Source organism: Devosia sp. 919, assembly GCF_013185965.1.
Lineage (GTDB): Bacteria > Pseudomonadota > Alphaproteobacteria > Rhizobiales > Devosiaceae > Devosia.
This window is the reverse complement of sequence record NZ_JABAOL010000001.1, coordinates 110826-167051: the sequence shown is the minus strand read 5'-3', so window position 1 is coordinate 167051 and position 56226 is coordinate 110826. Positions and strand designations below refer to the sequence as shown.

The following is a 56226-nucleotide window of genomic DNA, read 5'->3' as shown; positions in this document are numbered from 1 at the left end:
CCATGCCGACCTGCGTGATGATGGGCACAAAGATCGGTGTCAGCAGCAGCACCATCACCGTGCTGTCGAGCGCCAGGCCGGCCACCAAGAGGAAGATCAGGATGACGAGCACGATCATGTTGGGATCGGTGATGCCGGCCAGCATCCAGCCGGCCAGTTCCTGGGGCACCTGCAGATAGATGGTGGCATAGCCTACCATGCCGCTCATCAGGATAATGAGCATGATCAGGCCAACATCGGAGGTCGCCTGACCAAAGCAGCGCCAAACCTTTTCCATAGTTAGCTCACGATGGGCGAAAAACCCAATGACGAGGGCATAAACCACGGCGGCGGAGCCGACCTCGGAAGGCGTAAAGAGGCCGCCCCGGATGGCCAGCACCAAGGCCACGGGAAACAGCAGCGCCCATTTGGCATCCCAGCAGGCGGCGGCCAGCGCCTTGACCGTCGGTTTCTTGCTGTCGGCGACTACATATTTCCGCTTCTTGGCAATGAGATAGGTGGTGAGCATCAGGACCACCATCATCAGGATGCCAGGAACGATGCCGGCCAGGAACAGCCGGCCAATCGAGACATTGCCGACAAAGCCATAAAGGATCAGCCCGATGGACGGCGGAATGGTGGCGGTGATAAGCGAGCCCACGGCAATTGCGGCGGCCGAGAAGCCCTTGCCATAGCCCTTGGCAGTCATGGTGGGGCCAAGAATGCGCGCTTCCATGGCGGCGTCGGCCACGGCGGAGCCGGAAACGCCACCCATCAAGGTGGAAAGCACTATGGCCACCTGCGCCAGACCGCCAGACATCCAGCCTACCGAGAGCAGCGCGACCTTGAGAAGGCGGCCGGTGATGCCGCTTTCATTCATCAGGTGGCCGGCCAGTACGAAGAAGGGCACGGCGAGCAGAGGGAAGCTCTGGCTCATCGATGCGATCTTCTGCACGCCGATGGACATTGGCATGCCCTGCGTGGTCATGAAGAAGATGAAGCCGGAAATGCCGGTCGCGAAGGCGACGGGCATGCCCAGGACCATCAGCACAACAAAGGCGATACCAATCAGGGCCATGATCAGAGCTCCAGTGTGGGGGCGCTGGCGTCCATTTCGGCCTGCGTGCGGTTATAGATCAGCAGTTCCTGCTGGCGGCCCTTGAACGCCCGAACCGTATTGTAAATCAGTGTGGCGGCGAGCAGCACGCAGCCCACGGGCACGGCAACGGTGACCCAGGAATAAGAAAGGGTGCTGTCGCCAAAAGTGCGTTCACGGTTGAGCATGGTCAGCTTCCAACCCTCAACCGCCAGCACCAGCAAAAAGGCGATGATCAGCAGCGTGCAAGCAAATTCCAGCCAGAACCGGCGTTTGTAGCCCAGGCGCGACACCAGCACTTCCATGCCCAGGTGCGATTTTTCGCGCATGGCCTTGTTGGAGCCGAAAAAACACAGCCAGATGAAGAGGAGCTGGGCCATGTCCACCGACCAGATCAGCGGATGGCCAAAGAACCGCATAAGGGCGGCGGTGAACACCAGGCCGGTGATGCCGGCGAGCAAGGCGAAGCAGATCGCCAGCTCGAGTTGAGCCAAACGCTTGAGCATGGATTTTACCTGAGCAATGGAAGTGACGGGCCCGCAGGGCCCGTCAGAGTGAATTACTGGTTGGCGATCGCCTGCAACTCGTCCCGCAACGTGCCATAGCCGAGCTTGTCATAAACGCCGGCCGTCGCTTCCTTGAACGGGGTGACGTCGATCTCGTTGACAGTCATTCCGGCGGCGACGAGGTCGGCCTCGATCTGGGCCAGGGCATCCTGGGTGCCATAGGAAGCGATGTCGCCAGCCTTAAGGGCCTCGTCGCGCAGCACGGTTTGCAGCTCGGCCGGCAGGCTGTCGAACCAAGGGCCGGAGGTGACAAGTCCGGTGATCAGGTTGATATGCCCGGTCTTGGTGAGGACGGACGTGACTTCCTGCAGATTGGAGCCAAAGCCGGCGGGAAGCTGGGCTTCCACGGAATCGATCACGTTCTGCTCAAGGCCTGAATAAACTTCCGAGAACGGCATCGGGGTTGGGGTCGCGCCCATGGCGGAAACCGTTTCCACCCAGACCGGCGCGCCTGGGGTACGCATGCGCGAGCCATTGAGGTCAGCGGGCACATTGACTGGCATCTTGGTCCAGAGGTGCCGCTCACCCTGCCACCAGTTGAACGAGAGCACCTGGTGACCCGAAGCGTCGTGCAGCTTGGTGATCCATTCCTCCATCTGCGGGGAAACGACGACCTTGCGGATGCCTTCATAGCCCGAAGCGAGATAAGGAGCGCCGAGCACGCCAAATTCGTTGACGAATGCGGCGAGGCGACCGCCATCAACCACCACAGCGACCGGCGCTCCGGCACGGGCCTGCTCCAGCACGTCTTCATCGGCGCCCAACTGCGAATTGGGGAAGAGCTTGACTTCGATGGCGCCATTGGAGGCGGTGGCGACATTGTCGCGGAAGGCTTCAAGCCCCTTATACAGCGGGTCTGAAGTGGCCAGCGCCGTGTTGACGCTGAGAGTATAGTCCGCCGACATCGCGGGAACCGAGTACGAGATGACCAGGCCAGCAGCAAGCGCCGCGGCGAGCGGTGTGAATTTCATGATTTCCTCCCAAGCGGCGTAGCCGCGACGTTCCGTGCTCTAGGCAACGGCTTCACAAAAATGGTAGTATGGTAGTTCAAAGGAGTCAACATGGTAACGATTGCACCCCTGACCCATGAGGGTGCCCAATTGGGGCGGCCCGCTACCGTAGGCAACAAGGTCTTTGAGGCCATGCGCCAGGCCATCATCCAGCTGCAGTTGCGGCCAGGCGATCCCTTGTCGGAAGCCGAGATGGCTCGCCAGCTCGGTGTGTCTCGCCAGCCCGTGCGCGAAGCCTTCATCAAACTTGCGGAGGTGGGGCTGGTGGAGATTCGGCCCCAGCGGGGCACTTCGGTGGTGATGATTTCACGCCGGGAAGTGGAAAACGCCCGGTTCATTCGGGAAGCCATTGAAGTAGCCGTGGTGCGCAAGGCGGCCGCCGAGGCCGACCCTCGTCACCATTCCATTCTCGATGGGTTGATCGAGCGGCAGCGCCAGGCCAATTATGCGGGCGAGCATGTGGAATTCTTGCGCCTCGATGAAGCCTTTCACCAGGCGATTGCACTGGCTGCCGATTGCGAACATGCCTGGCGTTTGCTGGAGAGCCTCAAGGCGCAGATGGACCGGGTGCGCTACCTGTCGCTCTCAGACGCCACGCCGATCAAGACCTTGATCGAGCAGCACGCGGTAATTGCCGACGCCATCCGCCGCCGTGATCCAGATAGCGCCGAAGCGGGGATGCAGCGACACCTAAGCGAAATCCTGACTTCTCTGCCCAAATTGGCGGAAGCCCATGCCAACTGGTTTTCCGCCTGAGCCGGGAAGGCGTCAAATCACTGCCGGGGATGCAGCCGGGTAAGGGCGGCAACGCCATCGAGGAAGTCCGCCACAGTGTCCATATCCTTGTCGGTCAGGTTTTCCGTCACCCGAACATAGGCCTGTTCGATTTCCCGATACCTCGCCAGTGGCTCGGCGGCTTGCTGTTTGTCCAGTTCGATCAACACACTGCGGCGATCGTCTGGATTGGGCAGGCGACGCACAAAGCCTGCCCGTTCCAAGCGATCCAGCAAGGCCGTCCCTGAGCCCGAACTCAGATGCAGCTCGTCGATGATCTGCTTGGGACTGATCGGTGCTCCTGCTCGGGCCAGTAGGCCAATGCAGGAGAAATCGGTTGGATGCAGCTTCTGGGCGCGGGCAGCGGCCTCACGCGCGCTTTCCACATTGCGCATCAGATTTTGCAGCGCCGATCCGAGCCGGCGCATCTTCAGGTCGCGCGCACTGCTGCTTGACGTTTTCTCTTCCATGAAGTATCTCTACGGTGAAGACAAATTACTTCTAGAGGCGTCGGCCCCTTGAAGCAAGGACGAAAAAACGTGGTTCGCACAACTGCTCAAATCGATACCGAAGTTGCAACTCCCGCGCAGGCGCTGCAGCCACACGCTGCGGCAGGCAAGCCAGATGAAGCTGCGCCGCGTGCGGAACCGGCCGCCAAACGAGCCAACCCGGCACGCAAGGTGGCCGGGGTGATCCTTGTTGTCCTTATCGGCACTTTGGGCTGGCATGTAGCGACCGACCTGGTGGCTCCGGCGAGTTCCTCGGGTTCGGTGACGGCGCTAACCGCGTTGATGGCCCCCAGGGTATCGGGACAGGTGCAAACTGTACTGGTGCAGGACAATCAGTTTGTCGTCCGGGGTACGCCGCTGTTTGAACTGGATCCGGCTCCCTTTGACCTGGCGGTCCGGCAAGCCGAGGCCAATCTCGCTCAAGTCACGCAAACCCTTGACGCTTCGGTCATCTCGCTGGTGGCGACTGAAGCCAAAGTTGAGCAGGCGCGCGCCAGCCTTGATACGGCCCGGACCGCTGCCGAGCGCACCACGAGCCTGCATCAGCGTGGTTTGGCATCACAGGTTCAGCTCGATGCGGCAAATGCACAACTGGCATCGGCGCGTTCGGGACTTGATGCCGCCATTGCGGAACTTGAAAGCGCCCGGCTTCGTGCCGGTGGCAAGGAAGCCAATCCGCAGGTGGAAACGGCTGCGGTGCAGCTCGAGCAAGCGCGGCTCAACCGATCCTTTGCTTCGGTGCTGGCCCCCGCTGACGGGGTGGTCACCAATCTCAAGCTCGCCCAGGGCCAGTATGTGAATGCCGGCACCCCCGCGCTCACCTTTATCGAGGCCGATAGTTCCTGGGTGGTGGTCGATATGCGCGAAAATCAGCTTGCCAATATCGATGTCGGCGATGACGCTGATATCCTGTTTGATGGCGCACCGGGCCGCAAATATCCTGGCGTGGTGCGCGGCATTGCCTGGGGCATTGATCCCGGCCGCACCGCTGCTAACGGCTTGCCGCAGAATCAGGCCATGGCCCGCTGGTTCGAGCCGGCCCGGACGATCCCGGTGCATGTTGAACTGGCGCCCGACCAAACCTGGCCGGACAATGTTCGGGTGGGCTCAAAGGCCAGTGCGCTGGTTTACGCGCAGGGCCGCTCGCATCCGGTGGCTGTTGCGGCCTCTGCCTTGCAGACGCTCAGCGCTTATTTCTCCTATCTGTACTAACGGGCAGCCATGTTCATCGCTCCCCGGCCGCTGATCGATGAAGACCCGTTATTTGCCGTGCGGGTCGCCATCATGCCTGTTATCGGGCTCCTCATTGGCATTGCCTTCCGCTCGCCCTTGGCGATGATTTTTCCCACCCTGATGTTCTCGCTCCTGGCGGGCAATCGGAAGGCTTTCGATGCCCGGCGGGTCTTTGCCGCTCCCATCCTGTTCAGCGGGGTGTTGTGGCTGATGTCGGGTGTGGTGCTGCTGTTTTCAGGCATCCCGGCGCTGCTGTTGCTGGTGATCGGCGGCATCTATTTTCTCGCCTTTTACCTCATCCAGCGAACCGGCAACGCCTTTGGCTTGCTGATCATCGTCGCCGTGGCGCTGATGTCGATCATGGGCCTCGGCTCCTACCCGGCCATGGCTTATCTGCGCAGCGAGATAAGCAAGGCGGCCTTGTGCTCGGCCGTTGTCATCCCACTGCTTTATGTGCTGCTGCCGCCCCGCACCACCGAGATCAATGTGGACAAGTATGAACCGGCATTTCCCTCAGGATGGGGGATCCGTGCGGCCAATCGCACGGTGGTCATGCTGGGCTATAGCCTGTTCTTGTACACGATCCTCGACTTCTCCAACATGATGCTGGCAGTCGCCGGCATGTTCGTGCTGGTGCAATCGACGCGTCGCTCGATCTGGGCAGAGGCGGGACAGCGCAGTTTTTCAGTGACCCTCGGGGGAGTGCTGGCGCTCACCATTCTTGCGCTCCTCAATTGGGTCGGGCATCTGGCTGTGCTGCTGTGCCTGGTCTTTCTCGCGACCCTCTGGTTAGGGCACAAGATGCTGAGGGGCCGGTTGCCCTCTATGGCTTATCAGGATGCTGCTTCGGTGATGATTTCGCTGGTCGGCAGCGCGCTGGCCACCTCCGAGCCCGGCTTTGCGTTCGTCCAGCGGGCGGGCTTGACGGTGGCCGGTACGCTGCTTGCCGCGCTCTTGGTGTCGCTTCTGGACGCCACCTTTCTCCTCGGGACTCCGCCGGAGACAAGGCGGCAGCGCCTGCATAGGCTTCTGCAGCCCTCCCTCCTCCTGCGGCGAGCAAAGCACCCGCTTGACAGCCTCGCGGCGCCGTGAAACGATTTACGTAAATCGTTTTTAGCTTCGGCTTGAGGCGGCTCACCGGGGAGGGTGGGAAGATCAAGATCAACGTGACCATGAAGGACGTTGCCAAGCGCGCGGGCGTTTCCGTGGCGACGGTGTCCAACGTGCTATCGGGCGACAAGCCGGTTCGTGCCGGCTCGCGCGAGCAGGTCATGGCGGCGGTCGCGGCGCTCAACTACCGGGTCAATCCGGCGGCCTCTTATCTCCGCAGCGGGCGCTCCAAGATCGTAGCGGCGATCGTGCCGGCCCTCGACAACCCATTCTTTCCCACCATCCTGGCGGCAGTGGAAGCCAGCTGCCAGAAGGATGGCTTCGAGCTGATCGTGGCAAGTTCCGCCCATCAGCCCGAAATCGAGGAAGCCCGCATCAACGCTTTGATGCAATGGAAGCCCGCCGGCTTCATCATCATACCCTGCTCGGCCGGACTTGCGTCCCGCAAGCAGATCGAGGCGGCCCGCATCCCCTTGGTCTTTGCCGATCGGGCGCCCGACGGCGAGCCCAGCGACTTCGTCGAGATCGACAATGTTGCCGCCGGTGCGGCAGCGGCCCGCCACCTGGTGCAGCTCGGTCATCGACAAATCACCGTCTGCACCCCCTCGCTGGGAGTGCGAAATCTGCGCGAGCGCATCGCTGGCGTCGCGCAAGTGCTGGCTGAATTCGGCGCCGAACCCTTGGTGGTGGAAACCGGCCTTGGCGGCGTGCCCGAAGCGTTGCCAGACACGGCGGAGGCGCAGATTGCCATCGCCAGCGCGATCGTTGCCTTGATGAATACAACGACACTGCAAGTGCTCGCGGCGCTCAACCGCACTGGGCGTGCGGTACCTCACGACGTGTCGCTGGTGGGCTTTGATGATTATTCCTGGATGCCGGTTGCCCGGCCGTCCATCACCGCGATCCGGCAGCCTGTTGACCTCATAGGGCGGCTGGCCTGGTCGCAATTGCTCGAACGCATCAACGGCGCCAGCGGTGGCCCGGTGCACCGGCAGCTGCCGGTGGAACTGGTGCTGCGTGAATCGACCGCCGCACCGGGCTCCACGGGCAAGAGCGTGGGACACGCAACAGGAGGCGCAGAGCTGCTGACGCTCGGCCGACGGCGCTAAGCGCCGCCAGGAAGAATCAAGGGAATCCCGGCCCAGACACAAAGTCGGGCGGGGGGAGTGAGTGAAATCAACCACAATGGGAGGACTACATGTCTAGAACTTTGATCGGAACTGCGCTGGCAACGACGCTTGCCGGCTTGCTGATGGCGGCCCCAGCTTTCGCCCAGGTCGAAAATGCCACGATTGCCTTTTTGATGCCGGACCAGGGCTCCACGCGCTACGAGGAGCATGATTGGCCGGGCTTCCAGGCCGAAATGCAAAAGCTCTGCGCCAACTGCAATCTGATCTACCAGAACGCAACGGCTGATGCGGCGCTGCAGCAGCAACAGTTCAACTCCGCCATCACCCAAGGCGCCACGGTGATCGTGCTTGACCCGGTGGACTCCTCGGCCGCCGCATCGCTGGTCCAGCAGGCCCATGCCCAGGGCGTCAAGGTGATCGCCTATGACCGCCCGATCCCCGATACCCCGGCGGATTATTATGTGTCCTTCGACAATGAAGGTATTGGCCGGGCCATCGCGCAGTCGCTGGTGGACCACCTCAAGGCTGAGGGCGTGCCCGAGGGCGCGGGGGTGCTGCAGATCAATGGTTCGCCCACCGACGCGGCAGCCGGCTTGATCCGGGACGGCATTGACTCGGCGCTCGATGCGTCCGGCTACGAGACCCTGGCTGAGTTCGATACCCCCGACTGGGTGCCGGCCGAAGCCCAGCAATGGGCGAGCGGACAGATCACTCGCTTTGGCGACCAGATCGTGGGCGTGGCTGCGGCCAATGACGGCACTGCCGGCGGCGCCATCGCTGCGTTCAAGGCGACAGGCGTTGACCCCGTTCCGCCCGTCACGGGCAATGACGCGGTGATCGCGGCACTGCAGCTGATCATTTCGGGGGATCAGTACAACACCATCTCCAAGCCGTCCGAGATCGTGGCGGCTGCTGCGGCGCAAGTCGCCTACAAGCTGCTGAACGGGGAAACCCCCGAAGCCAAGACGACGCTTTACGACACGCCCTCGGAGCTGTTCGTGCCGGTTGTGGTGACGCGCGAAAACATCAAGGCCGAGATCTTCGACAAGGACATCGCCAGCGCAGAGGAAGTGTGCACGGGTGAATATGCCGAAGGCTGCCGCGAACTGGGCATTCTCGAGTAAGCGCCACCCCGTCCGCTCGGCCAGGTCATGGCCGGGCGGATGTTTCTCCTGAGCGAAGGGGCAGGCCATGTCCGACCAGTCATCAACTGCGCAGCATACTGGCGAGCCGGTACTCAGCCTGCGTGGCATTTCCAAGAATTTCGGCGCGGTATCAGCGCTGACCGATATCGAGCTAGAGGTGCATGCTGGCGAGGTCGTGGCGCTGGTGGGCGACAACGGCGCTGGCAAGTCGACCCTTGTCAAGATCCTGGCTGGCGTGCACCAGCCGTCGGCAGGCACTATCCGTTTCAATGGGCAAGAGGTGAGCCTCGACAGCCCCGCCGCAGCGCTTAATCTTGGCATCGCCACGGTGTTCCAGGATCTGGCGCTGTGCGAAAACCTCGATGTTGTCGCCAATATCTATCTTGGGCGCGAGCAGAACCCCTGGCGCCTTGATGAGGTGGCGATGGAAGTGCGCGCCTGGACGCTGCTTAACGAGCTGTCCGCCCGCATTCCTTCGGTGCGCGAGCCGGTGGCGTCGCTCTCGGGCGGGCAGCGCCAGACCGTAGCCATCGCTCGCTCGCTGCTGCTGGAACCCAAGCTCATCATGCTTGACGAGCCCACTGCCGCTCTTGGCGTGGCGCAGACCGCCGAAGTGTTGAACCTGATCGAGCGGGTTCGCGCGCGGGGGCTGGGTGTGCTGATGATCAGCCACAACATGGAGGATGTGCGGGCAGTCGCGGACCGCATTGTCGTGCTGCGCCTGGGCCGCAACAATGGCGTGTTCACGCCCGAGGATTCCAACCACGAGCTGGTGGCGGCCATCACCGGCGCTACTGAAAACGCCGTGTCGCGGCGCATGAGCCGCAAACAACTTGCTGCGGACACATCCGACCAGGAGGCAATGCGATGAGCCAGCTCGATCAGGTAAAGCCTGAGGCTTCCCGTGAACTGGACCGCAGCGATGTACGCGTCCGGCGTGACGAGGGCGTCTCGGGCGCGATCCGAGGCTTTTTCGACCGGGTGCGTTCGGGCGACCTTGGCATGTTGCCCGTTGCCGTCGGGCTGGTGGTGATCTCGCTGGTGTTCAGCGCCCTCAACCCAGTTTATCTGGCGCCCAATAACCTCGTGAACCTGCTGTTCGATTGCGCCACGGTCGGCATCATTTCGCTCGGCATTGTTTGCGTGCTGATGCTGGGCGAGATCGACCTGTCGGTTGGCTCGATGAGCGGGCTGGCTTCCGCCCTGTTCGGCTCGCTTTGGGTGACGCAGGGCTGGCCTTTTGAGGTCGCGCTCCTTGCTGCCCTCCTCGCCGGCGTCGTCGTCGGCAGCATCTATGCGCTGCTCTACAATCGGCTTGGGATGCCAAGCTTTGTGGCCACGCTTGCGGGGCTACTCGCTCTTTTGGGTCTGCAGCTTTACATTTTGGGCAATGCCGGCTCGATCAATCTGCCCTACCAGTCGCCGCTGGTGATGTTCGGGCAGATCCTGATGATGCCCAAATGGCTGTCCCATGCGCTGGGCTTGCTGCCCGGCATTTTCACCATCGTTTTGGGTATGCGGACGATCCAGCGCCGGCGCGCGGCTAATCTGAGTGCCGGGGGAATGGGCGGGCTCTTGTTCAAGGCCGCGGTGTTGACCCTCGTGATCGAAGGGGCCGTTTACTACCTTAATCTCGGGCGCGGCGTGCCCTGGATGTTCGGCCTCTTTGTGGCGCTGGTCATCATCATGGATTACGCCTTTACCCGCACCAAATGGGGCCGCTCCATGCAGGCGGTGGGCGGCAACAAGGAAGCGGCCCGCCGCGCCGGCATCAATGTGCGACGCATCTATGCCAGTGCCTTTATCCTGTGCTCGACCTTTGCCGCGCTGGGCGGCGTGCTGGCGGCCTCGCGGCTGGCGTCCTCGAGCCAGCAGGCCGGCACGGGCGACGTCAACCTCAACGCCATTGCCGCAGCGGTGATCGGCGGCACGAGCCTCTTTGGCGGGCGGGGCAGTGCCTATTCGGCGCTGCTCGGCATCATCGTCATCCAGGCCATCGCCAATGGGCTGACCCTGCTGAACCTCAATTCGTCCCTGCGCTACATGATCACCGGCGCCGTGCTGGCCATCGCCGTGATCGTCGATTCGCTGGCCCGGCGCTCGCGCGCCTCGCATGGGCGGGCTTGAGAGCCGAAACTGCCCGCGGGCATGCAAGAATCAGGCTGATGGGCAAACCCGCCCATCAGCAACAGTTTGGGTTAAGCAAAAGGCTGTGGCGAGCTTCAACCCCTTTATCCAGGAGAACAAGAATGGCGCAATCCCTGCAAGGCAAGATCGCGGTGATCACCGGGGCGGCTTCGGGCATCGGCTTGGCGACCACCAAGGCCCTGCTCAAGGAGGGCGCGACGGTGGTGATGGTGGACCGCAACGAGGCGGCGCTGACGGCGCTTGCGGGCGAACTGGGCGACAAGGCGGTGGTTCAGGTCACCGACCTGCTCGACGCCGAGAGCTGCAACGCCATGGTGCCCGAGATCCTCGCCAAGGTGCCTCATATCGACATCCTTTACTGCAATGCCGGCACCTATGTCGGCGGTGATCTGCTTGAAACCACGCCCGAAGCCATCGACCGGATGCTCAATCTCAACGTCAATGCGGTGATGAAGAATGTGCATGGCGTTTTGCCTCATATGATGGAGCGCAAGACCGGCGATATCCTCGTTACCTGCTCGGTGGCCGGGCATTTCCCCACCTATTGGGAGCCGGTTTATTCGGGCTCCAAATGGGCCATTACGAGCTTTGTGCAGGGCATGCGCCGCCAGCTCATTCCCTATGGTATCCGCGTCGGCCAGGTCTCACCGGGGCCAGTGGTTTCAGCCCTACTGGCCGACTGGCCCGAGGAGAATTTGCGCAAGGCCAAGGAATCCGGCAGCCTCATGGATCCCGAGGAAGTGTCGGACGCCATTGTCTACATGCTCACGCGTAAGCGCACCGTGACGATCCGCGACATGATCGTGCTCCCCACCAGCTTCGACCGCGTCTGACACGGGCTTAGGGGAGAAACCGCCATGGCCAGCTATGTTATTGGGGTTGATGTCGGCACCGGCTCGGCGCGAGCCGGCGTATTCGACACCGAGGGTCGGATGCTGGCCACGGCGCGCCGCAATATCGACATGCACCGCGAGGACGGCGGCATCGCCGAGCAATCCAGCGCGCAAATCTGGCAGGCGGTCTGCGAAACGGTTGGGCAAAGTGTAGCCGAAGCCGGGATCGACCCGGCCGATGTGCGCGGGCTTGGGTTCGATGCCACCTGCTCACTGGTCGTGCTGGGCCCCCAGGGCGAAAGCCTGCCGGTGGGCGACCCCGCCCATCCCGAACGCGACATTATCGTCTGGATGGATCATCGGGCGCTGGAGCAGGCCGAGCGCATCAATGCGCAGGGCCATGCCGTGCTGCAATATGTGGGCGGCCGCATTTCGCCCGAGATGGAAACGCCGAAACTGCTGTGGTTGAGCGAGAATCGCCCGGACATCTATGCCCGGGCCGCCAGTTTCTTTGACCTCACCGATTTCCTGACCTGGAAGGCGAGCGGAGCGCTGGATCGCTCGGCCTGCACCGTCACTTGCAAATGGACCTATCTGGCCCATGAGCGCCGTTGGGATGCGAGTTATTTCCGCCAGATTGGCCTGGCGGACCTGGCCGACCAGAACTTCCAGCGTATCGGCCAAAGCGTCGTCGACCCCGGCACGCCGCTGGGACAGGGGCTGACCGAAGCCGCGGCAAAGGCGATGGGCTTGTTGCCGGGCACGGCCGTGGCAGCCGGGTTGATCGACGCCCATGCGGGTGGATTGGGCACGGTTGCGGCCGGTGGCGACGCCATGCGCTGCCTCGGCTATGTGTTCGGCACCTCATCGTGCACCATGACGACTACCAAAGAACCGGCTTTTGTACCCGGTGTGTGGGGGCCCTATTATTCGGCCATGGTGCCCGGGGCCTGGCTGAACGAAGGGGGGCAGTCGGCAGCCGGTGCCGCAATCGATCAGCTGGTGCAACTGCATCCCGGTAATGCGGAAGCGACGGCCGTAGCAAAAGCGGCCGGCATGTCCCTGCCGCAGTGGCTTGCCGATCGCGCCTTGCAGCTCGCCGACAACGCCAGCGCCACGGTGCGGCTGGCCGACGACCTGCATGTGGTGCCGGAATTTTTGGGCAACCGCGCGCCCTTTGCCGATCCGCATGCCCGTGCCGTGATCATGGGCCAAGGCATGGAATCGGGTCCGGATTCGCTGGTGGCCCTTTACGTCGCCGGCATTTGCGGCCTGGGTTATGGCCTGCGCCAGATCATCGAAACGCAGGCGGTTCATGGCGCTCCAGTGGAGACGATCAGCATCAGTGGTGGCGCGGGCGCCCATCCGCTGACCCGGCAATTGCTAGCCGATGCCACGGGCCTTCCGGTCGATATCACGGAATCCCCTGAGCCCGTGCTGCTGGGCGCGGCCATGCTGGGGGCGGTGGCGTGCTACCTTTATCCGGACCTGCAAACGGCAATGCCGGCCATGTCTCGCGTGGCGGCGCGCTGCCTGCCCAACCCTGACCTGCGGGCGCTGCAGGATTTCCGCTACCAGGCGTTCCTCACCCTGCAGGCTACGGCGCGGGATCTCCGCAACCTTGCCGCCGCCCATCGGTGCTGAGGCGCCATGTTGGTTTCTGGCTATTTGAGACGGCACCGTAGTCAAGATTTCTGACGAGAAGAGGAAAAGGCAATGCAAGGCTTTGGTGTTCACACCAGCATGTGGACGATGAACTGGGATCGGGCGGGAGCGGAGCGCACGGTTGCCGCCGCTGCGGCCTACAAGATGGATTTCATCGAAATCGCCCTGGTCAACCCAACTGTGGTGGATCCGGCTCATACAAGATCGCTGCTCGAGCAGCACAATATGCGGGCGGTCTGCTCGCTCGGCCTGCCTGAGGGCAGCTGGCCTTCGGTTGATCCAGAAGCGGGGATCGCCCATCTCAAGCATGTCATGGATGTTGCCGCAGCCATGGGGGCGGAGGCCCTGTCGGGCGTCACCTATGGCGGCATCGGCCAGCGCAGCGGGCTGCCCCCCACGACGCCGGAATATGACAACATGGCCCGGGCGCTGGAAGCGGCGGCGCGTCATGCCAAGCAGGTGGGCCTGGCCTTTGGCATCGAGCCGGTCAACCGCTACGAGAACCACCTGATCAACACGGCGGCGCAGGCCCGCTGGATGATCGAGAAGGTGGGTGCCGACAATATCTTCATCCACCTCGACACCTACCACATGAATATCGAGGAAAAGGGCGCGGGCAACGGCATCATCGATGCCGGGGACCTGCTGCGGTATATCCATATGTCGGAATCCGATCGCGGTACCCCCGGCGAAGGCACCTGCGATTGGGACGAAATCTATGCAACCCTCGCTGCTATCGGCTTCAAGGGCGGCATTGCCATGGAAAGCTTCATCAACATGCCGCCCGAGCTTGCCTATGGCCTTGCGGTTTGGCGGCCCGTCGCCAACAGCTTTGAGGAAGTGATGGACAAGGGCCTGCCGTTCCTGCGCAACAAGGCCAAGCAGTACCGGTTAATTTAGCCGGTCAACAAACCCGGCTGTCGACTCAGGCGGCGGCCGGAAAGAACTCTGAGAGCACTTCGAGCGAACGATCCTGGCGGTGGGCGTCGATATCCCCGCCGCCTTCCGCCAGAGCTGCATCGCGCTGGCGCAGCAGGTCCGCGATCTGCTCCCCATAGGCAACGATGATCGCCGTCAGCCACCGGTTCACCAGATAAGAGGGCCGGGGCATCTGCATGTCGAAGCGCTCGAGCAGCGGGATCGTCGTGGACGCATCGGCCCAGTCGTCGCCTACCACCCATTGATTGACGGTGAAGAGGCGCAGCAAGCGCCCTTCACCATCGACGCCGATCGCCACCAGATGGTGGATGGGACCGGCGGGACCCTCCGGGCGCAGGAAGCAGTGGAAATGGCCGTGCTCGCGCGCGCCTTCCTCTGCCGGGTGGCAATGGTAGAACCATTGGGAATTGCTCGCAGGGTCGAACACATCGCCGGGGGGATAATGCTCCCATGCCTCAATCGTGGTCACGCCGGCAAATGTTTCGCTCAGCACATTGAGGCCGCCCTTGGCGAGGATTGTCTCGCAAAAGGCGACTTCAGCCAGGGCCTGCCGGCGGGCGTCCTCACTCATCTCAGGACGGGTCCAGAACCAGATCAGGCGCTTCCGCACCCGCAGGCTTAGCCTTGGGGGGAGGTGGCGGGGCAGCCAGCGCAGCCTGCGGCTGAGCCGGAGGTGTCGCCCGCGGTGGTGGCGGGGGCGGTGCCTTGCCGGCAGCAGGCGGGGTGGCCGGGGGTGGCGGAGGCGCCGCCAGCTGTGGCGCACCGGCCGCGCAGGGTGCAGCGGCTGGGGGTGGGGGAGCCGCGCGCATGGGTGCGGCCGGCGCGCCGGCGGCGCAGGGAGAGGCCCCCGCAGCACAGGGCGCGGCTGCACAAGGGGCAGAACCCCCCGCTGCGGCAACGGTCTGGGTGCCCGGACGCGGCGGCACCGGATTGGTCAGGTGGTCATAGGCGATCGCGGCAGTGGAAACGGCCAGAGCGGCGCCAAACAGAAGGGTGTTACGCGCGCTCATTTCTTGGCCAGTCCATCAAGTCCGAATACCGGCCGCAGGGCAATGCCGAAGAACGAGCCCACGAAAGCTGCGGCAAACCAGAGCCAGCCATGCAGGCTGCCGGTGGCGATGCCCGAAAACAGCGCGCCGATATTGCAGCCAAAGGACAGGCGGGCGCCGTAGCCCATGAGGAGGCCCCCAACAATGGCAGCAAGCAGCGAGCCGAGAGGCAAGGCAGCCTTGGGCGCAAATTTGCCGGCGATGGCGGCGGCAGCGGCGGCGCCGAGCACGAGGCCAAAATCCATCACCGAAACGGTGTCGGCCAGAACGCTGGACTGCAGGGCCTGGGCCTGAGCGGGCCAGGTCCAGAACTCCCAACTGGCGACATCGATGCCGACGGCCTGGGCTATCTTGGCGCCCCAAAGCCCGAAGCCATAGGTAATGGACCAGGGGTGGCCGGCCAGCAGGAGCGTCGCGACATTGAGCAGCGCCAGCACTAGGCCAGCACCCACGAGAGGCCAGGGTCCACGCAGGATCCAGCCCCAATCGGCCCTTGCCGGTGCCGGTTCATGCTCGATATTGCCATGCACGCGCTTTTCAACCAGCGCGGTGATCAACGCCACGATGGCCAGGCCCGCAATGGTGACGGCGATGGCAAAGCCGACACCCAGTTCGGCACCGATGCTGATCGGCGGCAGCGAGGGTTGCTGCAGCCAGAACGGCAGATGGGCCGTGCCGGCGACGGCGCCGATGATGAAGAAGACCAGCGTCACCAGCATACGGGCGGAGCCGCCGCCCACGGTGAACAGCGTGCCCGATCCGCAGCCGCCGCCCAGTTGCATGCCCAACCCGAAAATGGCGGCGCCGAGCAGCACGGAAAGGCCGACCGGGGCCATGGCGCCAACCATGGCCTGGCCGCCGATATTGCCGGCAGCCACGAGGGGGATCATGGCGATCGCGGCCACGCCGATGGCGAGCATCTGGGCGCGCATGCCGCGGCCGCGCTTTTCCACCACCATGCGGCGCCAGCCGCCGGTGAAGCCAAAGGAGCCGTGGTAAAGCGCAACGCCGAGCATCGCACCGATCAGGAAGAGGCCGCCCTGGCGCAGGTCGACCTGCCAAGTAATGAGGGCAAAGCCCAAGACAAGCATGGCGCTCGCCACGAGGAGCGGCGCCCGGTCAGGGACAATGGTGGGGAGCAGTTTGGGCGGGGCGGCCGCAGATATCTGGCTCATGGGTCTCGAAAAACTGGTGTGTTCAAAAAGCTTTGGATGCTGCGCCGGTCAAGCGCAACACCCAAGATGGTGGTGGCGGGGCGGCGCCAGGTTTTTACTGGATCGGGCGGGCCGGATCGGCAGCCCATTCGGCCATGGAGCCGTCATACATGGCGGTGTTCTTGTTGCCCGCCACTTCGCTCAGGGCGAACCAGGCGATGGATGCCCAGTGGCCGGTGTTGCAGAAGACGATGTTTTCTTCGCCTTCGGCCAGGCCCACGCCCTGCGCCAGGGTGGCAATGGTTTCGGGCTGGGCAAAGCTCGCATATTCGCCGCTGTAAAGGGTCGAGTGCGGGATGTTGACCGCGCCCGGGATGGTGCCAGTGACACGAACGACCGGGCTCTTGGACTGGCCGACGAACTGCTCGGTGGGGCGGCCATCGATGAGCTTGGTGCCTTTTTCAAGAGCGGCCTGCACGTCAGGGGTGGTGGCGCGCAGTTGGGGCTGAATTTCGTAGGGGAACTCAACGGGCACGGGCTTGGCGGCCTCGGCGACGCGCTCGCCGCCCTGGGCATCGTATTGGCGCCAGCCACCATCGAGAATGGAAACATCGTTGTGGCCCAGATACTTGAAGGTCCAGTAGACCCGGGTGGCGCCACCGAATTCGGAGGAGTCGGTGCCCCACGGAACGATCACGACGTGATCGTCCCCGTCGATGCCCAGATTGCCGATCAGCTCGGCGATCTCAGCTTCGGGCGGGATCTGGCCGGGGACGCCGTCGACCTCGGTGCGCCAGCCGGCGCTGGCATAGGGGGCGACTACGGCATTGGCGATATAGGGCAATTCGCCGAGGTCGGTGCCTTCGATCTCGTCACGTATGTCGATGATCTTGACGTTCTCGTCAGCGGCATTAGCCTTGAGCCAGTCGGCGGTGACCAGCGGGGTCACCTCGGCGGCCTGGACGGCGACGGGAACCGCGACCAGCATGGCGGCCGCAACCAAAGACGAAAAACGCATCCCACACTCCTGCAAAGTTGCTGAGAGCATAAGGCTTTGGGCGTGCGGAAGCGAAGTCTGGCGCTCCAAAGCCCGGGCAGAATAGATAAAAGCCTGGTTGTTTTGGCCGCCGAGCAGAGAAGAAAATTCTACTCGGCGGCAAGTATCGCCGCGGGGCGGAGTTTATTGTGCCCCGGCGCGGAAGATCTCGACGGCACCGAAACTGTCGAGCTCGGCGCGGATATGGTTGGCGGCGAGCTCGATCGGGCCGAGGCGGGCGCCGGTGATGATGACGGTGCCGGGGGTGAAGGGCAGGCCGATGCGGCTGGCGTATTCGCTGGTCCAGCGGGCCGCTTCAAGGAGGTCGGAGACTGACAGATTGGTGGTCAGCGTCTGGCTCTCGTCGCCGGCAAGTAGCTGGATTGCCACGGCAATTTCGCTGTAGGCCGGTGGCAGGGGCTGGGGGGTGCCGAGGACGAGGCCGCCGGTGACGAGGAGGTCGGCGTGCTTGGCGGCGGCGGGCCATTCAGCGTCGGCCTGAGTGCGCGAGCGGATGAATTCGAGGGCGGGGGCGATGCGGAAGGAGCCATCACCAGCGACAACCAGGGCGAATTCGACCTCGAAGCGCAGACCGGAAAGATCAACGGTTTCAGCGCTTTGGTGAACCCAGGCCTTGGGAATGGGAGCCGCCGTCATGGTGGCGCCGGGTGATCAGGGGGAGACTTTCCAGGGACCGATGCCACCGAGGGCGGCGATCAGTTCGGACTGGATGGCTTCGCTTTCAGCGGGGGTTTGCGGGGGCGTGGCGGTGGTGCGGGGGACCGGATTGCCGGTGGTGATGGCGTCGAGCAGCTGGGTGGTGAAGGGGTGCAAACGGGGTCTCCGGGGCGGTTGGCCGGGTTTTGGCCATGATGATGAACGCGTTCTGAACAAAATGTCAGGTGCCCGCCGGCTGGTGCGATTGCAGCCGGCGAGCGGAATGGGTCAGGCGGCCGGGACGGCAGCCAGGGCCTGCTCGATATCGGCGATGATGTCGTCGATATGCTCGATGCCAACCGAGATGCGCACGAGGTCTTCGGAAACCCCCGGCCTTGGCCAGTTCCTCGGCATTGAGCTGGCGGTGGGTGGTGGTGGCGGGATGGGCGGCGAGCGACTTGGCGTCGCCGATATTGACCAGCCGCAGGATCATCTTGAGATTGTCGATGAAGACGCCGCCGGCGTCGCGACCGCCCTTGATGCCAAAGCTCAAAATGCCCGAAGCCTTGCCCTTGGTGATCTTCTGGGCCACCGCATGGAAGCGGCTATCGGGGAGGGCGGCGTAGTTCACCCAGGCAACCTTGGGGTGGTTCTGGAGGAATTGAGCGACCTTGAGGGCGTTGTCGCAATGGCGCTGCATGCGCAGTGCCAGGGTTTCGAGGCCCTGCAGGATCAGGAAGGCGTTGAAGGGCGAAAGGGCGGCGCCGGTATTGCGCAGCGGCACGACGCGGGCGCGGCCGATAAAGGCGGCGGCCCCGAGCGCTTCGGTATAAACCACGCCATGGTAGGAGGGGTCGGCCTGGTTGAGGATGGGGAAGCGGTCCTTGTTGGCGACCCAGTCGAACTTGCCGCTATCGACGATGATGCCGCCGATCGAGGTGCCGTGCCCGCCAATATATTTGGTGAGGGAATGCACCACGATATCGGCGCCGAAATCGAAGGGGCGGCAGAGCACCGGGGTCGCGACCGTGTTGTCGACGATCACGGGCACGCCATGGCGATGGGCGATCTCGCTGATGCGCTGGATGTCGACGACATTGCCAAGCGGGTTGCCAATGGATTCAAGGAACACGGCCTTGGTCCTGGCGTCGATCAGGCGTTCAAAGCCCTCGAAATCGTCAAAGCCGACCATACGCACTTCGATGCCCTGGCGGGGGAAAGTGTGCTGGAAGAGGTTATAGGTGCCGCCATAAAGCTGGGAGATGGAGACGATGTTGTCGCCGGCTTCCGCGATGGTCTGGATGGCATAGGTAATGGCCGACATGCCCGAGGCGACGGCGAGGGCGCCGATGCCGCCTTCCATTTCGGCGACCCGCGCTTCGAGCACCGCGGTCGTGGGGTTCATGATGCGGGTATAGATATTGCCGGCGACCTTGAGATCGAAGAGATCGGCGCCATGCTGGGTGTCGTCAAAGGTATAGGACGTGGTCTGGTAGATCGGCACGGCTGCGGCCTTGGTGGTGGCTTCGGCGGTGTAGCCGTGGTGCAGGGCGATCGATTCGAGCTTCATGGTTTCCTCCAGTGTTTTTGTGGGCCGGTCGGCTGGTGCAGCAAGGGAGCATGCCGAAGTGAGGGCGGCAACCGCCCGGGGCGGAACAGTGTTCCCCCGGGCGGCGGCGCAAGGTAAAAGCGCCGCGGCCTAGTGGCTGTTGGCCAGACGCTTTTCGCCGGCCTCGATGCGGATGGGCAGGACGTTCTCGGCGGGCGGCAGCGGGCAGACGGCAAAGTCGGTGAAGGCGCAGGGCGGATTGATGGCCTTGTTGAAGTCGAGGACGATCGAGGTGTCGGTGACCTCCTCGCCAAACACGAAGCGGCAGGCGCCATAGGTTTCGCTTTGCGCGGTTAGGTCGCGAATAACGAACTGCGGGCTTTGCGGCGTGCCATGGGTGGCAAGCAGCTCGTAAGTCGTGCCCTCGCGGGTGAACACGGCTTTGTGGGAGGCCTCGACCTCGGTCGGGATCGCCTTGGAGGTGGTGATGGAAAGCTGCTTGGGGGCGTCGAGCGCGATCCATTGGGCTGAGATGCGCCAGCTCGGATCATAGGGGAAGTAGTCGATCGGGGGCAGGTCGTCGCCAGCTGATGAAGCGGTGTCGCGCACGCGCAGCGCGTTTTCGCCGTTGAGGGTGGTGACTTCGAGCAGAAGGTTTTCGGCGATGAAGCGGGGCGGGTTGGTTTTGGAGAGCGCGAGCTTAGTCGGCTCGCCGCCAAGGGGCGTATAGGTGACGCTGCCGTCCGGGCCTTGCGTCAGGGTGCCGATATGGGCGGGGCCGGTGGGCAAGACGATGTCGTTATCGGCGGCGCTGCCGACCGAGACGGTGCCCTCGGACAGCCAATCGCGGGCAATGATGTTGAGCCAGCCATCGGGGGCCTTGAGGGCGGCGAGGCGGCGGTCTTGCCAGGCGGTGTAATCGGCGGGGGCGGTGGTCATAGCGTCGGGGTCTCCAGATGCAGGCGCGGCACGCTGGCAAGCAGGCGCTGCGTATAGGGGTGTTGGGGATGGGCGAGCACGTCGCGGGTGAGGCCGGCTTCAACAATGCGGCCGCGCTCGAGAATAATGACGCGGCGACAGAGGGCCGCAACGACACCCAGATCGTGCGACACGAGCAAGAGGCTCATGGATTGGCTGAGGCCCGCCAGGAGTTCGACAATGCGAATGCGGGTGGTGAGATCCAAAGCGCTCACCGCTTCATCGGCCAGCAGCAGGCGGGGCCGGGCGACAATGGCGCGGGCAATGGCGATGCGCTGGCGCTGGCCGCCCGAGAACTGGTGGGGGTAGCGGGTGGCGGCATCGGCATCGAGCCCGACCGCGGCGAGGGCGGCCCTGATCATCTGCGGATGGTCGCCTTCGACCCGGAGCGAGCGCAGGGGTTCGGCAATGACGGCCTGGATGGTCTGGCGCGGATCGAGTGAGGAATAGGGATCCTGAAACACGACCTGCGCCTGGCGGCGGAAATTTCGCATGAAAGCGCGGTTGCGCGGGTCGAGCGGGGCGCCATCAAAATGGATGGTACCAGTGCCCGGGCGTTCGAGGCCGAGGAGCAGGCGCAAAATCGTGGTTTTGCCGGAGCCGGATTCCCCGACCAGCCCGACGGTGTCGCCCTCCGCGATTTCGAACGAGATATTGTCGAGGATTGGGCGGCTCCGGGTGTAGCCGAAGCCGACATTTTCAACCGTAACAAGGCTCATGGCTGGCCCTCCAGTGCACGGTCAAAGCTGCGCGCGGCGGCCAAGAGGCTGCGCGTATAGTCGTGCTGGGGGGTGTTGAACACGGTGCCGACGGGACCGGCTTCCACGGCAACGCCGCGGCGCAACACGACCACGCGCTCGACGGTATTGGCGACGACGGGCAGGTCGTGGCTGATGAAGAGGAGCGCCATGTTGCGCTCGCGCACGAGACGATCGAGCAGCTGCAGGATTTCGGCTTGCGTCGTGACATCGAGCGCGGTGGTGGGTTCGTCGGCGATCAACAGATCAGGCCGGCAGGCCAGGGCCATGGCGATGGCGACGCGCTGGCGCTGGCCGCCGGAGAGCTCATGGGGATAGGCACGGGCGATGCGGGCGGGATCGGGGAGGGACACTTCGCCCATCAGGATCTGCACTGCTTCGGCGAGAGCGCTGCCGGACAGGGGCTTGCCGTCGCGGCGGGCGCGGCGCGCCAGGGGCTCGGCGATCTGCTTGCCGATACGCATCAAGGGATCGAGCGCGGTCAGCGGTTCCTGGAACACGGTGGCCACAGCGGTGCCGCGCAGCGGGTTGAGCTTTTGCTCTGATGTGCCGACCATCTGCTGGCCGGCGAGATGCACCGAGCCGGTGGCGGCAAGGCCCCGCGGCAGCAGGCCGGTGGTGGCCAGCGCGGTCAGCGACTTGCCCGAGCCGGATTCGCCGATCAGGCCGAGGCGCTCGCCCCGCTCGAGGGTAAAGCTCAGATTGGAGACCAGCGTGCTGGCACCGGCGTGGATGGAAAGGTTGTCGACGGTCAGCAAGGGGCTCATCGGCTGCGCCTCGTCGGATCGGCGCGGTCGCGCAGGCCATCGGCGAGGAGATTCATGCCGATCACCAGCGACACAAGAGCGAGGCCGGGCGCGATGGCGCCGATGGGGGCGGTGTAAACCGTGGCTTGGGCTTCCTGCAGCAGCCGGCCCCAAGAGGCATTGGGCGGCGGCGCGCCGAGGCCCAGATAGGAGAGCGAGGCTTCGGCGATGACGGCAAGGCCGAACTGGAGGGCGAAATTGACCGAAAGGGTGGGCAGGATATTGGGCAGGATGTGGATGAGCACGATCTTTGGCCAGGAGCTGCCCGAGGTGCGGGCGGCGGTGATGTAATCCATCACCAGCACGCGCTTGGCGAGAATGCGGGTGAGGCGGGCAACAATGGCCGAAAGGGCAATGCCGAGCGCGAGGATGGCGGAGCCAAGGCTCGCCGTATCGCTCGCCGCCACCACCAGCATGGCAATGAGGAGGGTGGGAAAGGCAATGAGAATATCGAGGGCGGCGGCGAGCACGTCATCGAGCCATTTGCTGGCAAAGGCGGCGAGGAGCCCGAGGGTAACGCCGATCACCGCGCCAATGGCGACAGCGCCGATGCCGACCTGAAGGGCAATGCGGCTGCCGATCATCAGCTGGGTCCAAAGATCGCGGCCGAGCCGGTCGGTGCCGACCCAGTGGAGAAGGCTTGGGCCCTCGAGGCGGCCGCCGGAAAAGGCGGTGGGATCATAGGGCGTCCAGACGAGGGTCAGGAGCCCGACAACGAGATGGAGGCTCACCAGGGCAATGCCGACCCAAAGGAGCAGCGCGCGCGGACGGCGCTGCGGGGCCGCGGTGGCGGTGGTGGAAATGGTGGTCATGCGCGGGCCTCGCTGCGGGTGCGCAGGCGCGGATCGATCAGGCGCTGGGCGAGATCGGCGGCAAAGCCGATGAGCAGGACGAGGAGGGTCGAAACGAAGAGCACGCCCTGCACATTGGGATAATCGCGCTGCTGGATGGCCAGGAGCAGCATGGAGCCAAGGCCGGGAAGGCTGAACACGCGCTCGATCACCACGGCGCCAAGAAAGGTCGAGGCCAGCTCGATGCCGAGAATGGAAATCACCGGCACGGCGCCATTGCGGATGCCGTGGCGGATGAGAGCCTCGGGGAAGCTGGCGCCCAAAGCGCGGGCGGTGCGCAGGAAATCGCTGCCCAGCACTTCGAGGGTGGCGGCGCGCACATAGCGCAGCAGCGAGGCGCCCATGACGAGGCCAATGGTGAGGGCAGGCAGGATCATGCCAGTGGCGGCTTCGCCAAAGCTGCTCCAGCCGCGCAGGGGAAAGCCGCCCGAGGGCAGCCAGCGCAGGTTCACGGCAAAAAGGGTAACGAGCAGAATGCCGACCCAGAACACGGGAATGGCGATGCCGAGTTGCGAGACGACCGAGATGGTGGCGCCATACCAGCGATCGGCCTTGACCGCCGAGATGATGCCGAGGGGAATGGCGAGGAGGAGCGCGATGGCAAAGCCAAGCGCGGTGAGGGGCAGGGTGACGGCGAGGCGATTGCCGATTTCGGCGAGCACGGAGGCGCGGCTGACAAAGGAGGTGCCCAGATCAAGCCGGGCGATATTGCCGAGGAAGGTGGTGAACTGGGTGAAGAGGGGCTGGTCGGAGCCGACCTGGGCGCGGGCGGCCTCGATCTGCTGGGGGGTGGCGCCGACGCCCAGCAGTGCATTGGCGGGATCGCCGGGCAGCAGGCGCAGCAGGACAAACAGCACCACGGCCGCGATCAGCAGGGACAGCAGCAGGATGATGGTGCGGCGGATGGTATAGGCGAGAATGGGCTGATGTCCTTTGGCGGCGATGCGACGCGCGCAGTGTAGCTGGGGGCGATGGACAAAACCACCGGCGCCCCGAAAGGGCCGGTGGGGTTATCCAATGATGGATGTGTGCTCTAGGTTCGCTCTCTGGAGAAGAGCGGGTCTAGCGGTGGCAGGCTCAACGACCCCCTCCCCAGCTCCGCTAGGGCCTTGCGGCCCAAGCTGCGCTACCCTCCCCGCAAGGGGGAGGGTGGGATGGAGCGGAGAGGCTGGCGGCGAGCCTTGAGGGAAGCGCCGGGGTTCTGGCTGGTGGGTGTGCTGGCACCCCCACCCTAGCCCTCCCCTCAAGGGGGAGGGGACGGGCCGGTGTTTGCCGGTGGATCGGGGTCAGGCCGTCAGTTGGTTTTCTGGATGTCGTAGGCGAAGAATTGGGCGTTGAGGCCGTTGGTGGGGTAGCCGGTGACGTTGGCGGCCGAGACGACGATCTGGGGGTAGAGGTAGAGCCAGTTGCTGGCGGCGTCTTCGGCGATGATGCGGTTGGCTTCGGTCAGCTTTTGCGTTTGCTCGGCTTCGGAGGCGGCCGCTTCGGCGCTGGCGATCAGTTCGACCACTTCGGGGTTGTTGTAGCCCCAGTAGAAGTCGGGATTGCCGTAAAAGACGATGTCGCGGTGATTGACGTGCTCCTGCAGCGTCGCCTGGAAATCGTGGCTCTGGTAGACCTTGGTGTACCATTCATTGGCGGTGATGATGTTGATGTTCACCGTGACGCCGATCTTGGCGTATTCCGCCTGCAGGAACTGCGCCACCAGCGGGTGGGGATCGTAGTCAGGCGTATCGAGGGTGAACTCGAAACCGTCGGGATAGCCGGCCTCGGCGAGGAGCGCCTTGGCGGATTCCACGTCATAGGGATCAACGCCCGTTAGATCCACATACCAGGGATCGGTGGGGGGCACGAAGGAGCCGATCAGCGTGCCGTAGTCGCCCCAGACCGAGTTCAGGAGCTGGGCCTTGTTGGTGGCGCGGGCGAGGGCCTTGCGCACTTTGGGGTTATCGAAGGGGGCAACGCGGTCGTTATAGGCGAGGATTTCCTTGGTGGTGGACGCCCCTTCGGTGACGGTGAAGGCCGGGTTGTCGGCGAACTGGGCCAGGGAATCGGGGCTTTGCACCGAGGTGATGATGTCGACCGCGTTGGTCAGCAGCGCATTGTTGAGCGCGGTGGCTTCGGTGAAATACTGGAACAGCACGCCGCCATTGCTGGGCGCTTCGCCCCAATAGCTTTCGAACGGCGTGAGGGCGAGGGCCGAGCCGCGGCGCCATTCGGCGAGCTGGTAGGGGCCGGTGCCGTCTTCGGCCGCGGTGATGTCGGGGGCGGCGTCGTTGACGATCCAGACATAGGAGAGATTGTAGGGCAACGAGATGGAGCGCTGCGAAAGGGTGATCACCACCGTCTGGTCATCGGGAGTCTCGATGCCGGTGATGGTCGAAAGGCTGCGCTTGCGCGAGCTTTGCGAGGTTTCGGCGGTGACGCGCTCGATGGAGTGCTTCACATCGGCTGCGGTCAGCGGATCGCCGGAATGGAAGGTCACTCCATCGCGCAGGGTGAAGGTATAGGTGAGGCCGTCTTCCGAGACGGTGTAATCGGCCACGAGCCGGGGCTCGACGGTGCCCGCATCGGTGAGCTGGAACAGCGCTTCATAAACATTGCCGTTGAAGGCCTCGTTGATGCCCTGGCCAGCGCCCGCGGTGTTGTCGAGGTTTTGCGGCTCGTAGAGCGAGCCGATACGGATGGTGGCGGCGGGATCAAAATCCTGGGCAAAAGCGGCGGCGGGCAGAAAGCTGACGCCAGCAAGGAGGGCGGCGGCAAGAAGCGCAATTTTGGGCATGAGGGCTCCACGAAAAGGGTGCCGCAGCATAAGGCAGGGCGGCAGCCAACTCCATTAGCGGAAGGAAGACGGACTGCTCGCGCTGGGTTCCAGAGGAGTAACAAATTCTGCAAAACGACCGTTTGTGGAAAGCTGTTCTCCGGCGGCTGGGGCAACCGGACGCGGGGGCGTGGGCATTGCCAAGCTGGCGGCAGCCGGGATAAGCAGCCGGCCGGGGCTGGGCGCCAAGTTCTGCTGGGTTGTGCCAGGGCAACAACAGCAGAACGCGGGCGGATACTGCACAAGCGGCAAAGCAGACGGAGCTTTCGTCTCAATCGTGAGACGAAGCGGCGATATTGCGCGGCTGCGATGTAGTTATAGCCGGGCCGATAGTTGCGGAGACATGGATGCATTCACTGGCGGGGCGCGGCTTTGTGGCGATCTGGAACGGGATCCCGGCCGAAGGGCGGCAGGATTTCGTCGATTGGCACCGCGAGGAGCATATGCCCGAGCGCCTCGCCATCCCCGGCTTTTTGAGTGGCACGCGCTGGCGGGCCGACGAGGTGCCGCTCGAGTTTTTCACGCTTTATACCCTTTCAGAGCCCGAAGTGAGCCGGTCGGCGGCGTATCTGGCGCGACTCAATGATCCCAGCCCCTGGACGCAGCGGGTGATGCGCCAGTTCCAGAACAATCGGCGCTGCGTCGGCGGATTTGCCCAGAGCGCTGGCGAGGCTCCGGGCGAGCGGGTGCTTGTGGCGTGCCTTGTGGCCGAGGCTGCGGAGGGCTGGGGGGCAGTGGCGGCGGGGATTGCGGCGCTGCCTGGGGTGGCGGGGTGCCATCTGGGCCTTGCTGATCAGGCCATCTCGGCGCTGCCGACAGCGGAGCGACAGGGGCGCGATGTGGGTGAGCCGCAAGGCGTGCTGCTGGTGGCGCTGGCGCGCGATGTCGATGTGATAGCGGTGCGCGAAGCGGTGCGGGCGCTGCTGCCGGTGGGGACGGAACTGGCCGGATTTACCCAGGAATTGGCCTTGCCGTGAGCGGCAGCCAATCGGGCCAGAGATTGGGCAGGCCGCACAAGTTTGGGGCAGGCTAACAGAACTGTCTAGTTTTTGAGAAAGTTCGCTTGACTCCGCTGGGGCGCAGAGCTTTTGTCGAAAATAATTTTGAATGAAGGGGAACCAAATGAACCGTCGTGTATTGCTTGCCAGCGTCGCCGTCCTGTCCGCCCTGATCGGGGCGCTGCCCGTCTCCGCCCAGCAATTCACCGCCCGGATCGGCCACCTGGAATCGGACCAGCAGCCGCGCCACAAGGGCCTGGTGATGGTTGCCGACCTGGTCAAGGAGCGCACCGACGGCAATGTCGCGTTCCAGCTGTTCCCCGCCGGCCAGCTCGGCCAGGCCCGCGAGATGAATGAAGGCACCCAGCTGGGGCTAATGGAAGGCACCGTGTCGCCTGCCGCGTTCCTCGCCGGCTTCAACCCCGCCGTTTCCATCCTCGACGTGCCGTTCCTTTATCCCGCCGACCGCGCCCAGGCGAACGAATTGCGTACCGGCGCTTTCGGGCAGGCCGTGCTCGACAGCTTTGCCCCGCTCGGGCTCAAGGCCATTGCCATCTGGCCGAATGGGCGCAAGTCGATGACCTCCAATGAGGAAATTGCCGCGCTCGAGGACTTCGCCGGCCAGAGCTTCCGCGTCATGGACAGCAAGGTGCTAATAGAGCAGTTCAACGCGGTGGGTGCTTCGGCCGTGGCGCTGCCCTTTGGCGAGCTTTACACCGCTCTGCAGACCGGCGTGGTCGACGGGCAGGAAAATGCCCTCGATACGATCGCGACCATGAAGTACCACGAAGTGCAGGACTACCTGCTGGTGTCCGAGCACGGCGCCAATGAGGACGTGGTGATGTTCAACCAGGCCTGGTGGGATGGTCTGCCGGCCGAATACCAGACCGTGATCACCGGGGCCTTCGAGGAAGTGCGCCCGCAGGTGGAAGAGCTCAAGGAAGCCGCCCAGGCGACCGCGCTCGAAACCATCCGAGCCAGCGACATCACCATCCATGAACTCGACGACGCCCAGCGCGCCGCTTTCCGCGAAGCCATGTATGGCCCCGCGCGCGACGCCTATCTCGCCAATGCGGGTGCCGCCGGGCAGGGGATCGTGGATGCCTATGAAGCGCAGTACAGCGCGGTCTCGGGGCAGTAACCCCAAGGATCAACCGGCGCCGGCAGGCGCCAGCCACAAGGCGCCAGGTTCCAACACCCCTGGCGCCTCTTTTGTGCAGAGGGAACCCGCAGTGACATGAGCCCAAACAGTAAGTTATCCAAGGCGCTGGCCGCCTGGTCGTCCCTGGAGCGGATCGCGTTGGCAGCCCTGATGCTGATCATGGTCGCGCTTTACGTCACCGGCGTGGTCGTGCGCGAACTGGTTCCCGTCTATGCGCGCAATTTCGCCTGGATCGACGAAGCCGCCCGCTATCTAATGGTTTGGCTGGTGTTCCTGTCGCTAGGGCTAGCGCTGGCCGAAGGGCGCCAGATCGCCATGACCAGTTTCCTCGAACGCATGTCCCCGGGCGCCCAGCTCTGGATCCGCCGGGCCATTGATCTGTCGGGGCTGGTGCTGTCGCTTTATATCGCCTGGTTTGGCCTGCAGATGGCACTGACCGTGGCAAAGACCGGCCAGATGAGCCCGACGCTCGGCGTGCCGGCTGCCCTTTTGTATTACGCGCTGCCCGCCGGCTTCCTGCTGCTGGCGCTGCGCTATGCCATGAGCCTGTTCGGGCTGATCGATCGCTGGTCCAACAAGGCTGAGGCCCACTGAGATGTTGATTGCCGTTCTTGTTGCCGGGGCCCTGGCCCTCCTCTTCCTTGGCTTTGAAATGCTTATCGTGCTCGGCATTCCGGGCATCCTGACCAAGGAGTTCTTTTTCTCGGGCATGCCCGATTTGATCTATGGGCAGCGCATCGTCGGGGGCATCAACCATTCGACGCTGCTGGCCATTCCCTTCTTTATCTTTGCCGCCGAGATCATGTCCAAGGGGGTGATCGCGCGGCACCTGATCCAGCTGGTGGGGGCCTTTCTCGGCCATCGCCGGGGCGGCATGGGGCTGACGACGGTGGCAGCCGCGGCGGCCTTCGGTTCGGTATCGGGTTCGGCGCCGGCCACCGTGGCGGCGCTGGCCGGCATTGTTTATCCCGAAATGCAGCGGCAGGGTTATTCCGACAAGTTCTCGCTCGGGCTCATCGTGTCTTCGGCGGAAGTATCGCTGCTGATCCCGCCCTCCATCACGCTCATCATCTATGCCTGGCTGACCGGCACGTCAGTGGCGGCGCTGTTTGCCGCCGGCCTCGTCGTGGGCTTGTTCCTCGCCGGCGTGTTTTGCTGCTATGTGCTGTTTTACGCCTATCGCCACGACATCAAGGGCGATGCGCCGCTGCCCTGGAGCGAGCGGCTCAAAGTGGTCGGGCGCGGGATCTGGGCGCTGGGCCTGCCGGTCGTGCTGCTCGGCGGTATCTATTCGGGCCTCTTCACCCCCACCGAAGCTGCCGCCGTCAGCGTGGCCTATGCGCTGATCGTCGAGGTGCTGATCTATCGCCACATGAAACTGGGCGATGTGTTCAAGGTCGCGACCGGCGCGGCGGTGACCACGGGCACGATCTTCGTGCTGCTGGCGATGGGCTCGATCGTGGCCTATTTCATTACGCTGGCGCAGCTGCCAACTCTGGTTATCGACTTTCTCGGGGCGATCGATGCGAACTGGGTGATGTTCCTCCTGATCGTCAACCTGCTGTTCCTTGTCGCCGGCATGTTCATCGATCCCAATTCGACCATGCTGATCCTCGTACCGGCGCTCTATCCGGTGGCGGTCAGCTTTGGCATCGATCCCATCCATTTCGGCATCATCGTGTGCCTCAACACCTGTATCGGCATGATCACGCCCCCATTCGGGCTCGACATTTTCGTGGCGTCCTCGACGCTCGGGGAGTCGGTGGGCAAGATCATTTCGGGCATTTTTCCCTTTGTGGTGGTGAACCTGCTGGCCTTGCTGGTGATCACCTATCTGCCCGAGATCTCGATGTTCCTGCCCCGCATGCTGGCGCCCTGACCGGGGTCACAGAGGGACAAAAAAAGGGCCGCCCACTGGGCGGCCCTTTTGTTTTGCCGGTTGAAAACGGGCTTATTCCTTAGGGGTAGGGGAGAATTCGGAAATGCCGCCATGGGCAGCCGACCAGCTCGAGGGGTCGTTGAGGAAGCTTTCGACCTCGGTCAGGGTCTTGGCATCGAAGTGCCCGGATTCCTTGGCTGCCTCGAGGATATCCCACCAGGTCGCGAGATAATGCAGCTCGATGCCGAGCTCCTTCATCAAATCGTGGCTGTTGGGGAAGATGTCGTAGAAAAAGACGATGAAGCAGTGGTCGACCTTGGCGCCCGCCTTGCGCAGCGCATCGGCGAACATGACCTTGGAGCGCCCGTCGGTGGCGAGATCTTCCACGAGGAGGGTGCGGGCGCCGGCAATCACTTCGCCCTCGATCTGGGCGTTGCGGCCAAAGCCCTTGGCCTTCTTGCGCACATACTGCATGGGCAGCATCAGCTTGTCGGCGATCCAGGCGGCAAAGGGGATGCCCGCGGTTTCGCCACCGGTGACCACGTCGATCGACTCATAGCCGATTTCGGTGACGATGGTCTGGGCGGCCATGTCCATCAGCGCCGAACGCAGGCGCGGATAGGAGATGAGCTTGCGGCAATCCACGTAAACCGGGCTGGCCCAGCCGGAGGTGAAGACGAATGGATGTTCGGCATTGAAGTGAACAGCGTTGATCTCGAGCATCATCCGGGCGGTTTGCCGGGCGATGGCTTTTTTGTCTTCGCTGCGGTGCAGTGCACTCATGGGAAACAGTCCTTCATCATTGCGTCATGCGGTCGCGCGAAATCGCGGCCGCCGGATGGAAGTCCAGCGCCGCAGGGTGCTTAAATCTCGATTGCAACCGGTTCGCTATAAACCGCGGCTCAAAGCCCAGTCAACTCGTTCGCCCGCGAAGAGGGGGACAATCTGGTGCTCTTCCACCGAAACGCTGGCGGGCGCGGTCCAGGCGCGTTCCTCATAGGTGACGCGGGTTTGTGACGGCGCAAAGCCGTAAAAGGCGGGGCCATTGAGGGAAGCAAAGGCCTCGAACTTGTCGAGCGCGTTTTCCTCGGCAAAGACCTTGAGATAGGCCTCGACCGCAACGGGAGCGGAAAAGACGCCGGCGCAGCCGCAGGCATTTTCCTTGAGATGGCGCAGATGGGGGGCCGTGTCGGTGCCCAGGAAATAGTTGGGCGCGCCGCTGGTGGCCGCCTCCCGCAGCGCCAGCTGGTGGGAGCGGCGCTTGAGGATGGGCAGGCAATAATAATGGGGGCGGATGCCGCCTTCGAACAGCACATTGCGATCATAAAGCAGGTGCTGGGGGGTGATGGTAGCGGCGACGCGGCTGCCGTGGCTCCTCGCGAACTGGGCGCCTTCGCTCGTCGTAATATGCTCCATCACCACTTTGAGCGTCGGGTGGCGCTCGAGCAGCGGGGCGAGGACGGCATCGATGAAGCGCGCTTCGCGATCAAAGATATCGACATCGTGGTGGACGAGCTCGCCATGGGTGAGGAGCGGCATGCCGGCTTCGGCCATCGCTGCGAACACTGGATCGAGCCCGGCGATGGAGGTGACGCCATGGGCCGAATTGGTGGTGGCGTGGGCGGGATAAAGCTTGGCCGCGGCAAAGATGCCGTCGCGATGGCCGGCGATCAGATCGGCGGGATCGGTGGCGTCGGTGAGGTAGCAGGTCATCATGGGGGTGAAGTCGACCCCCTCGGGGATCGCCGCCTCGATGCGCCCGCGATACGCGGCGGCCATCGCGGCGGTGGTGACGGGGGGCACCAGATTGGGCATGACGATGGCGCGCGCGAATTGGCGGGCAGTGTGGGGCACGACCGCATCGAGCACCGCGCCGTCGCGGAAATGCACGTGAAGGTCGACGGGCTTGCGGATGGTCAGGGATCGCATGGGGTCGGGGGCCTGGCTCAGTTGGTGGCGGTCACGGCCTTATAAAGCACATCGGTGCCTTTGATGAGATCCCCGATATCCATGGCTTCGGCGGGATTGTGCGAGCCATTGGCGTTGCGCACGAACACCATGCCCGAGGGAATGCCGGCATTGGCGAACACCGCCGCATCATGGCCGGCGCCCGAAGGCAGGGTTTGCGGATCGAGCTCGCAAGCGGCGGCGGCGGCGCAAAGGCGTTCGATCACGGCGGGGTCCATGCGGGCGGGCTCGGTATAAACGCGCTCGTCGAGCTCGAAAACGACGCCGCGCTGCTGGCCAACGGCGCGGCATTCGGCGCGGAACAGCTCGTAGAAGCTTTCGAGCGTGTCGTGGCTCTGGCTGCGCACTTCAAAGGAGAACATGACTTCGCCCGGGATGCGGCTGAGGGCATGCTGGTCGGGATCGGTGCCGACAATGCCGGTGGTCACCACGAGGTCGAGGCCGCGTTCGAGGAGGACGCGCCAATGCTCGTCGAGGCGCCCCACGAGATCGGCAAAGGCAAAGACGGCATCCTTGCGCAGCCAGCGGGGGATGGTGCCGGAATGGCCCGCTTCGCCGCGGCAAACGACGCGGCGGTGGCGCAGATTGCCGCGAATGCCGGACACGACGGCGGCGGGCAAGCGGCGGTCGATCAGCACCGGCCCCTGCTCGATATGCAGTTCAAGATAGCTGGCGGCGGTGGCGGGATCAAAGAGGGATTGGCCGGCGCGGATGGGGGCGAGATCGATGCCCACCGAGGTCATGGCTTCGGCCAGGGTCCGACCGGTGCCGCGCGAGCGGGCGGCAAGATCGGCGGGGGAGAGGATGCCAAAAAGGGCGCGCGAGCCGATATTGGCGCGGCCATAAAAGGCGCTTTCCTCGCCGCGCAGCATCAGGAGGCGCACGGGGGTGGTGAGCTCGCGCCCGCAGCGGGCAATGCGGATAAGGCAGGCGAGACCCGCGACGATGCCGGCGGCGCCATCGTAGTTGCCGCCCTGGGGCACGGAATCGGCGTGCGAGCCAATGAGATGGGCGGGGCGGGTGCCATCATCGCCGGGCAGGCAAACGAGGAGATTGCCGACGGGATCGATGCTGATGGCAAAGCCATGGGCGTGGGCGACGGCCGAGAAGATGGCGAGCGCGGCGTCTTCGCCGGGCGCATAGCATTCGCGGGTGATGCCGACGCCGTCGCCCGTGCAGCGGGCCAGTTCGGCAAAGATGGCGGTGGCGAGCTCATGCTCCGTGGCGAAGGCGGTCCAATCGATGTCGGCGGCGGGGGCAAGCGCGTTCATTGGGCGGCCTCCATGAGGTGGGGGAGCTGCAGGTCGGTATCGAGGGCGCCGATGAGCTGGTCGAGGCTCGTGAAGCCGTGGCGCTCGCAATACAGATCGATGCCGGCGATCACTTCGGGCATGGTGCCGGGGCGGGTGAAGGTGGCGGTGCCAATTTGCACGGCGCGGGCGCCGGCGAGCAGGAACTCAATGGCGTCGCGGGCGCTGCTGATGCCGCCGCAGCCAATCACCGGAATGCGGACGGCGCGGGCGCATTGATAGGTCATGCGCAGGGCAATGGGCTTGAAGGCGGGGCCGGAAAGGCCGCCCATGATGTTGCCGAGGGTCGGGCGCATCGTATCGATGTCGATCGACATGGCGAGGATGGTGTTGGCGACGACCACGGCATCGGCGCCCGCGGCTTCAGCGGCGCGGGCAACGCCGGCAATATCGCCGGTATTGGGGGTGAGCTTGGCCCAAAGCGGTAGGTCGGTGACGGCGCGCATGGCGGCGATCGCCTGCTCGGTGGTGGCGGGGCGCATGGCGAAGGCCTTGCCGTCTTCCTCGATATTGGGACAGGAAATATTGGCTTCGATGCCGGCAATGCCGGGCTGGTTGAGCTGCGCGGCCGCTTCGGCAAATTCGGCAATGGTGGGCGCCGAGATCGAGACGATCAGCGGGCTCGCAAAGCTGCGGTAAAAGGGCAGGGTTTCGGCGAGGAAATGCGCGATCCCCTTGGAGGGAATGCCGATGGAATTGAGCATGCCATTGCCCACTTCCGCCACGCGAGGGGTAGCATTGCCGCCGCGCAGCTCGGCGGTGATGGTCTTGGTGACGAGGGCACCCAGGCCATTGAGATCAATGACTTCGGCGAGGCCCTCGGCAAAGGTGCCGGACGCCGGCATGACGGGATTGGCGAGGACGAGGCCGCGGCCAAGATCGGTGCGCAGGTCTACCATGAGGTGGCCTCGGCAAGGGGAAAGACGGGGCCATCCCAGCAGACGCGCTTGGAAACGGTTTGCCCATCGACAGTGAAATTGCGCACGCAGCAAAAGCACATGCCCAGGCCGCAGGCCATTTGCTGTTCCATGGCGACTTCTCCGGGCAGACCCAGTTCAGCGGCGAGGCGCTGGAGCAGCAGCATGAGACGGTTGGAGCCGCAGGTGTAAAGGGCGTCGGCGCGGCCCTCGGCATGGAGGCGCCGCAGCAGGGCCTCGACATGGGGCAGCTCGCTGGTGCCATCGCTGTCGAGCACGATCTCGACTGCAGCGCCGGCGGAGCGGAAGCGCTCCACCGAGAGCACAGCTGCGGGATCGCGGGCGCTGACGAGGGCAGTAACGGCGATGCCGCGGCTGCGGGCGAGTTCGGCCAGCGGCGCGAGGGTTGCAAGCCCGACGCCACGCCCAACCACGACAATGGAGCGGATGCCCTCGGGCAAGCTGAAGCCGACCCCCAGGGGACCAAGAATGCGCAGCGTGCTGTCGGGCGCGAGGCTGGCGAGGCCACGGGTGCCGGCGCCGGCGACCTTGTAGAGGAACTCCATCCGGCCCGTCGCGGGGTCGGCGGCATAGGTGCTCATCGGGCGGCGAAAGAACGGCTTGTCTTCGCCAATTGCCGGGCAGTCGATGTTGAAGAACTGGCCCGCTTCAGCCGCGGCGGCGACACCGGGGGCATCGAGCACGACGAGCTTATATTCGGCATTGACCCAGTCATTGCTGAGGACACGAGCCGAGGTATCCGCAATGCGCGGCATAAAAGGAGCGGCGGGGGCGAGGGCGGAGATTTCATCCTGTCTCATTTTTGAGACAATGCGCAGCCCCGGGCAGGTTGTCAATGGGCCTGCGTGGTCGGTACGCCCGCGCGCTCAGGGGAAGGTCGCGGCCGTGCGCTCGATGATGCGGCGCAGGATGGCGGCACCATCGGGGCCTTTCTTCGCCACGGCCCATTGCGCTTCGAGCGTGTCACGGAAGTGGTGCACCGCTTCGGGCGCGGTGGTGACAATGGCGATGCCCGAGGAAATATTGGGTTGATCGCCAAGGCGGTAGGGCGAGAGAGTGACCGCGGAATCGGCGTCGCGCTCATAGATCTGGAAGGTCTGGCTGGGCGGCTGGCCATCGATGATGCCGATCTGCGTGCCGATGGGCTGGCGCTCGAGCGTCGTGCATAGCCGCTCGATTTCGAGGCGGGCGGCGGCGCGGCGCTCGGCCTGCACTTCGCGCGGCAGATCGAGGCGCCCGACCAGACCCAAGAGCAAAAACCGCTCAATATCCTGACTGCCGACAATGGAGACGATGGGCACATTGCGCCGGGTGGCACTGCGGCGGCGCTCATTGAGGAGATCGAGAATATTGTCGATGGCGTGTAGAGCGGCAGGGCGGTCCCGCTCGTTTTCAGAAATGGCCTCCACCAGCATCAGGCGGAGATAATCCATGTAGTCGGGCGACAGCAAGAGAGATGAGACCGGCGAGAAATTGCCGAGGAGATAGTGCGACTTTTCTTCGAGCTGGCGCATGCGCTCGAAAAAGGAGAGGGCATTACTGTAGTATTCGACGCCGACGCCCAAGAGCGAAGGCAGGGATACATCAAGGAAGCGGGCGATGGATTCCAGGATCTGGACCTTGACGATCTCGCCCTTCTCGAGCCGGTAAACGGCGGCGCGAGAGATGCCAAGATGGGCGGCAATATCATCGGCGTTCAGATTCTTGCCGATCCGATGAGCGCGCAGTCGTTTGCCGATTTCCTCGAATTGGGCGGACATGCTTTCCCTTTGCGCTAAGTCTCACTTTTGATATACACGCCCGTTTCCGCCGTCCAGCAAGCGTCTGTTATGACAGGAGACCTAGAGTGCACGACCTTTATACCTGGCTTGAAGAACAAAGCGGGGGCATCCGGACCTATACCGAGTTCCACCAGAAAGTGCGCGAGCTGGCCCGTCGGGATAGCGACAATGCCGCCATTCTCGCCCTGCTCGGCCGGGTGGCTGCACGCTTTGTCGCAAGGTTCGAAGGCGAGCCGTTTTCGGTGGATGATGCGAGCGCGGCGCTGGGTGAATTTAAGGCGTTGCTGAACCAGGCGATGACGGCGATGGATAGCTCCACCGCCGAAAAGTTCGCCTTTGCCAACAAGGTCGCGACCTTCGACCTGCTGGAGGCCCAGGCGGCGTAAGGCCGGCTAGGGGATAATGACGCGGCCGGCGCTTGGGGCGCCGGCGCAGGGTTTTGCCGTTCATGATCGCGGGGGTAACGACCGGTGCCTTGCAGCGCCGGCGCTGTGGCGCCGGATTACTGCATCGGCTCAAACCAGGTCGTGCCGGGATATTGGTGGGCGCGGGCGACTTCCTCGTTGAGCTCGAGCCCGATGCCCGGCCGATCGCTGAGCGCAATCCTGCCGTTCTTGATGATCTCGCCGCCATCGGTGATGGTGGACCAGTAATCGCGGTGGAACCAATGGAACTCGAGAACGAGGAAATTGGGCACCGTGGCGCAGACCTGAGCCGAGGCCATGGTGCCGATGGGCGAGGACACGTTGTGGGGCGCAAACGGGATTGAGTAGAGATCGGCCAGCTCGGCGATCTTGCGGCATTCCGACAGGCCCCCGCATTTGGGGATATCGGGCATGATGATATCCACCGCCTGCTGCTCGAGCAGCTTCCTGAACCCGTGGCGCAGATAAAGGTTTTCGCCGGCGCAAATCGGGGTCGTGGTGCTGCGGGTAATCTCGGCCATCACATCGATGTTCTCGGGCGGAATGGGCTCTTCGAGCCACATCAGCTGCAGATGCTCGAGATCGCGGGCGAGGCGGATGGCGCTGTGCTTGTCGAGGCGGGTATGCAGGTCACAGGCGACTTCCACCTCCTTGCCGGCGGCCTTGACCACCATTTCGGCCAGTTGCACCATGCGGTCATGCTCCCATTTGTTGGGAGTCATGTTGAAGCCGTCCTTTTCGTACCAATCGGTTTCGGTGCCGGTATGGCCATAGGCGCGGATATCGAGATCGACCTTGAGGGCGGTAAAGCCGGCCGCGAGCACCTGATCGACCTCGGCCTGCACCTGGTCCATGTTCATGCCGGGCGAGACTTCGCAATCGCAGTAAACCCGGATGTGGTCGCGGAACTTGCCGCCCATGAGCTCATAGATCGGCACGCCCAGGGCCTTGCCCTTGAGGTCCCAAAGGGCGATCTCGACGCCGGTGAGCGCCGTGATCAGGGCGCCGGCAAAGCCGCCTTCAAAAACGAGGCTGCGGCGGATTTCCTCAAAGATGGCGTCGATTGCGAAGGGGTCGCGACCGACGAGCTTGCCCGCCAGTTCGCGCTGGATGATGGCAATGGCCTGGTGGCCGCCATGGACGCATTCGCCGAGGCCGGTGATGCCGGCATCGGTTTCGATGCGCACCCATAGATGCATGCAATGGCCTGATGTGGCCGCTGTGGTGACCGAAGTGATCTTCACGTGGTTCTCCTCCGCGCGAGTGGCTGCCCCTTGCGGTGCAGCCCGATTGTTGTGTGAAAGCTGCTCCCTCGCCCCTCTCCTCAGGGGGCGAAAAAGTCCAAATCATCTTCCAGCAGATAGGGCCGGGCGCCTTCGGGATCGATGTCGAGCCCCAGGCCTGGCGCTTCGAGCAGATCGACCATGGAATTGGTGACGATCTGGTCGGGCAGGCCGATGACGATGTCTTCCCACCACGGATCGGAGGCGCTGGGATATTCAAAGGCGATGTAGTTGGCGGGGAGCGTGGCGCAGACATTGATGAGAGCACCAAGGCCCAAAAGGCCATTAGCGGTGCCATGTGGGGCCATCATGATGGAATGCATATAGGCGTGCTCGGCCACCCATTTGAGTTCGGCAATGCCCCCGATATCGGCGGGATCGGGGCCGATGACGCGCACGGCCTGGGTTTCGATCAGCTCCTTGAAATTGTGCCGGAGATAGATTTGCTCGCCGGTATGGATGGGGGTGGAGGTCGAGGTGGTGAGCTCGCGATAGGCCTGGGGATTGACCCAGGGCACGTAGTCGCCGGTCAGCATGTCCTCGAGCCACATCAGATTGTATTTCTCGACCGCCTGGGCAAAGCGGATGGCATCGGGCAGGAACCAGCCGGGGCCGCAATCGAGCGCGAGGGAGACCTTGTCGCCCAGCACTTCCTTCATGGCGATGACGCAATCGAGCATGTGGTTGAAGGCGTGCTCGCTGATCTGACCCTGGTCCATGGCGCCGTGAAAGAGGCGCGGCTGGGTAACGCCGTAATGGAAATCGGGAACATTGGTCTTCATGTTGGAATGAAAACTGATGCCCTGCTTGACCATGAAGAAGTTCTGCGGCTGCTCCATCATCCATTTGACGTCGGCGGCGTAATCCTCGGGGCGGTCGCCGGTGCGTTTCTGGCGGATGGAGCCGTTATAAACACGCACCTGGTCGCGCACCTTGCCGCCGAGGAGTTTGTAGACGGGCACATTGGCGGCCTTGCCCGCAATGTCCCAGAGGGCATGCTCGATGGCCGAAACGGCGGCGCCATAGGGTTTGAACGAGCCGCGCTGACGGATTTTGAGCATGCAGCGCTCGACATCGGTGGGGTCTTCCCCGATCAGCGCATCGCGGAAATGGAGCACCCAGGGTTTGAGATACGCCTTGGTGTATTCCACTTCGCCCAGGCCATAGAGGCCTTCATCGGTGACGACGCGCACAATGGGGTGCCGGCCAATAACGGCGCAGCGCAGATCGGTGATTTTCATGGTTCCTCCTGAACCTTGTTGGCGGTGTCGCTGACCTTTCAGTCGACACCCTCCCCCGGGCGGGGAGGGATCAAGGGTGGGGGGCGTTCGCCCCGATATAATGGCTCCCGCACCCCCTCCCAGCCTCCCCCGTCGGGGGGGAGGTGCCGTTCAGTGGGTGGGCGATGGTCTTGCCCAGAATAGACGCTCGCCATTTTCGCTGCGCGAAAAGGCGGGAAAGGCTGGGGCCATCTTCGCTGCGCGAAGAGGCCGGGCGATTTTCCCCTGCGGGGAAAACGCCTAGCTCCAGGTCCGGTCCCAGGAATAGTCGTCGTCCCACTGGTCGGTGGGCAGCCAGATGCCCTTGACGCCGTCCTGCAGGTGCTCGGCGATCACCTCGTCGACGATGTCGTCGATCCCCAGGCCCGGCTTGTCGGGCACGGTGATGAAGCCGTTCTGCACCAGGGGCTTGGGCAGGCCGGTGACGATGTCGTCCCACCAGTCGACCTCGACCGAATGGTATTCGAGCGCCATGAAGTTTTCGGTGGCGATGGCGACATGGGCGGCGGCCATGCAGGCGATGGGGCTTTCGGCCATGTGGATGGCCATGGCGATGCCCTGCTCCTGGGCGGCGTCGCCGATCTTCTTGGTTTCGAGAATTCCGCCCGAAGTGAGCAGATCGGGGTGGATCACCGAAATGCCCGAACCCAGCAGCGGCTCGAAACCCTCGCGCAGATAGATGTCCTCGCCGGTGCAGATCGGCACGGTCGTGGCCTGCTGCAGCTCGCGATACTGCTCGGTATATTGCCAGGGGATCACGTCCTCGAGCCAGGCCGGGGCGTATTTCTCGATGCGGCGAGCGAGCCGGATGCCGCTTTGCAGCGAGATATGGCCGACATGGTCGATGGCGAGCGGGATCTCGTAGCCGATCACCTCGCGCACTTCGTGGATATATTGCTCGAGCTGGTCGAGCCCGCGCTCGGTGAAGTTGAGCCCGGTAAAGGGATGGCGCACATTGTGGGTGTCGTAGACCGCATTGCGGGCGCGCCGATCCTCGAGCGTCTTGCCGTGGCCGCGGGGCGGATGGATGCGATAGCCCTCAAGGGAGCCCGCGGGCGCCACGACGGAGCCGGGGGTGTCGACGACCTGCATCAGCCCCAGGTCCATCTTGAGGAAGGTGAAACCCAGCGCCATGCGTTCCTTCAACCGCTTGCCGGTTTCGGTGCCGCTGGCGACGCTGGCATCGGTGTCGCAATACATGCGCACCTTTTCGCGGAACTTGCCGCCCAGCATCTGGTAGATGGGCACGCCATAGGCCTTGCCGGCAATGTCCCAGAGGGCGATCTCGATGGCCGAAACGCCGCCGCCCTGCCGGCCGTGGCCGCCGAACTGTTTGATGCGGCGGAACAGGCGATCGACGTCAAGCGGGTTTTCGCCGAGCAGCCGGCTCTTGAGCATCAGCGCATAGGTGGCGCTGGCGCCGTCGCGCACTTCGCCAAAGCCGACAATGCCCTGATTGGTGTAGATCTTGAGGAGCGCGCTGATGAACGGCGCCCCCACGATTTCGGCGACGCGGATATCGGTGATGCGCAGATCGCTCGGACTTGAGCTGGTGCGCACATTGCCTTGGATCAACTCATTGGTGTTGATCTCGTTCATGGGTCAATTCCTCCCTTTTCCATTGGGGCGCCTCCACGCGCCCGTTCCCGCCTTCAGGCGAGGTCCACCAGGTTTTCCTCCAGATAAGCCCGGTTCATTTCGATGCCGAGCCCGGGGGCCCGGTTGAGCTTGAGCGAGCCGTTCGAGTTGTCGAGCGGCTTGTCGATCAGGTGGTCGTATTTGCTCAAATTCCATTCCGAGGTTTCGAGCCGGTAGAAATTGGGCACGGTCATCATCACCTGCGCGCCCGCCACCACGTTGATGGGCCCGGCCGCATCATGGGGCGAAACGGGGATGTAATAGGCTTCGCAGAGCGCCGAGATCTTCTTGAGCTCGGTGATGCCGCCGGTCCAGGTGACGTCGGGCATGATGTAGTCGGCGAGCTGGTTTTCGAGGATGGGCACGAAATCCCATTTGGTGTGGCCGCGCTCGCCCCAGGAAATGGGGCAATTAACCTTCTCGCGCACCTGCTGGAGGGCGTTGAAGCTTTCGGGCGGCACGGGCTCTTCGAACCAGTCGATATCGCCGGCTTCCTCGAGTGTGCGGCAAAGGCGAATGGCGGTGGGCACGTCAAAGCGGCCATGCGCATCGATGAGGATTTCGATGTCGGGCCCGGCGGTCTGGCGGATGAGTTCGGTCAGTTCGGCCGCTTCCCGCTCATCCTTGCGCGTCATCGTGCCATCGAGATAGCCCTCGAACTGTTCGCGCGCGATGCCGTTGGCCAGCACCGGTCCCTGCTGGGGGAAGGGGTCGAATTTGAGCGCGGTGTGTCCGGAAGCAACGATGTCGCGGATTTCCTGGGCGACGGCTTCCGGGCTGGTGAATTTGCGCTGGTCGGGGTGGGTGTAAAGGAGAATGTCCTCGCGCACCGGACCGCCGAGGAGTTCGTAGATCGGCTGGCCCAAGACCTTGCCGCGGATGTCCCACAGGGCGATGTCGATGGCGCTGGTGCATTCCACCGCGGCGCCGCGGCTGCCCATATAGGTGAAATTGCGGAAGATCTTGTGCCAGATGCGTTCGATGTGGGCGGGGTTGTCGCCTTCGATGATCTTGCTGATCTGGGTCAGCATGACGCAAAGCGCCCGGTTGGCAACATAGGTGGTGGTGGTTATCTCCCCCCAACCCGACACGCCCTCGTCGGTGGTCACCTCCACAAAGAGGAACTCGCCCCAATAGGATGCGGCTGACTTGATCAGCCAAGGTTTGACGCCAGTTATCTTCATTGCCTTCCTCCCCAAGGCGCCGATTGCTGTGCAGATGCGGCGCTAACTCGCCCGTGCCGTTTCGGCGGCACGCATATGTTCCAGAATATGGCGGCCCGAGCCCTCGACATGCTGGGCCACGAGTGCGGCCGACCCATCGGCATCGCCTGCCTTGATCAGTGCGATCAGCTCGCGATGCTCGCGCAGCACCTGGGCCCGCCGGGTCAGGGTGAAATTGAAGCGGCGGCTGACGGCGCGCAGCACTTCGCGGTGCTTCCACCAGAGCTCGGCGGCATGGCGGTTGTAGTGGCGCTCATACATGATGGTGTGAAAGCGGGTATCGAGTTCGCTGTGGCGCAGCGGATCGGCAAAATTGTTAGCCTCGATCTCGTCCTGCACCGCTTCGAGTTGCGCGATATCCTGGCTCGTCGCCATGCCCACGAACCAGCGGGTGAGTGCGGGCTCGATCAAGACGCCGATCTCGTAGATGTCGCGCACGAAATCCTGGTCGATCGGGCGCACCCGGGCGCCGCGATTGGGGGAAATGATGACAAAGCCCTCGCCACGCAGCATCTGCAGGGCTTCGCGGATGGGGTTGGCGGAGGTGTTATGGCGCTGCGCCAGTTCGGCCACCACCAGGCGTTCGTTGGCCACAAGGCGTCCCGAAATGATGTCGTCCCGGATCTGCTGGTAAACCGAATCACCGGCTGGAGTCGCGCCGCTGGGCTCCATGCCTGCGGGCGGCTGCGCCTTGTAGTCGTTCATTGATAGTCCCGTCACTTCCATGGGTTGGCGTCGTTGCGGCAGGGCCAAGCCTAGCCAAGACGGGCCGGGATCGTACAACAAATCTTGCGGATAATGTGCAATTTTAGCCCGTTGACACATAATTTATTGTCTGCAAACCTGCCTGAGGTGGCGCGAGACAGAAGAGGCACAAGCCCGCTGTCCGATCGCCAAGGGAGCCCGCTGCGCCGAGCCCAGCGGATGACAGGAGGACGAGATGAGGAAGCCCAGTTTGGGCCGTGCCCTTGTGCATGGCGCAGCAATAACTGCGCTCGCTGTGTCGACGATGATGAGCACTTCCGTGCTCGCGCAAAGTGTCGATATCAGCCAGTGGTCGCCGGAATATGTGCGCTCGATCGCGGGCACCGAGGAGTTCGACACGGCCGAGCAGTGCGGGGCCGTCACCCCGCTCGATTACCAAGGTAAGCTGACCTTCTGGTACCAGGGCGTGTTCGAGGGTGATCCCGATCTGCTGCGCCAGTACTACAAGGACTTCTTTGTCGCCTTCCGGGAAACCTATCCCAATATCGAGCTCCAGGAACAGGCGCTGACCTATAACGACCTGCTCGACAAGTTCCGCACCGCGCTTCTGGGTAATGCCGGCCCGATGATGGTGCGCCTGCAGATCCTGGGCGGGGTGGAATTTGCCTCCAAGGGGTATCTGCAGGAGCTCAGCCCCGAGGATGTGGGCTGGAAGAGCGAAGATTTCTGGCCGGGCGCCATGAAGTCGGTGATGTGGGAAGGCAAGACTTACGGCATTCCCACCAATAACGAGACGATGGGCTTTATCTGGAACGCCGACATTTTCGAGCGCGCGGGCCTTGATCCGGAAAAGCCACCGGCAACCTGGGACGAGGTGGTCGCCTATTCCAAGCAGATCCACGATACGCTGGGCATTGCCGGCTATGGGCTCGTGGCGCGCAAGAATGCCGGCAATACCCCTTATCGCTTCATGCCCCAGCTTTGGGCTTATGGCGGGGGCGTGTTCGACGAAGCCGATCCGAACCCGACCTACGAAGAAGTTCGCCTCGACAGCCCGGAAAGCAAGGCGGCGCTGCAGGCTTCCTATGACATGTATGTGCGCGACAAATCGGTGCCGGTTTCGGCGCTGACCAACCAGCAGGCGGACAACCAGCCGTTGTTCCTGGCCGGCCAGGTGGCGATGATGGTGTCGCACCCCTCCGACTACGACGTGATGCTGGACCTGCAGGCCAAGGCCACGGGCGCCGACAAGGAAAAGGCGCAGACCGTCATCGACAATATGCGCTATGGCCTAATTCCCACCGGCCCCGACGGGCGGCGCGCCGTGGTGTTCGGCGGCTCCAATATCCACATTCTCAAGCCCGAATATGTGGATGGCGGCGTCGTGGACGAGGCAGCCGCCAAGGCGATGACCTGCTTTTGGACCAGCCCCGAATGGTCGCTCAAAATGGCTTATGCCGGCTCCAATCCGGGCAATCTCAATGGCTTCAAGACCAGCTGGATGAAGGAGCGGCTTGAAAACATCGAGTTCCTCGATGTGACCACCGCCATGCTGCCCTATGGCGTGCCGTTCCCGGCGCTGCCAGTGACGCCCGAAATCATGAACATCATCATTCCCGACATGCTGCAAAACGCACTGACCGGGGCGATGACGGTCGATGAAGCGGCGGATGACGCGGCGCAAAAGGTGCGCGACCTGACGGGCGGCGGCGGACTCTAGGCCCAGCCGGCACAGAAGACGCGACCGGCGGCAGCCCTGCGCCGCTGCCGGTTAGTTTTTCTCTCACCACGAGAGCCACAATGACCACGCAGATCGGGTTTGCTAGCGCCCCTGCCCAGGCGCGCATTGTTCGCCCCAGTGTGTTGCAGCAGATATGGTCCAGCCGGGCCGACTATCTTTATGTGCTGCCCGCGATCATCGTCATGCTGATCGTCATCGCCTATCCCATCTACTACACGATCGACCTGTCGTTCTTTGAAACGCCCCCCGGCCTGCAGCTGCGCGACAAGAACTTTGTCGGGCTCGAGAACTACGCCACGATCCTCTCAAGCAATGTGTTCTGGCGCGTCACGCTCAACACGGTGATCTGGACCTTTGCCTCGACGCTCATTGCCTTTGTGCTGGGCTATGCCGCGGCGCTGGCGCTGCACCGTGATTTTGCCGGCCGCGCCGTGCTGCGCGCGATCCTCATCATTCCGTGGGTGATCAGCGCGGTGGCCGCATCCTATATCTGGAAGTGGATGTACCATTCCGATTTCGGCATCCTGGGCGCCGTGATGGTGCAGATGGGGCTGGTGGACCGGCAGCCCAATTTCATCGACAATGTCCACACCGTCTTGCCCTCGCTGATCGTGGTCAATATCTGGCGCGAGTTCCCCTTTGCCATGATCATGATCATGGCTGGGCTGCAGACCGTGCCCGAGCAGTTGCTGCGCGCCGCCAAGGTCGATGGCGCCTCGACCTGGCAGCGGTTCTGGCACGTGACCTTTCCCTATCTGAGCGGGGTATCGACGGTCACCATCCTGCTGCTGGCAGTGGCGAACTTCAATTCCTTCATTATCCCCTGGATCATGACCGGCGGCGGGCCATCCAACGCCTCCCATATCTGGATCACCCACATCTATGAGCTGGCCTTCGGGCGGCAGCGCTGGGGCGTGGCTTCGGCTTATTCGGTGCTGCTGTTCATCATCCTGATGGCGCTGGGCTACTTCTATGTCCGCGCGCTCAGCGGCAACGAGAAAAAGGAGCACGGCGCGTGACCAGCATCACCCCAACCGCTGCCTCATCCGGCCGCACCGCAATTACCGCCCGGCGTGGGCGCAAGAGGATCGATGGCTGGCGCTGGGCGGGGCGCATCTTTCTCGGCTTCATGCTGGTTTACACCGCACTGCCCATGATCTGGATGCTGCTGACCTCGATCAAATCAGGCTTTGCCGCCATGCAGTTCCCGCCGCAATGGTGGCCGAGCGAGCCGACGCTGGCGAGCTACCAAAAGCTGCTCGATCCGCAAAACAGCGTGGGCCAGGATTTCCTGCGCTTTTTCTGGAATAGCCTCTTTGTTTCGGTCTGCACCACGATCATGGCGGTGGTGGTGGCGGTGCCCGCGGCTTATGCCTTCTCGCGCTTCAGCTTTCCCGGGCGAAAATTCCTGTTTTTCGCGGTGCTGCTGCGCAACATGTTCCCGGCGGTGATTTTCCTCGTGCCCCTCTTCATCCTGATGCGGGTGCTGGGGCTGGTGAACACCCATGGCTCGCTGATCCTGACTTACCTGACCTTCGGGCTGCCGCTGGCGATCTGGCTGCTCAAGGGATTTTACGACAACATCCCCGTCCAACTCGAGCAGGCGGCGCGGATCGATGGGGCCACGCGCTTCCAGGCGTTCCTCCTCATCGTCATGCCTCTTTCGGCGCCGGGGATTATCGCCACCGCGATCTATTCCTTTATCGGGGCGTGGAACGAATACATCTATGCCGCGACCTTCCTTACCCGGAACGACCAGCTGACCCTGCCCGTCGGCATCCAGCGGTTCTTTTCGGAAAACACCACCGATTTCCCGGGCCTGATGGCGGCAAGCTTCATGATGAGCGTGCCGGTGGTGGTGCTGTTCCTCGTGCTCCAGAAATATTTCGTGCGTGCGCTCACCGAAGGCGCGGTCAAACACTAGAAAGTTGCCCCATGGCTCAGGTGGTTCTCAAGGATCTCGTCAAGACCTATGGCTCGATTTATGCGGCCAAGGACGTGTCCCTGACAGTTAATGATGGCGAGTTCGTTGCCCTGGTCGGCCCGTCCGGTTGCGGCAAGACGACGACGCTCAATCTCGTGGCGGGGCTGATTCCGATCACCTCGGGGGACATCGTCATCGGGGACCGGGTGGTCAACGATCTCGACCCCAAGGACCGGGACATCGCCATGGTGTTCCAGAACTATGCGCTGTATCCGCAAAAAAGCGTGTTCCAGAACCTCGCCTTCCCCCTGCAGATGAGAAAGCTCCCCAAGGCCGAGATCGAGGCCAAGGTCAATGCGGCGGCCAAGGTGCTCGACATCACCCATCTGCTCGAGCGCAAGCCGCGCGAACTCTCGGGCGGGCAGCAGCAGCGCGTGGCGCTGGGGCGGGCGCTGGTGCGCGACCCGGCGGTGTTCCTGATGGACGAGCCGCTCTCCAATCTCGATGCCAAGCTGCGCGTGCAGATGCGCTCGGAAATCAAGCGCTTCCACCAGGATCTGGGGGCGACCATCATTTATGTGACCCATGACCAGCTCGAAGCCGTGACCATGGCCGACAAGATGGCGGTGATGAACGGGGGGCTGCTGCAGCAATATGATACGCCGGCGCAGGTCTTTGCCCACCCGGTCAACATGTTCGTCGCGAGCTTTATCGGCAGCCCGGCCATGAGTCTGGTGCCGCTCGAAGCGAGCAGTGCCAATGGGCAAACGGTGCTGACCAGCGCCGAGGGCTGGCACATGCCGCTTTCGGAGGCCAATGCGCGCAAGGTCGCGGGCGCCAGTTCGCGCAAAGTGGTGCTGGGGGCGCGGCACTCGACCATCCGGCTGCACAAATCGGCGGTGGACGGGGCGGTGCCGGCGCGGGTTTATACGGTGGAGCCCACCGGCGACATCACCTTTGTGCAGGCGTTCGTCGCGAGCTCGATCGTCAATATCAGCCTGCCACCCACGGTGCAGGTCGCGCCCGACGAGCAGGTCTGGCTCGAATTCGACCAGGAGCGCATGCATCTGTTCGATGGGCAAACCGAAATGGCGCTGCGCTCGGCATAATCCGGATTACCCCTGCTCATGCCGTTCCAGCTCAAGATCACTGCCATTACGCCCTTTGCCGTGCGCGTGGGCATCCGCAACCAGTTCCTGCTCAAGATCGAAACCGATGGGGGGATCTTTGGCTGGGGCGAAAGTGGCCTCACCGGGCGCGAAAAGGCGGTGGCCGGGGCCGTCGAGCATTACCGCGAGTTCCTCATCGGGCAGGACGCGATGCAGATCGGCCGGATCTGGCAGGAAATGTATCGCAGCCAGTATTTCGAGGGCGGGCGCGTGTTGCAGGCCGCGATCTCGGCCATCGACATTGCGCTCCATGACATCAAGGGCAAGGCGCTGGGCGTGCCGGTCTACCAGTTGCTGGGGGGCAAGCAGCGCGACGTGATCCCCACTTTCGCCTCCACCGGCGACAGTGCCGGGGAGGGCGCGATCGAGCGGGCCGTTGAGCTGATGGAAATGGGGTTCGACGCGATCCGGTTCTTCCCCATCGGGCAAGACAGCCGCGACATCTTTGAGCCGCGCGAGTCCATTGCCAGCACGGCGCGCCTGCTCAACCGGGCGCGCGAGGCCTTGGGCGACGCCGTGGTGCTGGGGATCGATTATCACCACCGCTTGTCGGTCGCGGAGGCAGCGAGCTTTTGCAACAAGCTCGACAAGGGCGTGCTCGATTTTCTCGAGGAGCCCATTCGCGACGAGACGCCCGAAGCCTACCAATCGCTGCGCGGGATGACCGATATTCCCTTTGCCATTGGCGAGGAGTTTTCCAGCAAGTGGCAGTTCCTGCCCTATATCGAGCGGGGCATTCACCAGTTTAATCGGCTCGATGTGTGCAATGTCGGTGGGCTGACCGAGGCGATGAAGGTCGCTGGCTGGAGCGAGGCCCATTATGTCGACCTGATGCCGCATAACCCGCTGGGGCCGGTCTGCACAGCCGCGACCGTGCACTTCGCGGCGGCCGTGCCCAATTTCGCCTGGCTCGAGACGCGGGAGCCCGAACGCGGGCTGGGCTTTAACAACGCCGACTTCTTTCCGGTGCAGCCGCAGCTGGAGGGCGCGGTTTACCGGGTCAGCGATGCGCCGGGGCTGGGAGTGGAGGTCAATGAAGACCTCCTGGCGCGGCAGAGTTTTGAGTTCTGGGAAGCGCCGCATCTGCGGCGCCGAGATGGTTCGGTGACCAATTGGTAGGCGGCCGGCCAAAGTGGAGGAAAGACGAATGACGAGTGGCGCCGAGATACAACGGCCGGCAAAGGAATTGACCGAGGGCTTGCGCGGGCTGGGCGCGGCGACCATTGCCGGCACGCTGGGGCATATGGGGTTCCGCAACCCGCATATGACCGGCATCTTGCCCCAGACAAAGGGCAAGGTGATCTGCGGGCCGGCGCTGACGCTGCAATGCCTGCCGCAGCGGCCCGACCTCTTTAGCGAAGGCGAATATGCCGATCCCGAAACGCAGCTGCACCGGCATGTGCTCTATCATGTGCAGGATGGCGATGTGGTGGTGGTGGATGCGCGCGGCGACATGCGCTCGGGCATTTTCGGGGACATGATGTCCACCTATTTCAAGGGCCGCGGGGGCGCGGGCATCATCATCGACGGGGTGATGCGCGATCGGCCCAATGTGGAAAAGCTCGACCTCGCGCTCTGGCTCAAGGGCTGGTCGCCCAACTACCATGTGCAGACCGATATCTACCCCTATGCGGTCAATGTCACCATTGCCTGTGGCGGGGTGACCGTGGTGCCGGGCGATATCATCGTGGCCGATGACGATGGCGCGGTGGTGGTGCCGGTGTCGATGGCCCAGCAGGTGATCGAGGACGGCCAGAAGCATGCCGAATGGGAGGAATTTTCGCGCATGAAGCTGATGGCCGGGGAATCGCTGCAGCGTTATTACCCGCTCCATCCCGATGCCCAGGAAGAATACGAGGCCTGGCGGCGTGAGAACCCGCTGCGCTAGGGCCCTGCCGGCCGGCCCTGCGTTGAAGGAGCGCATGGCCGGCCAAGGCTGCAAAACCGGTTACGACGCTGCAGCGGGAGCGGCGATGCTGTTGAGTTCCTCCATGTCAGCATCAAAGAGCTGCAGCTGCGCGGCGGCGAGATTTTCCCGGAGATGGGCCACCGAGGACGTGCCGGGGATCAGCAGGATATTGGGTGAGCGGCGGAGCAGCCAGGCGAGGGCCACCTGCATCGGGGTGGCGCCGAGGCGCTCCGCCACGTTCGAGAGGGTCGCCGACTGTAGCGGGGAAATGCCGCCTAGCGGAAAGAACGGCACATAAGCGATCCCAGCGGCGGCGAGCTCGTCGATCAGCGCATCATCCTCGCGATGGGCGAGATTGTACTGGTTCTGCACGCAAACAATGGACGCGAGCTGGCGCCCTTCGGCAACCTGGGCCGCGGTGACATTGCTCAGCCCGACATGCCGCACGAGGCCACGGCTTTGCAGCTCGAGCAGAGCGGTGAGCGGGGCTTCGATCGAGCCTTCAGTCGGGCCCATGCCGAACATGATGCGCAAATTGACCACGTCGAGCACATCGAGCCCGAGATTGCGCCGGTTGTCGTCCACCGCCTGGGCGAGGTCGGTGGCCGAGAATGCCGGCAACCAGGAGGCGTCGTCGCCGCGCACCGCGCCGATCTTGGTGGTGATGACGAGGTCGGCAGGGTAGGGCACGAGCGCCTCCCGGATCAGCTGGTTGGTGACATGGGGGCCATAGAAGTCGCTGGTGTCGATGTGGTTGACCCCGGCCGCAATGGCTTCGCGCAGAACGGCCCGGGCGGCGTCGGGATCACGCGGGGGGCCGAATACATGCGGGCCGGCGAGTTGCATGGCGCCATAGCCGAGGCGCTTTACGGGACGGTCGGCAAGGGGATAGGTGCCGGCGGTTTCGATTGTGGACATGATCATTCTCCAGTTGTCGCACCAAGATAGGGCTTGCCGATTGGCGTGATAACGCCCCACAATTCGCACGGGCTGTGCGGAAGGGCGAACAGTGGATTTCGACCTCAATGACCTCAGTGCCTTTGCGGTAGTGGCGCGCGCCGGAGGCTTTCGTGATGCGGCGCGGGAGCTGGGCCGCAGCCCTTCGGGGCTGAGCGACGCGGTGCGGCGCCTCGAAACGCAAATGGGCGTGCGGCTGCTCAATCGCACCACCCGCAGCGTCGGACCCACCGAAGCGGGGCGCGACCTGCTGGCGCGGCTTGCGCCCGCGCTGCAGGAGATTGCGCTGGCGGTAGACGTGGTCAACGTGCATCGCGAGCGCCCGATGGGCACGCTGCGGCTCAATGTGCCGGTCAGCGCCACCCGCACGGTGCTGCCCGCCATCATCCCCCCGTTTCTGGCAGCCTATCCCGAGATCCGGGTCGAGATCGTGGCCGATGAAAGCTTTGTGGACCTTCTGGCAACCGGGTGCGATGCCGGCATCCGCTATGAGGAAAAGCTGGCTCAGGACATGATCGCGGTGCCGATCGGGCCGCGGGTGCAGCGGTTTAGCCTGGGAGCCGCGCCGGCTTATCTCGCGCAACGGGGCACGCCCGGCCATCCGCGCGAGTTGCTCGAACATGCCTGTTTCCAGGGCCGATTTCCGAGTGGGGCGCTGTTTGCCTGGGATTTCGAGCGCGATGGGGAGCGGGTCAGCATCGAGCCCAAGGGTCCGCTGATCGTGCAGGCCGGGGCAGCGATGGAGCTGGCGATCGATACTGCGATTGCGGGCATGGGCATCGTCGCGCTGTTCGAGGATTGGTTGCGGCCCCATTTCGAGCGGGGCGAATTGGTGCCGGTGCTGGAGCCATGGTGGTCGAGCTTTAGCGGGCCGTTTTTATATTATCCCGGCCGTCGGCTGGTGCCAGCGCCGCTGCGCGCTTTTGTGGATTTCATCAAGTCGGGCAAGTTCTAGGGGCGACCGGTCAAACGGGAACGCCGCCGGGCACGGCTTCGTTGGTTCCTTCCCAAGCATGAGGAGAGGGATCGTGGCCGATTATGAGCTCCTATACTGGTCGGTGCCGTTTCGCGGCCAGTTCGTGCGAGCAGTGCTGGCCTTTGCCGGCAAGAGCTGGACAGAAACCGATGATGGCGCGATTGCGGGGCTGATGGGGGGGCCGGTCAGCGCCATGCCGGTGCCGTTCATGGGCCCGCCGGTGTTGATCGACAATGGCAATGGGTTTGCCGTGTCGCAGATGCCCGCAATTGTTCTTTATCTCGGGGAAACGCTCGGGCTAATGCCGCCGACGGCCGAACTGCGCGCCCTGACCATGAAAGTGGTCAACGACGCCAATGACGTGATCGACGAGCTGACCCTGCAAGGGGGCATGGAGATGTGGAACGAAGCGCGCTGGAAGGAGCATGTGCCGCGCTTTGCCAAGTGGATGACGCTGTGGGAGGAACTGGGCAGCCGCCATGGCCTGACCGAGGATGCCGGCTTTCTGCTGGGAGAGGCGGGGCCGGGGATTGCCGATGTGATCACGGCAACGCTCTGGACCACGGTAGCGGACCGGTTCAGCCGGATCGAGGCGCTGTTGGCAGAGACGGCGCCGCGGACGTTGGCGCTGTCGCGGCGGGTGGCGGCGGAGCCCAGTCTGGCCGCGCTGGCGGAAAAGGCGCGGGCCGATTACGGCGATGCTTATGCCGGCGGGCAGATCGGCCAATCCATGGCCAAGATACTCAATGGCTGAGTGGCGGGGAGCGGGGCGGCCGAAGCCGCCCCGATGGGATCAGCGCGAAGCCTGGTAGAGCTTGGCGGCGATTTCGTAGAATTCCTCGGGGGCATAGTCGGGGGTGAAAGCCGATGGGACGCCCTGGAGCTGCTGCATCTTGCCGCCATTGGGCATGCCTTCAACGACCTCAAGCGGGCCGGGAGGATCGCCGGGCAGGGCGACTTCGTCATTGGACCAGATGCCCGAGATGTCCTTGTAGTCGTTCTGGCTCCAGGTGTAGAGGCGGCGATGTGAGCCTTCGTCCAGGTATTTCTGGCATTCCGGGATCTTGGCCAACGGGATATTAGGCGTTGGCAGCATCTTTTCGATCTCGACGCCGGTGAGCTTCTTGAGCGCCAGCGCATAGGAATGAGCGTGCACCGAACCGCGCACCAGTAGATAGCCGCACACTTCCCGGCCCGTGGCGTCGTCAGCGCTCAGGGTCTCGTATACGCGCAGCTTGTGGAGGCGCGCGCCGCATTCGAGATGGAAATTGTGCAAGAGATCAAAGATCAGATTGCCAGTGGTGGTGATGAAATCATTGTTCCAGCTAACGCCATTGGAGTTGACCGGCGTGGCGCCACCGCCATTGGAAAGGAACGCCGCCGCAAGGCGGATATCCTGCATGGCCTCGAAGGGCGACTTGGAAATATCGCCACCAGGGCCGGCATCGCCGCCCGGCTTTTCGGGGCCGTTGTTGAGCATGGCCACGCCATTGCTCACGAGCTCCACATGGGCGAGTTCTTCGGCGGTGATCGAGGCGACAAGGCTATAAAAGGGGCGCAGCTTGTCCTTGCTGCGGAAGTTGAAGCTTTGGAACATGTAGTTCCCGAGGGTGGACATTTCGCCATATTTGCCACCCAGCAGTTCCTGCAGTGCGGCCGCAGCATTGGGATCCTGCTTTTTGGGGGGCGGCAGCTCGGTTATGAGGCGATCGACGCGCATGAACATGCTTGGCACTCCTTGTGTTAGCCAAGCAGAAGCAACGGTGGCCCCGCGGGGACGTTCCGATAAACGGGAAATAGTCTTGCCGGTTGCTTGGGCACAGCATGAGTAATCGTCGTTTATTTTAGCGGCCGCCGTCAGGCGGGGCAGCGAGCACCGCCGGCGTTAAAGACCATGCGCGCTGGTCAAGGTTCCCGTGGCAAAGGCGAGGGCCGCGGCGGCGGAAAACGCATTGCTGCGCGCCTGGGCCTGGGCATATTGCGCCTTGAGCAGCCCCGCCTGGGACACGCTGGTTTCGGGCAGGGTGCCGATGCCAGTGCTGTAATATTCCACCGCGGCGTCGTTGTTGGTGCGGGCGGCGTTGACGAGCTGAGTTGCGGCGGCATAGCCCGAAAGGCTGGTGCGCAGCACGTCATAGGCGACAACGATCTCCTGGGCGGCGGTGCTTTGCAGGCGGTTGAAATCTGCTGCGGAAGCGGCGGCATTGGCTTGCGCCGATTGGAGTTGGGAGTCGCGAAGGCCGCCATCAAAGATGGGCAGGCTGAGGCCCAGCAGCACGGCCGCATTGGGTTGGGCGACGGTGAGCGAGGCATCGGCATCAAAGCGGCTGTCATCGACCGAATAGCTGCCGAGAACGGCGCTGAGATTGCCCGTCAGCGCCACTTTGGGCATGAAATTGGCCTGGGCGGCGAGGATGCCCTGTTCGCTGGCTTTCATCTGGGCAAAGGCTGCCTGGACATCGGGGCGGCGCTGTAGCGACGCGATGATCAGCCGGTCAAGATTGGCGGGCAGCTTGCTCGGCAGCGGCTTGTTGCTGATGTCCTGCACCTTGATGTTGGTGAGGGGCGACACGCCCATGGCCCCCAGCAACATGGATTGCGTGCTCCGCTCCTGGCCGACGGCCTGGGTGAGGTCGAACTCGGCCTGGGCCACCTGCTGCTTGGCCTGAGCGACCTCCATTGTGGTGGCGAGGCCCTGTTTCAGCTTGGCCTCGGCGGCGGCTAGGACAACTTTGACATTGTCGAGGGCTTCGCGATTGATCCGCGTCTGCGCCCTGGCGGCGTTGTATTGGTAATAAGCGTTGCTGACATCGTAGATCAGCTTCTGGTGGGCGAGGGTGAAGCCGAGATTGGCGGCAAAGGACAGCTGTTGCGCGCTGGCCAGCGCTGCGTCGCGCGAGCCGAAGTCGAACAGGAGCCATTCGATGGCGAGCGCGGGCACCACTTGCACGCCCGAAGTGGTGATGGTGCCGTTGGGGATGTCGATGGGGACGTCGAGGATCTCGGTTTGCAGGCCCGGGGCGGTAGTGGAGGTGGCGGCAAAGCCGGCTAAAACATCGGCCGACAGCACGGGCAGATAGGTGGCTTCCGCGACCCCGGTGGCGGCAGCCGCTTCGCGCGCCCGCTGCCAGGCGGCGCGGGTGGTGGGGCTGGCGAGCTGGGCAATGTTAATGAGCTGGGGCAGGCTATAGGTGGTGGAGGAATTGAGCGTGGGCGTCGTCACCACGATGGGCATGTTGGGGTCGGGCGCGGCGGCGAAGTTCCGGGTGCCCTTGTCCAGCGCCGGCATGCCCGCAACGCCATTATAAGGCGTGGTGGCGCTGGCAGGCGCGAGATTGAGGGAGGAGGGGGAGCAGCTGGCCAGCCCCACCCCCATCAGCAGAACAGCCAGGACGTGGGGGAGCCGGTGCACAAGCATTAGATCGCCTCGAGCGTTCGAGCAAAACCGAGCAGCAAGTTCTGATAGGAGTGGATGGCGCCCTCCAGGTCGACGCGCCAGCGGGCCCGGCGAGGCGCCTTGCGCTCCAGCCGCTCGAGGCGATGCAGCGACTGGAAGGCTTGATGCAACGACTGGTCGAGCATGGTCCGGGCCTCCGGGGCAGGCTCGAGGATAGCATCGGCGGCAGTCTTTAAAAACCCGCCCACGGACGCTTCCTGCGCCAGCGTTGCTGCTTTGACACTGCGGGGGGCGCCATGCAGGAAGCGCCCGGTCTGGCGCAGCAGCTGCAAGCGCGCGATCTCGGGCACGGCGTGCTGGCTGGCTCCGAGGATGGCGGCCACATGGGGCAGGACGGGCGAGCTGAGGCGCAGCCATTCGGGCTCGAACACCGAGATCAGGGTGAGGCGGTGGGCTTCGGCAATCTCGGTGGCGGGTTCGGCCGCGCCGGGATAAGGGTGCCGGAGAGCCGTGGCGAGGCTTTGGAGGGCGTGCGAGAGATGGCCGGCGATGACGCCGGCAACGCTGGTGGGCCAGAAGGACAGAAAAACAATGGCCACCACGACATTGCCGATCAGGATGCCGAGCACCCGGTTGGTGGCGACCCCGATATCGAGCGAGGGGCCAAAGCCGTGCAGGGTGCAGAGAAAAAAGGCCAGCGCCATCTGCCAGCCGGCATATTGAATGAGGCTCGAACCATTGGCGACCCAGGCGGCAATGAAGCTGCAGACGCCCACCAGCAGCATGAGCTGGCCGATATCGGTCATGTGCGGCATGAGAAAGAGGATGCTGCCGACGCCCATGGCGGCGCCAATGAGGCAGCCGATGATGCGCAGGGTGGCTTTGTGGAGGGTTTCGCCGGTGGTGCCGAGCGCCACGTAGAAGCAGGTGATCATGGCGGTATGCACTTCAAACCAGTCACGGGCGGTGTAGATGGCGTAGGTGATAAAGACTGCGAGCGTCGTCTTGAGGGCGAAGTGCAGATAGGCGGGGTTGGTGAAGGTGTCGGCCGTTAGCTCGAGGCTGGGTCCCGGGCCGGGGGGCAGGGGCGTGCGACCGCTCCAGAGGTCCGCCAGCCGGTCGGCAGCTTCGGCCAGCGGCTGGGTTGCGGGGGAGGAGGCCCTGGGTTGCCAGCCGCCCCGGTGGGGGGCTCGTTCTTCGATCAGGACCGCGAGGCGCTCGAGATCGGCGGCGAGCGCGGGATCGCGGGGCGCATCGAGCGTGGCGAGGAGCAGGGTTTCGCTGGCGGGAAGGGTCGCACCAAGGCGCGCGGCTTCACCCCTGCTGGCATAGCCGAGCAGGGCGGCCAGCTGGATGGGGGAAGCCAGTTCATCGCCTTCCTCGGGCTCTTCGGACAGGAGAGCCAGGGCCGCAGCGCCCGCCCCGGCCTCGCCGCGCAGCGCCCTGGCGCCGGTGCGCAGGCGCTTGCCAATGGCGTGGCGCGTCATGGTGTTGGGATTGGGACCGATCAGGGCGTTGACCAGAACCAGGGTCGCCATGGGGAAGAACACCACAACCCACATCCAGCTCAGCCCGCGGACCAGCAGGCCCGGAATGGGTACGAAATCGTTAAGGGTGAGCACAAAAGCGAAGACGAAACCGACCGTGGCAGCAATGGAGCCGGCGGAGGTGGCGACGGAGAAATACATGCCGCCAAAGGTGAAGGCCGCAACGAGCGCGAGGCGCACCATGGGTTCGTCGGCCGCGATGTCGAGCACCAGGACGCCG

General features: G+C 63.7%; 53 protein-coding genes and 1 pseudogene (2 of these 54 running past the window's edge). 23 read left to right on the top strand and 31 right to left on the bottom strand.

Translation table 11 applies throughout. The features are described 5' to 3' along the window. The 3 genes in view from HRQ64_RS00810 to HRQ64_RS00800 are tightly spaced (at most 53 nt apart) and all read right to left on the bottom strand, a layout consistent with a single transcriptional unit that may run on beyond the window. On the bottom strand, positions 1-1057 hold the 5' portion of the coding sequence (locus HRQ64_RS00810; RefSeq protein WP_172121645.1) for a TRAP transporter large permease. It extends 227 nt beyond the left edge of the window; the window shows 1057 of its 1284 coding nt (coding positions 1-1057); its start codon is at positions 1055-1057; its stop codon lies off the left edge, out of view. 2 nt (positions 1058-1059) lie between these two features. After that, on the bottom strand, positions 1060-1581 hold the full coding sequence (locus HRQ64_RS00805; RefSeq protein WP_172121644.1) for a TRAP transporter small permease: 522 nt from the start codon (positions 1579-1581) through the stop codon (positions 1060-1062). Between the two features lie 53 nt (positions 1582-1634). Beyond that, a complete protein-coding gene (locus tag HRQ64_RS00800; RefSeq protein WP_172121643.1) occupies positions 1635-2612 on the bottom strand; it encodes a C4-dicarboxylate TRAP transporter substrate-binding protein in 978 nt (325 codons plus the stop codon). Positions 2613-2702: 90 nt separating this feature from the next. On the opposite strand from HRQ64_RS00800, the gene HRQ64_RS00795 reads away from it, so the two are divergent. Beyond that, entirely contained in the window at positions 2703-3407 is a 705-nt protein-coding gene (locus HRQ64_RS00795; RefSeq protein WP_172121642.1) for a GntR family transcriptional regulator, read from the top strand. A gap of 17 nt (positions 3408-3424) precedes the next feature. Here HRQ64_RS00795 and HRQ64_RS00790 read toward each other — a convergent pair whose 3' ends face one another. Further along, positions 3425-3895 carry a MarR family transcriptional regulator gene (locus tag HRQ64_RS00790; RefSeq protein ID WP_172121641.1) on the bottom strand — a complete coding sequence of 157 codons (471 nt, stop codon included), beginning with the start codon at positions 3893-3895 and terminating at the stop codon, positions 3425-3427. Between the two features lie 69 nt (positions 3896-3964). On the opposite strand from HRQ64_RS00790, the gene HRQ64_RS00785 reads away from it, so the two are divergent. The 9 genes from HRQ64_RS00785 to HRQ64_RS00745 all read left to right on the top strand — a co-directional run bounded on the left by HRQ64_RS00785 (position 3965) and on the right by HRQ64_RS00745 (position 14098). Then, positions 3965-5146, top strand: a complete 1182-nt coding sequence (locus tag HRQ64_RS00785) for an HlyD family secretion protein (protein ID WP_210258477.1) — start codon at positions 3965-3967, stop codon at positions 5144-5146. A gap of 9 nt (positions 5147-5155) precedes the next feature. Next, a complete protein-coding gene (locus tag HRQ64_RS00780) occupies positions 5156-6259 on the top strand; it encodes a hypothetical protein (protein WP_172121640.1) in 1104 nt (367 codons plus the stop codon). Positions 6260-6339: 80 nt separating this feature from the next. Continuing rightward, positions 6340-7386, top strand: coding sequence for a LacI family DNA-binding transcriptional regulator (locus HRQ64_RS00775; protein WP_172121639.1), 1047 nt, complete (start codon positions 6340-6342; stop codon positions 7384-7386). Positions 7387-7529: 143 nt separating this feature from the next. Further along, positions 7530-8531 carry a sugar ABC transporter substrate-binding protein gene (locus tag HRQ64_RS00770; RefSeq protein ID WP_248307181.1) on the top strand — a complete coding sequence of 334 codons (1002 nt, stop codon included), beginning with the start codon at positions 7530-7532 and terminating at the stop codon, positions 8529-8531. Positions 8532-8598: 67 nt separating this feature from the next. Then, on the top strand, positions 8599-9423 hold the full coding sequence (locus HRQ64_RS00765; protein WP_127754898.1) for an ATP-binding cassette domain-containing protein: 825 nt from the start codon (positions 8599-8601) through the stop codon (positions 9421-9423). Further along, positions 9420-10679 carry a sugar ABC transporter permease gene (locus tag HRQ64_RS00760; protein WP_172121637.1) on the top strand — a complete coding sequence of 420 codons (1260 nt, stop codon included), beginning with the start codon at positions 9420-9422 and terminating at the stop codon, positions 10677-10679. The genes HRQ64_RS00765 and HRQ64_RS00760 overlap by 4 nt, the downstream gene beginning before the upstream one ends. Before the next feature lie 122 nt (positions 10680-10801). Continuing rightward, a complete protein-coding gene (locus HRQ64_RS00755; RefSeq protein ID WP_172121636.1) occupies positions 10802-11533 on the top strand; it encodes an SDR family oxidoreductase in 732 nt (243 codons plus the stop codon). Between the two features lie 24 nt (positions 11534-11557). Beyond that, positions 11558-13177, top strand: coding sequence for an FGGY-family carbohydrate kinase (locus HRQ64_RS00750; RefSeq protein WP_172121635.1), 1620 nt, complete (start codon positions 11558-11560; stop codon positions 13175-13177). Positions 13178-13249: 72 nt separating this feature from the next. Next, positions 13250-14098 carry a sugar phosphate isomerase/epimerase gene (locus HRQ64_RS00745; protein ID WP_172121634.1) on the top strand — a complete coding sequence of 283 codons (849 nt, stop codon included), beginning with the start codon at positions 13250-13252 and terminating at the stop codon, positions 14096-14098. 25 nt (positions 14099-14123) lie between these two features. Here HRQ64_RS00745 and HRQ64_RS00740 read toward each other — a convergent pair whose 3' ends face one another. The 12 genes and pseudogenes from HRQ64_RS00740 to HRQ64_RS00685 form a co-directional block, all read right to left on the bottom strand. After that, positions 14124-14708: a hypothetical protein gene (locus tag HRQ64_RS00740; RefSeq protein WP_172121633.1), complete on the bottom strand. Its 585-nt coding sequence runs from the start codon at positions 14706-14708 to the stop codon at positions 14124-14126. Between the two features lie 435 nt (positions 14709-15143). Next, positions 15144-16361 (bottom strand): YeeE/YedE family protein, encoded by a 1218-nt coding sequence (locus HRQ64_RS00735; protein WP_172121632.1) that lies wholly within the window; start codon positions 16359-16361, stop codon positions 15144-15146. 94 nt (positions 16362-16455) lie between these two features. After that, complete coding sequence (locus HRQ64_RS00730) at positions 16456-17358, bottom strand: sulfurtransferase (protein WP_172121631.1); 903 nt, start codon at positions 17356-17358, stop codon at positions 16456-16458. A 162-nt stretch (positions 17359-17520) separates the two neighbouring features. Then, positions 17521-18033, bottom strand: a complete 513-nt coding sequence (locus tag HRQ64_RS00725) for a hypothetical protein (protein ID WP_172121630.1) — start codon at positions 18031-18033, stop codon at positions 17521-17523. Positions 18034-18048: 15 nt separating this feature from the next. After that, the gene (locus HRQ64_RS00720) at positions 18049-18210 is read right to left on the bottom strand and encodes a hypothetical protein (protein WP_172121629.1); all 162 of its coding nucleotides are present in this window, start codon (positions 18208-18210) and stop codon (positions 18049-18051) included. 111 nt (positions 18211-18321) lie between these two features. After that, positions 18322-19603: pseudogene (locus tag HRQ64_RS00715) on the bottom strand (aminotransferase class I/II-fold pyridoxal phosphate-dependent enzyme). A 129-nt stretch (positions 19604-19732) separates the two neighbouring features. Continuing rightward, positions 19733-20521 (bottom strand): DUF1684 domain-containing protein, encoded by a 789-nt coding sequence (locus HRQ64_RS00710; RefSeq protein WP_172121628.1) that lies wholly within the window; start codon positions 20519-20521, stop codon positions 19733-19735. Next, entirely contained in the window at positions 20518-21279 is a 762-nt protein-coding gene (locus HRQ64_RS00705) for an ABC transporter ATP-binding protein (protein ID WP_172121627.1), read from the bottom strand. Before HRQ64_RS00705 ends, HRQ64_RS00710 begins: the two co-directional genes overlap by 4 nt. Beyond that, positions 21276-22085, bottom strand: a complete 810-nt coding sequence (locus HRQ64_RS00700; protein WP_172121626.1) for an ABC transporter ATP-binding protein — start codon at positions 22083-22085, stop codon at positions 21276-21278. The genes HRQ64_RS00705 and HRQ64_RS00700 overlap by 4 nt, the downstream gene beginning before the upstream one ends. Further along, positions 22082-22936, bottom strand: a complete 855-nt coding sequence (locus tag HRQ64_RS00695; RefSeq protein ID WP_172121625.1) for an ABC transporter permease — start codon at positions 22934-22936, stop codon at positions 22082-22084. The genes HRQ64_RS00700 and HRQ64_RS00695 overlap by 4 nt, the downstream gene beginning before the upstream one ends. After that, positions 22933-23880, bottom strand: a complete 948-nt coding sequence (locus HRQ64_RS00690; protein ID WP_349236726.1) for an ABC transporter permease — start codon at positions 23878-23880, stop codon at positions 22933-22935. Before HRQ64_RS00690 ends, HRQ64_RS00695 begins: the two co-directional genes overlap by 4 nt. Positions 23881-24269: 389 nt before the next feature. Next, positions 24270-25757, bottom strand: coding sequence for an ABC transporter substrate-binding protein (locus tag HRQ64_RS00685; RefSeq protein ID WP_248308179.1), 1488 nt, complete (start codon positions 25755-25757; stop codon positions 24270-24272). 386 nt (positions 25758-26143) lie between these two features. Here HRQ64_RS00685 and HRQ64_RS00680 point away from each other — a divergent pair, with 386 nt between their 5' ends. The 4 genes from HRQ64_RS00680 (at position 26144) to HRQ64_RS00665 (ending at position 29835) form a co-directional block, all read left to right on the top strand. Further along, positions 26144-26773: a hypothetical protein gene (locus HRQ64_RS00680; RefSeq protein ID WP_172121623.1), complete on the top strand. Its 630-nt coding sequence runs from the start codon at positions 26144-26146 to the stop codon at positions 26771-26773. 145 nt (positions 26774-26918) lie between these two features. Beyond that, positions 26919-27935 (top strand): TRAP transporter substrate-binding protein, encoded by a 1017-nt coding sequence (locus tag HRQ64_RS00675; protein ID WP_172121622.1) that lies wholly within the window; start codon positions 26919-26921, stop codon positions 27933-27935. A gap of 96 nt (positions 27936-28031) precedes the next feature. Beyond that, positions 28032-28550, top strand: a complete 519-nt coding sequence (locus tag HRQ64_RS00670; RefSeq protein ID WP_172121621.1) for a TRAP transporter small permease — start codon at positions 28032-28034, stop codon at positions 28548-28550. A gap of 1 nt (position 28551) precedes the next feature. Then, positions 28552-29835: a TRAP transporter large permease gene (locus HRQ64_RS00665; protein WP_172121620.1), complete on the top strand. Its 1284-nt coding sequence runs from the start codon at positions 28552-28554 to the stop codon at positions 29833-29835. Between the two features lie 72 nt (positions 29836-29907). Here the strand turns inward: HRQ64_RS00665 and HRQ64_RS00660 are convergent, their stop codons facing one another. From HRQ64_RS00660 to HRQ64_RS00635, 6 genes are all read right to left on the bottom strand, one after another. Beyond that, positions 29908-30618: an orotate phosphoribosyltransferase gene (locus HRQ64_RS00660; protein WP_127754878.1), complete on the bottom strand. Its 711-nt coding sequence runs from the start codon at positions 30616-30618 to the stop codon at positions 29908-29910. A 105-nt stretch (positions 30619-30723) separates the two neighbouring features. Beyond that, positions 30724-31764, bottom strand: a complete 1041-nt coding sequence (gene pyrC, locus HRQ64_RS00655) for a dihydroorotase (RefSeq protein WP_172121619.1) — start codon at positions 31762-31764, stop codon at positions 30724-30726. A 17-nt stretch (positions 31765-31781) separates the two neighbouring features. Beyond that, complete coding sequence (locus tag HRQ64_RS00650) at positions 31782-33074, bottom strand: hydantoinase/carbamoylase family amidase (protein ID WP_172121618.1); 1293 nt, start codon at positions 33072-33074, stop codon at positions 31782-31784. Continuing rightward, complete coding sequence (locus HRQ64_RS00645; protein ID WP_172121617.1) at positions 33071-34012, bottom strand: dihydroorotate dehydrogenase; 942 nt, start codon at positions 34010-34012, stop codon at positions 33071-33073. Before HRQ64_RS00645 ends, HRQ64_RS00650 begins: the two co-directional genes overlap by 4 nt. After that, entirely contained in the window at positions 34006-34851 is an 846-nt protein-coding gene (locus HRQ64_RS00640) for a dihydroorotate dehydrogenase electron transfer subunit (RefSeq protein ID WP_248308178.1), read from the bottom strand. Before HRQ64_RS00640 ends, HRQ64_RS00645 begins: the two co-directional genes overlap by 7 nt. Positions 34852-34917: 66 nt before the next feature. After that, positions 34918-35811 carry a helix-turn-helix transcriptional regulator gene (locus HRQ64_RS00635; protein WP_172121616.1) on the bottom strand — a complete coding sequence of 298 codons (894 nt, stop codon included), beginning with the start codon at positions 35809-35811 and terminating at the stop codon, positions 34918-34920. Between the two features lie 86 nt (positions 35812-35897). On the opposite strand from HRQ64_RS00635, the gene HRQ64_RS00630 reads away from it, so the two are divergent. Then, entirely contained in the window at positions 35898-36218 is a 321-nt protein-coding gene (locus tag HRQ64_RS00630; protein WP_172121615.1) for a hypothetical protein, read from the top strand. Between the two features lie 116 nt (positions 36219-36334). Here HRQ64_RS00630 and HRQ64_RS00625 read toward each other — a convergent pair whose 3' ends face one another. From HRQ64_RS00625 to HRQ64_RS00605, 5 genes are all read right to left on the bottom strand, one after another. Next, positions 36335-37501, bottom strand: a complete 1167-nt coding sequence (locus HRQ64_RS00625) for a mandelate racemase/muconate lactonizing enzyme family protein (RefSeq protein ID WP_127754872.1) — start codon at positions 37499-37501, stop codon at positions 36335-36337. A gap of 80 nt (positions 37502-37581) precedes the next feature. Further along, positions 37582-38781, bottom strand: a complete 1200-nt coding sequence (locus HRQ64_RS00620) for a mandelate racemase/muconate lactonizing enzyme family protein (RefSeq protein WP_172121614.1) — start codon at positions 38779-38781, stop codon at positions 37582-37584. A 279-nt stretch (positions 38782-39060) separates the two neighbouring features. Continuing rightward, positions 39061-40419, bottom strand: a complete 1359-nt coding sequence (locus HRQ64_RS00615) for a mandelate racemase/muconate lactonizing enzyme family protein (protein WP_172121613.1) — start codon at positions 40417-40419, stop codon at positions 39061-39063. A 53-nt stretch (positions 40420-40472) separates the two neighbouring features. Beyond that, positions 40473-41642 (bottom strand): mandelate racemase/muconate lactonizing enzyme family protein, encoded by a 1170-nt coding sequence (locus tag HRQ64_RS00610; protein ID WP_172121612.1) that lies wholly within the window; start codon positions 41640-41642, stop codon positions 40473-40475. Positions 41643-41684: 42 nt separating this feature from the next. After that, positions 41685-42386: a GntR family transcriptional regulator gene (locus HRQ64_RS00605; protein WP_172121611.1), complete on the bottom strand. Its 702-nt coding sequence runs from the start codon at positions 42384-42386 to the stop codon at positions 41685-41687. A 235-nt stretch (positions 42387-42621) separates the two neighbouring features. Between HRQ64_RS00605 and HRQ64_RS00600 the strand changes: the two genes are divergently transcribed. The 6 genes from HRQ64_RS00600 (at position 42622) to HRQ64_RS00575 (ending at position 49108) form a co-directional block, all read left to right on the top strand. After that, a complete protein-coding gene (locus HRQ64_RS00600; RefSeq protein ID WP_127754867.1) occupies positions 42622-44106 on the top strand; it encodes a sugar ABC transporter substrate-binding protein in 1485 nt (494 codons plus the stop codon). Between the two features lie 80 nt (positions 44107-44186). Beyond that, complete coding sequence (locus HRQ64_RS00595; protein ID WP_172121610.1) at positions 44187-45146, top strand: sugar ABC transporter permease; 960 nt, start codon at positions 44187-44189, stop codon at positions 45144-45146. Between the two features lie 110 nt (positions 45147-45256). Next, a complete protein-coding gene (locus HRQ64_RS00590) occupies positions 45257-46051 on the top strand; it encodes a carbohydrate ABC transporter permease (RefSeq protein WP_210258578.1) in 795 nt (264 codons plus the stop codon). An 11-nt stretch (positions 46052-46062) separates the two neighbouring features. Then, positions 46063-47160, top strand: a complete 1098-nt coding sequence (locus tag HRQ64_RS00585) for an ABC transporter ATP-binding protein (protein WP_172121609.1) — start codon at positions 46063-46065, stop codon at positions 47158-47160. Positions 47161-47178: 18 nt separating this feature from the next. Next, positions 47179-48339 (top strand): mandelate racemase/muconate lactonizing enzyme family protein, encoded by a 1161-nt coding sequence (locus HRQ64_RS00580; RefSeq protein ID WP_127754864.1) that lies wholly within the window; start codon positions 47179-47181, stop codon positions 48337-48339. Positions 48340-48367: 28 nt separating this feature from the next. Further along, positions 48368-49108 (top strand): ribonuclease activity regulator RraA, encoded by a 741-nt coding sequence (locus tag HRQ64_RS00575; RefSeq protein WP_172121608.1) that lies wholly within the window; start codon positions 48368-48370, stop codon positions 49106-49108. 60 nt (positions 49109-49168) lie between these two features. On the opposite strand, the gene HRQ64_RS00570 is transcribed toward HRQ64_RS00575, so the two are convergent. After that, a complete protein-coding gene (locus HRQ64_RS00570; RefSeq protein WP_172121607.1) occupies positions 49169-50047 on the bottom strand; it encodes an aldo/keto reductase family oxidoreductase in 879 nt (292 codons plus the stop codon). 91 nt (positions 50048-50138) lie between these two features. On the opposite strand from HRQ64_RS00570, the gene HRQ64_RS00565 reads away from it, so the two are divergent. Continuing rightward, positions 50139-51041 carry a LysR family transcriptional regulator gene (locus HRQ64_RS00565; RefSeq protein WP_172121606.1) on the top strand — a complete coding sequence of 301 codons (903 nt, stop codon included), beginning with the start codon at positions 50139-50141 and terminating at the stop codon, positions 51039-51041. Positions 51042-51114: 73 nt separating this feature from the next. Then, positions 51115-51816, top strand: a complete 702-nt coding sequence (locus tag HRQ64_RS00560; protein WP_172121605.1) for a glutathione S-transferase — start codon at positions 51115-51117, stop codon at positions 51814-51816. A gap of 39 nt (positions 51817-51855) precedes the next feature. On the opposite strand, the gene HRQ64_RS00555 is transcribed toward HRQ64_RS00560, so the two are convergent. The 3 genes from HRQ64_RS00555 to HRQ64_RS00545 all read right to left on the bottom strand — a co-directional run. After that, positions 51856-52788 carry a manganese catalase family protein gene (locus HRQ64_RS00555; RefSeq protein WP_127754859.1) on the bottom strand — a complete coding sequence of 311 codons (933 nt, stop codon included), beginning with the start codon at positions 52786-52788 and terminating at the stop codon, positions 51856-51858. Between the two features lie 159 nt (positions 52789-52947). Then, the gene (locus tag HRQ64_RS00550) at positions 52948-54480 is read right to left on the bottom strand and encodes a TolC family protein (RefSeq protein ID WP_172121604.1); all 1533 of its coding nucleotides are present in this window, start codon (positions 54478-54480) and stop codon (positions 52948-52950) included. Beyond that, positions 54480-56226, bottom strand: partial view of an FUSC family protein gene (locus HRQ64_RS00545; RefSeq protein ID WP_172121603.1) — the 3' portion only. 254 nt of this gene lie beyond the right edge of the window; only the last 1747 of its 2001 coding nucleotides appear in the window; its start codon lies off the right edge, out of view — the gene reads right to left on this strand; it ends in the stop codon at positions 54480-54482. Before HRQ64_RS00545 ends, HRQ64_RS00550 begins: the two co-directional genes overlap by 1 nt.

What these genes read in the sequence shown, in the direction of transcription:
- HRQ64_RS00805 (WP_172121644.1), bottom strand. Translation starts at nt 1,581, where the DNA reads ATGCTCAAGCGTTTGGCTCAACTCGAGCTGGCGATCTGCTTCGCCTTG.
- HRQ64_RS00800 (WP_172121643.1), bottom strand. Translation starts at nt 2,612, where the DNA reads ATGAAATTCACACCGCTCGCCGCGGCGCTTGCTGCTGGCCTGGTCATC.
- HRQ64_RS00795 (WP_172121642.1), top strand. Translation starts at nt 2,703, where the DNA reads ATGGTAACGATTGCACCCCTGACCCATGAGGGTGCCCAATTGGGGCGG.
- HRQ64_RS00790 (WP_172121641.1), bottom strand. Translation starts at nt 3,895, where the DNA reads ATGGAAGAGAAAACGTCAAGCAGCAGTGCGCGCGACCTGAAGATGCGC.
- HRQ64_RS00780 (WP_172121640.1), top strand. Translation starts at nt 5,156, where the DNA reads ATGTTCATCGCTCCCCGGCCGCTGATCGATGAAGACCCGTTATTTGCC.
- HRQ64_RS00775 (WP_172121639.1), top strand. Translation starts at nt 6,340, where the DNA reads ATGAAGGACGTTGCCAAGCGCGCGGGCGTTTCCGTGGCGACGGTGTCC.
- HRQ64_RS00770 (WP_248307181.1), top strand. Translation starts at nt 7,530, where the DNA reads ATGGCGGCCCCAGCTTTCGCCCAGGTCGAAAATGCCACGATTGCCTTT.
- HRQ64_RS00765 (WP_127754898.1), top strand. Translation starts at nt 8,599, where the DNA reads ATGTCCGACCAGTCATCAACTGCGCAGCATACTGGCGAGCCGGTACTC.
- HRQ64_RS00760 (WP_172121637.1), top strand. Translation starts at nt 9,420, where the DNA reads ATGAGCCAGCTCGATCAGGTAAAGCCTGAGGCTTCCCGTGAACTGGAC.
- HRQ64_RS00755 (WP_172121636.1), top strand. Translation starts at nt 10,802, where the DNA reads ATGGCGCAATCCCTGCAAGGCAAGATCGCGGTGATCACCGGGGCGGCT.
- HRQ64_RS00750 (WP_172121635.1), top strand. Translation starts at nt 11,558, where the DNA reads ATGGCCAGCTATGTTATTGGGGTTGATGTCGGCACCGGCTCGGCGCGA.
- HRQ64_RS00745 (WP_172121634.1), top strand. Translation starts at nt 13,250, where the DNA reads ATGCAAGGCTTTGGTGTTCACACCAGCATGTGGACGATGAACTGGGAT.
- HRQ64_RS00740 (WP_172121633.1), bottom strand. Translation starts at nt 14,708, where the DNA reads ATGAGTGAGGACGCCCGCCGGCAGGCCCTGGCTGAAGTCGCCTTTTGC.
- HRQ64_RS00735 (WP_172121632.1), bottom strand. Translation starts at nt 16,361, where the DNA reads ATGAGCCAGATATCTGCGGCCGCCCCGCCCAAACTGCTCCCCACCATT.
- HRQ64_RS00730 (WP_172121631.1), bottom strand. Translation starts at nt 17,358, where the DNA reads ATGCGTTTTTCGTCTTTGGTTGCGGCCGCCATGCTGGTCGCGGTTCCC.
- HRQ64_RS00725 (WP_172121630.1), bottom strand. Translation starts at nt 18,033, where the DNA reads ATGACGGCGGCTCCCATTCCCAAGGCCTGGGTTCACCAAAGCGCTGAA.
- HRQ64_RS00710 (WP_172121628.1), bottom strand. Translation starts at nt 20,521, where the DNA reads ATGACCACCGCCCCCGCCGATTACACCGCCTGGCAAGACCGCCGCCTC.
- HRQ64_RS00705 (WP_172121627.1), bottom strand. Translation starts at nt 21,279, where the DNA reads ATGAGCCTTGTTACGGTTGAAAATGTCGGCTTCGGCTACACCCGGAGC.
- HRQ64_RS00700 (WP_172121626.1), bottom strand. Translation starts at nt 22,085, where the DNA reads ATGAGCCCCTTGCTGACCGTCGACAACCTTTCCATCCACGCCGGTGCC.
- HRQ64_RS00695 (WP_172121625.1), bottom strand. Translation starts at nt 22,936, where the DNA reads ATGACCACCATTTCCACCACCGCCACCGCGGCCCCGCAGCGCCGTCCG.
- HRQ64_RS00685 (WP_248308179.1), bottom strand. Translation starts at nt 25,757, where the DNA reads ATGCCCAAAATTGCGCTTCTTGCCGCCGCCCTCCTTGCTGGCGTCAGC.
- HRQ64_RS00680 (WP_172121623.1), top strand. Translation starts at nt 26,144, where the DNA reads ATGCATTCACTGGCGGGGCGCGGCTTTGTGGCGATCTGGAACGGGATC.
- HRQ64_RS00675 (WP_172121622.1), top strand. Translation starts at nt 26,919, where the DNA reads ATGAACCGTCGTGTATTGCTTGCCAGCGTCGCCGTCCTGTCCGCCCTG.
- HRQ64_RS00670 (WP_172121621.1), top strand. Translation starts at nt 28,032, where the DNA reads ATGAGCCCAAACAGTAAGTTATCCAAGGCGCTGGCCGCCTGGTCGTCC.
- HRQ64_RS00665 (WP_172121620.1), top strand. Translation starts at nt 28,552, where the DNA reads ATGTTGATTGCCGTTCTTGTTGCCGGGGCCCTGGCCCTCCTCTTCCTT.
- HRQ64_RS00660 (WP_127754878.1), bottom strand. Translation starts at nt 30,618, where the DNA reads ATGAGTGCACTGCACCGCAGCGAAGACAAAAAAGCCATCGCCCGGCAA.
- pyrC (WP_172121619.1), bottom strand. Translation starts at nt 31,764, where the DNA reads ATGCGATCCCTGACCATCCGCAAGCCCGTCGACCTTCACGTGCATTTC.
- HRQ64_RS00650 (WP_172121618.1), bottom strand. Translation starts at nt 33,074, where the DNA reads ATGAACGCGCTTGCCCCCGCCGCCGACATCGATTGGACCGCCTTCGCC.
- HRQ64_RS00645 (WP_172121617.1), bottom strand. Translation starts at nt 34,012, where the DNA reads ATGGTAGACCTGCGCACCGATCTTGGCCGCGGCCTCGTCCTCGCCAAT.
- HRQ64_RS00640 (WP_248308178.1), bottom strand. Translation starts at nt 34,851, where the DNA reads ATGAGACAGGATGAAATCTCCGCCCTCGCCCCCGCCGCTCCTTTTATG.
- HRQ64_RS00635 (WP_172121616.1), bottom strand. Translation starts at nt 35,811, where the DNA reads ATGTCCGCCCAATTCGAGGAAATCGGCAAACGACTGCGCGCTCATCGG.
- HRQ64_RS00620 (WP_172121614.1), bottom strand. Translation starts at nt 38,781, where the DNA reads ATGAAAATCACCGATCTGCGCTGCGCCGTTATTGGCCGGCACCCCATT.
- HRQ64_RS00615 (WP_172121613.1), bottom strand. Translation starts at nt 40,419, where the DNA reads ATGAACGAGATCAACACCAATGAGTTGATCCAAGGCAATGTGCGCACC.
- HRQ64_RS00610 (WP_172121612.1), bottom strand. Translation starts at nt 41,642, where the DNA reads ATGAAGATAACTGGCGTCAAACCTTGGCTGATCAAGTCAGCCGCATCC.
- HRQ64_RS00605 (WP_172121611.1), bottom strand. Translation starts at nt 42,386, where the DNA reads ATGAACGACTACAAGGCGCAGCCGCCCGCAGGCATGGAGCCCAGCGGC.
- HRQ64_RS00600 (WP_127754867.1), top strand. Translation starts at nt 42,622, where the DNA reads ATGAGGAAGCCCAGTTTGGGCCGTGCCCTTGTGCATGGCGCAGCAATA.
- HRQ64_RS00595 (WP_172121610.1), top strand. Translation starts at nt 44,187, where the DNA reads ATGACCACGCAGATCGGGTTTGCTAGCGCCCCTGCCCAGGCGCGCATT.
- HRQ64_RS00590 (WP_210258578.1), top strand. Translation starts at nt 45,257, where the DNA reads ATGCTGGTTTACACCGCACTGCCCATGATCTGGATGCTGCTGACCTCG.
- HRQ64_RS00585 (WP_172121609.1), top strand. Translation starts at nt 46,063, where the DNA reads ATGGCTCAGGTGGTTCTCAAGGATCTCGTCAAGACCTATGGCTCGATT.
- HRQ64_RS00580 (WP_127754864.1), top strand. Translation starts at nt 47,179, where the DNA reads ATGCCGTTCCAGCTCAAGATCACTGCCATTACGCCCTTTGCCGTGCGC.
- HRQ64_RS00575 (WP_172121608.1), top strand. Translation starts at nt 48,368, where the DNA reads ATGACGAGTGGCGCCGAGATACAACGGCCGGCAAAGGAATTGACCGAG.
- HRQ64_RS00570 (WP_172121607.1), bottom strand. Translation starts at nt 50,047, where the DNA reads ATGTCCACAATCGAAACCGCCGGCACCTATCCCCTTGCCGACCGTCCC.
- HRQ64_RS00555 (WP_127754859.1), bottom strand. Translation starts at nt 52,788, where the DNA reads ATGTTCATGCGCGTCGATCGCCTCATAACCGAGCTGCCGCCCCCCAAA.
- HRQ64_RS00550 (WP_172121604.1), bottom strand. Translation starts at nt 54,480, where the DNA reads ATGCTTGTGCACCGGCTCCCCCACGTCCTGGCTGTTCTGCTGATGGGG.